General features: G+C 71.2%; 44 protein-coding genes, 1 pseudogene and 2 riboswitches (2 of these 47 running past the window's edge). Of the genes and pseudogenes, 22 read left to right on the forward strand and 23 right to left on the reverse strand.

The window, feature by feature from the left end; translation table 11 throughout:
* Positions 1–734, forward strand: the final stretch of a protein-coding gene (locus BDK92_RS15675; RefSeq protein ID WP_121157387.1) for a S8 family serine peptidase. 3,391 nt of this gene lie to the left of the window's left edge; 734 of the gene's 4,125 nt are visible here — the last part of the coding sequence; the start codon falls outside the window, past its left edge; it ends in the stop codon at positions 732–734.
* A 94-nt stretch (positions 735–828) separates the two neighbouring features.
* Here the strand turns inward: BDK92_RS15675 and BDK92_RS15680 are convergent, their stop codons facing one another.
* Entirely contained in the window at positions 829–1,263 is a 435-nt protein-coding gene (locus tag BDK92_RS15680) for a winged helix-turn-helix domain-containing protein (protein ID WP_211349618.1), read from the reverse strand.
* Positions 1,264–1,614: 351 nt separating this feature from the next.
* Here BDK92_RS15680 and BDK92_RS15685 point away from each other — a divergent pair, with 351 nt between their 5' ends.
* Positions 1,615–6,009 (forward strand): S8 family serine peptidase, encoded by a 4,395-nt coding sequence (locus BDK92_RS15685; RefSeq protein WP_121157389.1) that lies wholly within the window; start codon positions 1,615–1,617, stop codon positions 6,007–6,009.
* 156 nt (positions 6,010–6,165) lie between these two features.
* Here the strand turns inward: BDK92_RS15685 and BDK92_RS15690 are convergent, their stop codons facing one another.
* The 5 genes from BDK92_RS15690 to BDK92_RS15705 form a co-directional block, all read right to left on the reverse strand.
* Positions 6,166–6,486, reverse strand: coding sequence for a DUF1416 domain-containing protein (locus BDK92_RS15690; RefSeq protein WP_121157390.1), 321 nt, complete (start codon positions 6,484–6,486; stop codon positions 6,166–6,168).
* A gap of 3 nt (positions 6,487–6,489) precedes the next feature.
* Positions 6,490–7,338, reverse strand: a complete 849-nt coding sequence (locus BDK92_RS15695; RefSeq protein ID WP_121157391.1) for a sulfurtransferase — start codon at positions 7,336–7,338, stop codon at positions 6,490–6,492.
* Positions 7,339–7,505: 167 nt separating this feature from the next.
* Positions 7,506–7,583, reverse strand: coding sequence for an Ms5788A family Cys-rich leader peptide (locus tag BDK92_RS41005; protein ID WP_311202345.1), 78 nt, complete (start codon positions 7,581–7,583; stop codon positions 7,506–7,508).
* A gap of 82 nt (positions 7,584–7,665) precedes the next feature.
* The gene (locus tag BDK92_RS15700; RefSeq protein WP_246017053.1) at positions 7,666–8,442 is read right to left on the reverse strand and encodes an LmeA family phospholipid-binding protein; all 777 of its coding nucleotides are present in this window, start codon (positions 8,440–8,442) and stop codon (positions 7,666–7,668) included.
* A gap of 226 nt (positions 8,443–8,668) precedes the next feature.
* Positions 8,669–9,769 carry a hypothetical protein gene (locus BDK92_RS15705; protein ID WP_121157392.1) on the reverse strand — a complete coding sequence of 367 codons (1,101 nt, stop codon included), beginning with the start codon at positions 9,767–9,769 and terminating at the stop codon, positions 8,669–8,671.
* 260 nt (positions 9,770–10,029) lie between these two features.
* On the opposite strand from BDK92_RS15705, the gene BDK92_RS15710 reads away from it, so the two are divergent.
* From BDK92_RS15710 to pstB, 7 genes are all read left to right on the forward strand, one after another.
* Positions 10,030–10,752 (forward strand): winged helix-turn-helix transcriptional regulator, encoded by a 723-nt coding sequence (locus tag BDK92_RS15710; protein ID WP_121157393.1) that lies wholly within the window; start codon positions 10,030–10,032, stop codon positions 10,750–10,752.
* Between the two features lie 195 nt (positions 10,753–10,947).
* Complete coding sequence (locus BDK92_RS15715) at positions 10,948–12,015, forward strand: polysaccharide deacetylase family protein (RefSeq protein WP_246017054.1); 1,068 nt, start codon at positions 10,948–10,950, stop codon at positions 12,013–12,015.
* Positions 12,016–12,123: 108 nt separating this feature from the next.
* A complete protein-coding gene (mshD, locus tag BDK92_RS15720; RefSeq protein WP_121157394.1) occupies positions 12,124–13,098 on the forward strand; it encodes a mycothiol synthase in 975 nt (324 codons plus the stop codon).
* 212 nt (positions 13,099–13,310) lie between these two features.
* Positions 13,311–14,414 (forward strand): phosphate ABC transporter substrate-binding protein PstS, encoded by a 1,104-nt coding sequence (gene pstS, locus BDK92_RS15725; RefSeq protein WP_121157395.1) that lies wholly within the window; start codon positions 13,311–13,313, stop codon positions 14,412–14,414.
* Between the two features lie 44 nt (positions 14,415–14,458).
* Positions 14,459–15,559 carry a phosphate ABC transporter permease subunit PstC gene (gene pstC, locus BDK92_RS15730; RefSeq protein ID WP_121157396.1) on the forward strand — a complete coding sequence of 367 codons (1,101 nt, stop codon included), beginning with the start codon at positions 14,459–14,461 and terminating at the stop codon, positions 15,557–15,559.
* 41 nt (positions 15,560–15,600) lie between these two features.
* Positions 15,601–16,638, forward strand: coding sequence for a phosphate ABC transporter permease PstA (pstA, locus tag BDK92_RS15735; RefSeq protein ID WP_425462305.1), 1,038 nt, complete (start codon positions 15,601–15,603; stop codon positions 16,636–16,638).
* Positions 16,639–16,658: 20 nt separating this feature from the next.
* Positions 16,659–17,435, forward strand: a complete 777-nt coding sequence (gene pstB / locus BDK92_RS15740; RefSeq protein WP_121157398.1) for a phosphate ABC transporter ATP-binding protein PstB — start codon at positions 16,659–16,661, stop codon at positions 17,433–17,435.
* Positions 17,436–17,543: 108 nt separating this feature from the next.
* Here pstB and BDK92_RS15745 read toward each other — a convergent pair whose 3' ends face one another.
* Positions 17,544–18,497 (reverse strand): NUDIX hydrolase, encoded by a 954-nt coding sequence (locus BDK92_RS15745; RefSeq protein WP_121157399.1) that lies wholly within the window; start codon positions 18,495–18,497, stop codon positions 17,544–17,546.
* Between the two features lie 77 nt (positions 18,498–18,574).
* Here BDK92_RS15745 and BDK92_RS15750 point away from each other — a divergent pair, with 77 nt between their 5' ends.
* Complete coding sequence (locus BDK92_RS15750; protein WP_121157400.1) at positions 18,575–19,543, forward strand: Gfo/Idh/MocA family protein; 969 nt, start codon at positions 18,575–18,577, stop codon at positions 19,541–19,543.
* 78 nt (positions 19,544–19,621) lie between these two features.
* Here the strand turns inward: BDK92_RS15750 and BDK92_RS15755 are convergent, their stop codons facing one another.
* The 3 genes from BDK92_RS15755 to BDK92_RS15765 all read right to left on the reverse strand — a co-directional run bounded on the left by BDK92_RS15755 (position 19,622) and on the right by BDK92_RS15765 (position 22,428).
* Positions 19,622–20,635, reverse strand: coding sequence for an inorganic phosphate transporter (locus BDK92_RS15755; protein ID WP_121157401.1), 1,014 nt, complete (start codon positions 20,633–20,635; stop codon positions 19,622–19,624).
* A 76-nt stretch (positions 20,636–20,711) separates the two neighbouring features.
* Positions 20,712–21,338: a DUF47 domain-containing protein gene (locus BDK92_RS15760; protein ID WP_121157402.1), complete on the reverse strand. Its 627-nt coding sequence runs from the start codon at positions 21,336–21,338 to the stop codon at positions 20,712–20,714.
* A gap of 163 nt (positions 21,339–21,501) precedes the next feature.
* Positions 21,502–22,428, reverse strand: coding sequence for a PPK2 family polyphosphate kinase (locus BDK92_RS15765; RefSeq protein ID WP_121157403.1), 927 nt, complete (start codon positions 22,426–22,428; stop codon positions 21,502–21,504).
* A 169-nt stretch (positions 22,429–22,597) separates the two neighbouring features.
* Here BDK92_RS15765 and sigJ point away from each other — a divergent pair, with 169 nt between their 5' ends.
* Entirely contained in the window at positions 22,598–23,593 is a 996-nt protein-coding gene (sigJ, locus tag BDK92_RS15770; RefSeq protein WP_121162205.1) for an RNA polymerase sigma factor SigJ, read from the forward strand.
* Positions 23,594–23,604: 11 nt separating this feature from the next.
* On the opposite strand, the gene BDK92_RS15775 is transcribed toward sigJ, so the two are convergent.
* Positions 23,605–24,108, reverse strand: a complete 504-nt coding sequence (locus BDK92_RS15775; RefSeq protein WP_121157404.1) for a DUF402 domain-containing protein — start codon at positions 24,106–24,108, stop codon at positions 23,605–23,607.
* 266 nt (positions 24,109–24,374) lie between these two features.
* Between BDK92_RS15775 and BDK92_RS15780 the strand changes: the two are divergent.
* A pseudogene (locus tag BDK92_RS15780) lies at positions 24,375–26,456 on the forward strand (ATP-dependent DNA helicase); the annotation flags it as partial.
* 3 nt (positions 26,457–26,459) lie between these two features.
* On the opposite strand, the gene BDK92_RS15785 reads toward BDK92_RS15780, so the two are convergent.
* Positions 26,460–27,764 carry an AI-2E family transporter gene (locus BDK92_RS15785; RefSeq protein WP_342775820.1) on the reverse strand — a complete coding sequence of 435 codons (1,305 nt, stop codon included), beginning with the start codon at positions 27,762–27,764 and terminating at the stop codon, positions 26,460–26,462.
* A 195-nt stretch (positions 27,765–27,959) separates the two neighbouring features.
* Between BDK92_RS15785 and BDK92_RS15790 the strand changes: the two genes are divergently transcribed.
* The gene (locus BDK92_RS15790; protein WP_121157407.1) at positions 27,960–28,298 is read left to right on the forward strand and encodes a GroES family chaperonin; all 339 of its coding nucleotides are present in this window, start codon (positions 27,960–27,962) and stop codon (positions 28,296–28,298) included.
* Here the strand turns inward: BDK92_RS15790 and BDK92_RS15795 are convergent.
* Positions 28,289–29,836, reverse strand: coding sequence for a PrsW family intramembrane metalloprotease (locus BDK92_RS15795; RefSeq protein ID WP_121157408.1), 1,548 nt, complete (start codon positions 29,834–29,836; stop codon positions 28,289–28,291). The genes BDK92_RS15790 and BDK92_RS15795 overlap by 10 nt on opposite strands.
* A 111-nt stretch (positions 29,837–29,947) precedes the next feature.
* A riboswitch (SAM riboswitch) is annotated at positions 29,948–30,066 on the forward strand.
* Positions 30,067–30,112: 46 nt separating this feature from the next.
* Here BDK92_RS15795 and BDK92_RS15800 point away from each other — a divergent pair.
* On the forward strand, positions 30,113–31,402 hold the full coding sequence (locus BDK92_RS15800; protein ID WP_121157409.1) for an aminotransferase class V-fold PLP-dependent enzyme: 1,290 nt from the start codon (positions 30,113–30,115) through the stop codon (positions 31,400–31,402).
* Between the two features lie 14 nt (positions 31,403–31,416).
* Here the strand turns inward: BDK92_RS15800 and BDK92_RS15805 are convergent, their stop codons facing one another.
* A complete protein-coding gene (locus tag BDK92_RS15805) occupies positions 31,417–32,622 on the reverse strand; it encodes an FUSC family protein (protein ID WP_121157410.1) in 1,206 nt (401 codons plus the stop codon).
* Between the two features lie 75 nt (positions 32,623–32,697).
* On the opposite strand from BDK92_RS15805, the gene BDK92_RS15810 reads away from it, so the two are divergent.
* Positions 32,698–33,417 carry an HD domain-containing protein gene (locus tag BDK92_RS15810; protein ID WP_121157411.1) on the forward strand — a complete coding sequence of 240 codons (720 nt, stop codon included), beginning with the start codon at positions 32,698–32,700 and terminating at the stop codon, positions 33,415–33,417.
* Here BDK92_RS15810 and BDK92_RS15815 read toward each other — a convergent pair.
* Complete coding sequence (locus BDK92_RS15815) at positions 33,388–33,651, reverse strand: DUF4031 domain-containing protein (protein ID WP_121162207.1); 264 nt, start codon at positions 33,649–33,651, stop codon at positions 33,388–33,390. The genes BDK92_RS15810 and BDK92_RS15815 overlap by 30 nt on opposite strands.
* A gap of 36 nt (positions 33,652–33,687) precedes the next feature.
* Here BDK92_RS15815 and BDK92_RS15820 point away from each other — a divergent pair, with 36 nt between their 5' ends.
* Entirely contained in the window at positions 33,688–35,088 is a 1,401-nt protein-coding gene (locus tag BDK92_RS15820) for an FAD-binding oxidoreductase (RefSeq protein ID WP_121157412.1), read from the forward strand.
* A gap of 40 nt (positions 35,089–35,128) precedes the next feature.
* On the opposite strand, the gene BDK92_RS15825 is transcribed toward BDK92_RS15820, so the two are convergent.
* Complete coding sequence (locus BDK92_RS15825) at positions 35,129–36,943, reverse strand: glycerol-3-phosphate dehydrogenase/oxidase (protein ID WP_121162209.1); 1,815 nt, start codon at positions 36,941–36,943, stop codon at positions 35,129–35,131.
* Between the two features lie 78 nt (positions 36,944–37,021).
* On the opposite strand from BDK92_RS15825, the gene BDK92_RS15830 reads away from it, so the two are divergent.
* The 3 genes from BDK92_RS15830 to BDK92_RS15845 all read left to right on the forward strand — a co-directional run bounded on the left by BDK92_RS15830 (position 37,022) and on the right by BDK92_RS15845 (position 40,977).
* Positions 37,022–39,445, forward strand: a complete 2,424-nt coding sequence (locus BDK92_RS15830) for a S8 family serine peptidase (RefSeq protein ID WP_121157413.1) — start codon at positions 37,022–37,024, stop codon at positions 39,443–39,445.
* A 110-nt stretch (positions 39,446–39,555) separates the two neighbouring features.
* Positions 39,556–40,626 carry a GNAT family N-acetyltransferase gene (locus BDK92_RS40325; RefSeq protein WP_246017056.1) on the forward strand — a complete coding sequence of 357 codons (1,071 nt, stop codon included), beginning with the start codon at positions 39,556–39,558 and terminating at the stop codon, positions 40,624–40,626.
* A gap of 102 nt (positions 40,627–40,728) precedes the next feature.
* Positions 40,729–40,977, forward strand: a complete 249-nt coding sequence (locus BDK92_RS15845) for a hypothetical protein (RefSeq protein ID WP_425462236.1) — start codon at positions 40,729–40,731, stop codon at positions 40,975–40,977.
* 60 nt (positions 40,978–41,037) lie between these two features.
* On the opposite strand, the gene groL is transcribed toward BDK92_RS15845, so the two are convergent.
* A complete protein-coding gene (gene groL, locus BDK92_RS15850; RefSeq protein WP_121157414.1) occupies positions 41,038–42,660 on the reverse strand; it encodes a chaperonin GroEL in 1,623 nt (540 codons plus the stop codon).
* Between the two features lie 774 nt (positions 42,661–43,434).
* The gene (locus BDK92_RS15855; protein WP_121157415.1) at positions 43,435–43,638 is read right to left on the reverse strand and encodes a cold-shock protein; all 204 of its coding nucleotides are present in this window, start codon (positions 43,636–43,638) and stop codon (positions 43,435–43,437) included.
* Between the two features lie 496 nt (positions 43,639–44,134).
* On the opposite strand from BDK92_RS15855, the gene BDK92_RS15860 reads away from it, so the two are divergent.
* Positions 44,135–44,617 carry a GNAT family N-acetyltransferase gene (locus BDK92_RS15860; protein WP_246017532.1) on the forward strand — a complete coding sequence of 161 codons (483 nt, stop codon included), beginning with the start codon at positions 44,135–44,137 and terminating at the stop codon, positions 44,615–44,617.
* An 87-nt stretch (positions 44,618–44,704) separates the two neighbouring features.
* Here BDK92_RS15860 and paaN read toward each other — a convergent pair whose 3' ends face one another.
* The 5 genes from paaN to BDK92_RS15885 all read right to left on the reverse strand — a co-directional run bounded on the left by paaN (position 44,705) and on the right by BDK92_RS15885 (position 53,295).
* Entirely contained in the window at positions 44,705–46,378 is a 1,674-nt protein-coding gene (gene paaN / locus BDK92_RS15865) for a phenylacetic acid degradation protein PaaN (RefSeq protein ID WP_121157416.1), read from the reverse strand.
* Positions 46,379–46,536: 158 nt separating this feature from the next.
* Complete coding sequence (locus BDK92_RS15870; protein WP_121157417.1) at positions 46,537–47,577, reverse strand: GNAT family N-acetyltransferase; 1,041 nt, start codon at positions 47,575–47,577, stop codon at positions 46,537–46,539.
* Positions 47,578–47,957: 380 nt separating this feature from the next.
* On the reverse strand, positions 47,958–49,256 hold the full coding sequence (gene thrC, locus BDK92_RS15875; protein WP_121157418.1) for a threonine synthase: 1,299 nt from the start codon (positions 49,254–49,256) through the stop codon (positions 47,958–47,960).
* 11 nt (positions 49,257–49,267) lie between these two features.
* Positions 49,268–49,401: riboswitch (SAM riboswitch) on the reverse strand.
* 133 nt (positions 49,402–49,534) lie between these two features.
* Positions 49,535–50,452 (reverse strand): ABC transporter permease, encoded by a 918-nt coding sequence (locus BDK92_RS15880; RefSeq protein WP_121157419.1) that lies wholly within the window; start codon positions 50,450–50,452, stop codon positions 49,535–49,537.
* Positions 50,453–50,454: 2 nt separating this feature from the next.
* Positions 50,455–53,295 (reverse strand): alpha/beta fold hydrolase, encoded by a 2,841-nt coding sequence (locus BDK92_RS15885; RefSeq protein WP_121162215.1) that lies wholly within the window; start codon positions 53,293–53,295, stop codon positions 50,455–50,457.
* A gap of 436 nt (positions 53,296–53,731) precedes the next feature.
* Here BDK92_RS15885 and BDK92_RS15890 point away from each other — a divergent pair, with 436 nt between their 5' ends.
* Together BDK92_RS15890 and BDK92_RS15895 are read left to right on the forward strand one after the other, a co-directional pair.
* Positions 53,732–54,961 (forward strand): hypothetical protein, encoded by a 1,230-nt coding sequence (locus BDK92_RS15890; protein WP_147457017.1) that lies wholly within the window; start codon positions 53,732–53,734, stop codon positions 54,959–54,961.
* Positions 54,948–57,671, forward strand: the 5' portion of a protein-coding gene (locus BDK92_RS15895) for a sensor histidine kinase (RefSeq protein ID WP_121157421.1). It continues 126 nt past the right edge of the window; 2,724 of the gene's 2,850 nt are visible here — the first part of the coding sequence; its start codon is at positions 54,948–54,950; its stop codon lies off the right edge, out of view. The genes BDK92_RS15890 and BDK92_RS15895 overlap by 14 nt, the downstream gene beginning before the upstream one ends.

Genomic DNA, 57,671 nt, shown 5'->3' on the forward strand with positions numbered 1-57,671 from the left:
GGGTCTACCTGGTCGGCGGCTGCCTGGACTTCATCTGTAACGCCAGCGCCGACGTGGTCGCGTTCGACCCGGCGAGCAACACGTTCCGGGCGAAGGCCGCCTACCCGCACGAGATCGCCTGGCAGTCCTGCGGTGCGATCGGGGCCCGGATCTACTGCGCCGGTGGCTTCAACCACGACGCCACCTACACCGCGGGCTACGCGTACGAGCCGGACACCGACAAATGGAGCCCGATCGCCGACCTGCCGGTCGACCTCTGGGCCTCTCAGTACTCGGTGGCCGGCGGCCGGCTGGTGCTGGCCGGCGGTGTGATCGACGAGGGCCAGACGCTCACCAACCGGACCATCGGCTACGACCCGGCGTCGAACACCTGGCAGGACCTGCCGAACACGCTGCTCCCCCGGGCACGGGGCGCCGGCGCATGCGGTGGCTTCAAGATCGGCGGCGCGGAGTTCGCGCCGTTCGCTGGTGCGGAGTCGGAGCGGATGACCGGGCTCGGGCTCTGCGACGAGGGCGCCGAGGTGTCCTGGCTGACCGTCACGCCGAGCCGGTTCACGCTGGCCCCCGGCGCGTCGAAGGCGCTCACGCTACGGATCACCGCGACGGCCCCGAACGGTGTCCCCCAGCCGGGCACCTACCGGGCCCAACTGGCGGTGCGGGCGGACACCCCGTACGCCGTGCCGACGCTCGACGTCACGCTGGACGCGCAACCCAGGGGCAACCAGGGCCACTAGCCGGCCCGCGCCCGACGCCACAGGTGGCCGTCGCACTCCTCAACGGGTGCGGCGGCCACCGCCGTTGCACGGTGGCGCAACGGGCAGCCGCGGCTCAGCCGGTGCGGCCGAAGGCGAGGCGGTAGCCCACCCCGCGTACGGTCTGCACCTGCGGGCCGCCGTCGACCGCGCGCAGCTTTCGACGCAGTCGTTTGACCGCCGAGTGCAGGATCGCCGTGTCGCCGAGATACGCCCCGCCCCAGACCGAGCCGAACAGCCGCTCGTAGGTCCAGACCCCGACCGGCGGGGTGGCCAGCCGGGCCAGCAACTCCCGTTCCAGTCGGGTCAGCGCCAACGGCTCACCCCGCCAGGTGACCAGGTGACCGCCGGGGTCGACGCTGAGTTCTCCCAGGTTGACCGGCTGGAGCCCGGCGCCGGGCTCCGTGGTGGCGGTGGGAAAGAGCATCGCCCGCAGCTCCGACAGGTCCGCGCAGATCACCACGGTGCCGAAATCGTCGAGTCGACGGACGACCCGTTCCCGTACCGCCACATCAGACGAGACGCACACGACGAGCGGAACCTCGTTATTGGACACCCGCACCCTCCCCCGTCTGCCGTGGGCACAAGCCAAGCCCCTTTGATCGACCGAGTCAACAACGACACCCGCCGATGTCCTCAACTCGCGCCGCGCCGCCCGCATCCCGACCAGTTACTGCCTGAATACTGGCTGAGAACTTCCATTGATCACTACCGCTGTATCCCCAGAGCATGACTCCTAGCCGATGTGGGGGCTGCTCTGCGTATCCATCGATGCCCCCACGCGTGCTACGTGGCGCCGGACAACCCGACGCCACGGCAGGCGCCCCGAATCGATCGGGGCGCCGTCAGTGGGGAGGAAGAGATGTCACACCGACCAGGGAGCCGATCCAGACTTTGGCGATCATTCGCCATCGTCTCGGCTGTCGTCCTCGGGATCACCGCTCAGCCGGCGCTCGCCGTCGCGGCGCCCGCAGCCGGCGCGGCGGTCGACCCGCAGGTGCTCCGCGAGCTGAGCACCAACGGCAGCACCAACTTCACCGTGTACCTGCGGGAGAAGGCCAACCTCAGCACCGCAGCCTCGATCGGGGACGCGGACGCGCGGGCGGCCAAGGTGTACGAGCAGCTCACCGGCACCGCCACGCGTACCCAGCGCGACCTGCGGGCCGAACTGGACGACCGTAAGGCCAGCTACAAGGCGTTCTGGATCGCCAACGCGCTTCAGGTCACCTCCGGCAACCAGGCGCTGGTCAACGCCATCGCCGCCCGCCCCGAGGTCGAGCGGATCGCGCCGACGCGGACCTACGAGCTGGTCAAGCCGACCAAGGCCGAGCCGTCCGGACCGGGCACCAGCGCGGTCGAGTGGAGCGTCGAGAACATCCAGGCCCCCAGGGTCTGGAACGAACTGGGCGTACGCGGCGAGACCGTGGTGGTCGCCAACATCGACACCGGCGCCCAGTACGACCACCCGGCCCTGGTCGGCAAGTACCGGGGCAACCTCGGTGGTGGCAACTTCGACCACAACTACAACTTCTTCGACCCGGCGAACATCTGCGCCGGCGACACCCCCTGTGACAACAACGGCCACGGTACGCACACCATGGGCACCATGGTCGGCGACGACGGTGGCGACAACCAGATCGGCGTCGCACCCGGTGCGAAGTGGATCGCGGCCAAGGGCTGCGAGACCACCGGCTGCTCCGAGGCCTCGCTGCTCGCCTCCGGCCAGTGGGTCCTCGCGCCGACCGACTCCAACGGCCAGAACCCCCGGCCGGACCTCCGCCCCGACATCGTGAACAACTCCTGGGGCGGCGGCCGAGGCGACCCGTGGTACGAGGAGACCGTCGCCGCGTGGCGCGCGGCCGGCATCTTCCCGGCCTTCGCCTCCGGCAACACCCTCGGCGGGGCGCCCTGTGGCTCCGCCAGCTCGCCCGGTGACAACCTGCCGTCGTACGCGGTTGGCGCGTACGACATCAACAACGTCATCGGCGACTTCTCCAACCGTGGACCGACGGTCGACGGGCGTACCAAGCCGGACATCGCGGCGCCGGGCGTCAACGTCCGCTCCAGCATCCCGGGCGGCGGGTACGACAGCTGGGACGGCACCTCGATGGCCACCCCGCACCTCTCCGGCGCGGTCGCGCTGATCTGGTCGGCGGCACCCGCCATCCGTGGTGACGTCACCGCCACCGAGGCGCTGCTCGACGAGACCGCCACCGACACCGAGGCACTCGCCTGCGGTGGCACCGTCGACGACAACAACATTTTCGGTGAGGGTCGACTCAACGCGTACGAGGCCGTCTTCAACGCCCCGCGCGGCGGTGCGGGTGAGGTCACCGGCACCGTGGCCGAGGCCGACGGCGGCGAGCCGATCGCCGGCGCGACCGTCAGCGTCGGTTCGCGTACCGCCACCACCGGCACCGACGGCAAGTACACCCTGCGGCTGCCGGTCGGCGACGCCACGCTGACCATCGCCGCGTTCGGGTTCCACACCCAGACCGCGACCGTCACCGTGCCGGACGGCACCTCGGTGACGAAGGACTTCGCCCTCGTCGGGGCGCAGCTGGTCACGGTCTCCGGAAAGGTCAGCGACGGCTCCGGTCACGGCTGGCCGCTCTACGCCAAGATCGAGGTGGCCGGTCGGCCCGGCGGGCCGGTCTTCACCGACCCGTTCACCGGCCGCTACTCGTTCACCGTGCCGGGCAACGCCACCTACGCGGTCACCACGACCGCCAAGAGCGCCGGCTACGCCCCGGTGAGCAGCGAACTCGCCCTTGAGGGAGCGGCAAAGACGCTGGACGTCGCGGTACCGGTCGCGGCGGCCTGTCAGGCGCCCGGCTACTCGGCCAACCTCGGTGCCCCGCTGCTGTCGGAGAGCTTCGACACCGAGGAGACGCCGGAAGGCTGGACCCTGGTCAACCGCACCGACGACGGTGGCTGGGAGTTCGACGACCCGGGCAACCGGGGCAACCAGACCGGCGGTTCCGGCAACTTCGCCATCATCGACAGCGACATCCTGGGCGTGGGCAACACCCAGGACGCCGACCTGCGTACCCCGACCCTGAACCTGACCGGGGTCGCCGCACCGGTGTTGAAGTTCAACAGCGACTGGCGGTCGGTCGGCAGTGACAGCGCGGACATCGACGTCTCCACCGACGGCGGCACCACCTGGGCCAACGTCTGGCACCAGACCGCCAACCTGCGCGGCCCGCGGGTGGAAGAGGTCCCGCTGACCGGGCTCGCCGGGGCGGCCACCGCCCAGGTGCGGTTCCGGTTCAACGGCTCCTTCGCCTGGTGGTGGCAGGTCGACAACGTACAGGTGGTCAACCGGATCTGCACCCCGCTTCCGGGTGGCCTGGTCGCCGGCTTCACCACCGACTCCAACACCGGTGCCCCGCTCAACGGCGTCACCGTGACCAGCGGCGACGTCCCGGCGGACAAGGGTGTCTCGGCGGCGACGGCGGACGACCCGAACATCGGTGACGGCTTCTACTCGTTCTTCTCCAGCGTGACCGGGACCCACCCGTTCACCGCCACCAAGTCGCCGTACCGGGCGGTGACGAAGAACATCGCGGTAGCCGCCGACAACGTCAGGCGGGGCGACTTCGCCCTCAAGGCGGGCCGGCTCTCGGTCAGCCCGCCGCAGGTCGAGTCGCACCAGCCGTACGGCAGCACCCGCAGTGCCAAGGTCACCGTCACCAACACCGGTAACGCGCCGGCCGAGGTCGAGGTGCTGGAACGGGACGGGACGTTCGATCTCCTGTCCCAGCGGGGCGCGGCCCTGAACGAATACGAGGTCAAGGGGCTCAGCACGGCCCAGAACGGGGTCGCGTACGGTCTCGCCGGTAACTCGGCGGCGGCCGCTCCCGCGATCGACCCCGCCTGGACCCGGGTCGCCAACACCCCGGCCGCCGTCTTCGACAACGCCGCAGCCGTGATCGACGGAAAGGTCTACTCCGTCGGCGGCGGCACCTCCAGCGGTAACGAGAAGAAGACCTGGGTCCTGGACCCGGAGACCAACGCGTGGAGCACCCTCGCCGACATGCCGACCGCCCGCTCGAAGGCGTCCGCGGCGGCCGTCGGTGGCAAGCTCTACGTGATCGGTGGCTGGAGCGCCAGCGGTGCCCCGGTCGCCTCGGTTGACGTCTTCGACCCGGCGACCGGCGCCTGGAGCACCCTTGCCGGTGCCACCAACCCGGCGCCGCGTGCGGCCGCCGGTACGGCGATCGTCGACGGCAAGGTCTACCTGGTGGGTGGCTGCGCCGACGGTAGCTGCACCAGCACGAAGAACACGGTGATCTTCGACCCGGCCAGCGGCACCTTCAGCGCCGGCGCGGACTACCCGATCGCCGTCGGCTGGATGTCCTGTGGCGGCATCGGCGGCGCGGTCTACTGCGGCGGTGGTGCGGCGGGCACGACGACGTTCACCGACGCCTTCGCGTACGACCCGGCCGGCAACGCCTGGTCGGCGCTGCCGGACATGCCGATCGACCTGTGGGGCGCGCAGTACGCCGCCGCCGGTGGCCTGCTGGTCATCGCCGGTGGTGTGACCGCCAACTCCAGCACCGTCACCAACCGGTCGATCGCGTTCGACCCGGCCACGGGTGAATGGCAGAACCTGCCGAACGCGGCGTTCACCCGCTACCGGGGTGCCGGCGCGTGTGGTGCGTACAAGGTCGGTGGTTCGCCAAGTTCGTTCGTCGGCTCCGTGGAGACCGAGTACCTCGGTGGCCTCGAGCTCTGTGACGAATCCGGTGGCGACGTCTCCTGGCTCTCCACCGCTCCGGGGACCTTCACCCTCGCCCCGGGCGCCTCGAAGCAGGTGACGGTCACCCTGACCGCCACCGCGGAGGCCGGCGTCCTCCAGCCCGGCGCGTACACCGCCGAGCTGGGTCTCGGCTCGGACACCCCGTACCCGGTCGCGGCCGTACCGGTGGAGATGAACGTGTCTCCGCCGAGCGGTTGGGGCAAGGTCCAGGGCACGGTGCTCGGCGAGAGCTGCTCCGGCACGGACGTACCGGTCAAGGCGACGGTACGGGCGAACCTGAACGGCAACCCGGACACCGGCTACACCCTCTCCTCCGACTCGGCCGGCGTCTACGGGCTCTGGCTGCCGAAGGGGAAGTACGACCTGATCGTCGCCAAGGACGGCTGGATTCCCGAGGTGCAACGGATCACCGTCTCGGCCGGCTTCGTCTCGACAATCAACTTCAACCTGGATCCGGTGACGCCCTGCGACACCCGGGTCGGCGGGATCTGATCCCGCCGCGGATGTAAGGAAGGGCCCCTTGTTATCGCTTTCTGTATAGGAAGGAGCCCTTCCTAACCCCGCCGCCGGGTGCGGTGCGGTACGTACGGAAAAAGGATCGCCGCCCGGACCAGTGGTCCGGGCGGCGATCCGCTGCTTCGTCAGGTGTCAGGCGACGGTGACGCCGACCTCGTTGACGCCCCGGCCGGCGGTGACCAGGACGTCACCGTTGCCGTGCCGGGACAGTGCCCGCAGGGTCCAGGTGCCCGGCGCGGCGAAGAAACGGAACTGGCCCTCCGGCGAGGTCACCACCTCGGCGGTGAACTCGCCGGTGGAGTCGAGCAGCCGGACGTACGCGCCGGGAACGGCGTCGCCGGAGTCGGCCCGGACCACGCCGGTGATGACGGTTTCCCGGTTCAGGTCCAGGCCGGCCGGCAGCGGGGCCGACTGGTCGGGGGCCGCGCAACCGGCGGCGGTGGGAGCGGTCATGGCTCAGGCCCTCCCCGGTTCGTCGCCGAGCGCGATCGGCACACCGATCAGCGAGCCGTACTCGGTCCAGGAACCGTCGTAGTTCTTGACGTTCTGGTGTCCGAGCAGTTCCTTGAGGACGAACCAGGTGTGCGAGGAGCGCTCACCGATCCGGCAGTACGCGATGGTGTCCAGTCCGTCGTCCAGCCCGGCCTCGCCGTAGATCTTGCGGAGGTCGTCGTCGGACTTGAAGGTGCCGTCCTCGTTCGCCGCCTTGGACCACGGCACGTTCACCGCGGTCGGGATGTGGCCGGCCCGCTGGGACTGCTCCTGTGGCAGGTGCGCCGGAGCGAGCAGGCGTCCGGCGTACTCGTCGGGGGACCGGACGTCGACCAGGTTCTTGACCCCGATGGCGGCGACCGCCTCGTCGCGGAAGGCGCGGATGCTCAGGTCCGGCTCCTGCGCCACGTACTGGGTGGCCGGGCGGGTCACCGCGTCCTTGACCAGCGGCCGGGCGTCCAGCTCCCACTTCTTGCGACCGCCGTCGAGCAGCTTGACGTCGCGGTGGCCGTAGAGCTTGAAGTACCAGTACGCGTACGCGGCGAACCAGTTGTTGTTGCCGCCGTAGAGCACGACGATGTCGTCGTTGGCGACGCCCCGCTCGGAGAGGAGCGCCTCGAACTGGGACTTGTTCACCGCGTCGCGGCGTACCGGGTCCTGCAGGTCCTTGCGCCAGTCCAGCTTGATCGCGCCGGCGATGTGGCCGCCGTCGTAGGCGGTGGTGTCCTCGTCGACTTCGACGAAGACCACGCCCGGGGTGTCGAGGTTCTTCTCGGCCCAGTCGGCCGAGACGAGTGCGGTGTCGCGACTCATCAGATCACTCCAAGGTCTTGGATGATGGATTGGTGAGCCAGCGCGGGTATCGAAGGATTTCGTCGCACCACGCGCGGGACCCATAGCGAGAGGGATCACGGGTTTGTGCGACGGCGCCGCTGCCGGGCGTGAGGAAAATCAGAGGGTACGCGAGAGCAGCCCCGCCGTCAGATGACGGGGCGACACAGGCAGGTGGCCACGCGGCACAGGTCGACCGCGCGCCGTTTGGTGAGGAGCGTCCCCATGGGCTGGGAGCTTACCAGCCGGAAATAATCGCGTCACGAGCCGACCACGATCCGGGATCGCGCCGGAGCAGCCAACCAAAGGTCAGTTGATCGGTACGTTCTTCGCGGTGGCCCGGACGGACAGTCCCTGGGGCAGCGGCCGGACCTCCTGCACCTGGAGGTTGAACGGCAGCTCCGGCAGGGGCAGCCGGATCGCGATCCGGCGCACGTACTCCTGCACGGCCAGGCGGGCCACCGGGATGTCGGGCAGGCCCTGCACGTCCAGGTCACTGAAGCTGAGCGCCACCTCGGCGCCCTCGACCTTGAGGTTCGCGGCGCCGGTGACCGTGAACGCCTGACCCAGCACCTGGACCGGGGCGGTCACCATCAGCTTGCCGCCGTCCTCCTTGAGCTGGAGGCCGGGCTGGTCGACCAGCTTCAGCACGCTGTCGTACGCGATGGTCGCGGTCCCGTCGACGGTCCCGGCGGTGACCTGCCCCTGCCCGGTACGGAGTGTGTTGATCGACGCGCGGATGTCCTGCGCGTCGATGTGCAGCTCGGGCAGGTGTACGGCCTCGGCGTTGGCGACCGGCGCCTCCACGTCACGCACCACCACCACGATCGACTGGTAGTTGCCGGCGATCACCTGGCTGAGGAACGGGAACCCGTTGACGCTCACGTCCGGCGGACCGGACTTGATTCCCTCACGGGTGATCTCCTGGCTGATCCTGGTGCCGATCTCGCGCTCGGCGAAGCCGACCGCGTACCGGTCGGCCACGACCAGGCCGACGAGCAGCACCAACAGCAGAACCAGCAGGCCGATGAGCAGTTTGCGGCCGCGTCGGCGCGGCCGCTCGCCCGTCCGGTGCGATCGGGGCAACCGCCTGGGGTAACCCTCATCCTGTGCCGGATAACTGTCTGCCACGCCACCCGCCTTCGCCTACCGGACCGGCGGTGCCACCGATCGGGGAACCGCTACGTACCCGGCCCGCGCGAACCTCAACCCGGGCGAGAACATGATCCCCTACGCCCGATTTTCCCGCCCTCCTCCCTCCCCCGGCGGATCGCACCGGAGGGAGGAAGGAACCACCCGAAGGGGCGAAGAGCTAGAGGAAGAACACGCTCATCGCGTACGCGGCCGGCGCGGCCAGGGCGAACCCGCCGAGCGGACCCTGCATGTGCCGGGCCACCCACATGGTCGGCGGCTCACCCGCCATCAGTCGGCCGGCTTCCGAGTAACCGACACCGAGGTCCGCCAGGACCGCGGCGGTCGCCGCGACCAGCCCGACGACCGCACCGCTGGTCGGGGTGAAGCCGACGACGTATCCGCCGATGACGCCGCTGGCCAGGGTGCCGAGCATCGCTCCCAGGACCACGCCGGCCGCACCCCGGGGCACCTGTGGCGCCAGCCGGGGCCAGGGCAGTACCGCGTCGGTGAGCCGGGCGACCACGAGCGCCACGCCGCTGCCGCCGAGGCAGACGAAGATCGCCTGGGTGCCGATCGGCAGCCGGCTGAGCACGATCAGGCTCGCGAACGCGACCACGCCGATCACCACCAGGAGGGTGGCGCCGAGCGACTCGGTGACCTGGGCTCGGTCGGTTCGGCGGACCAGTTGGCCGAGCACGCCGACCACGAAACCGGCCACCGCCACGTAGCCGACCGGCCCGAGGGCCGCGACCTGCGGCAGGATCGCCGCCGCGTCGGCACCGGCGGCGACCGCCACGGCCACCCCGGCGACCAGCGGCAGGGCGGGCGGGCGCATCGCCATGGTCCAGGCCAGGATGTAGAGCAGTTGCACCCCGAACACCACGAGCGCGAACGGGATCCGCGCCCCTGGGCCGGAGGTCTGCGCACCGAAGACGAGCCCCAGGCCGAGCAGGCCGGCGAAGCCGGCGATCGCCAGCGCCAGCGGGCGGCGGATCGGGACGGGTTCGAACTCCTCCTCGTCCGACTCGTCGTCGATCTCCGGGTCCAGGCCGCTACCGGGGACCGGATCGTCCGCGCCACGCTTGCCGCGCAGGCGCCGACGACCGGTCTCGGGCTCCCGTTGTTCGTCCGCGGCGGGCGGTTCGTCAAAGGGCATGCCGGACGGGCCGGGCGCCGGCGGGTAGCCGCGGTGGGGGCCGGACGGTGGTCCGGCCGGTCCGCCACGGGGCCCGTCGGCCCAGGAATCGCGACCGGTCTCGGGTGACGTCGAGGGGAACACGCACTGATCGTGCCAGATCGGGCCGCTGACGCACGGATTCTGGTTTCGGTCGTGTAAAAACCTCCCCCATTGAGGTCGAGAACACAGCCGAAGGGGCAATCGTCCGGGATCACCTTGCGGCGGATCCGATAAGCTCGGGCCTTACCCCGCCCCGTCAGCGACGCCGGGACCGACACCATTAACCAGTGGCACGAGCCGGCCCTGATCCGGAGAGCCACTGGCCACCGCGCGGCGATGCGCCGCCGGGACGGAGGTGATGTGTGGAGATCCTGTTGCTGGTCACCGCGCGCGCAGGCGAGCCGTCGGCCGTGCTGCCCGCCCTCGACCTGCTCCCCCACTCGATTCGCACCGCACCACGGGACGTCCGCACGCTCGTAGCCGGGCCCAGCCCGGACGCCGTACTGGTGGACGCCCGCTCGGAACTGAGCGAGGCCCGTGCCACCTGCCGCATGCTGCACGCCACCGGTCTGGGCGTACCGCTGGTCGCGGTGGTCACCGAGGCTGGCCTGATCGCGCTCAACGCCGACTGGGGCGTGGACGACGTGATCCTCGCCAGCGCCGGCCCCGCCGAGGTCGAGGCGCGGTTGCGGCTCGCCGTGGGGCGGCTCACCAACGCGATCGCCGGTGCCGGCGGCCAGATCCGGGCCGGCGAGCTGTCGATCGACCCGGACACCTACGCCGCCAAGCTGAAGGGTCGGCCGCTCGACCTCACCTACAAGGAGTTCGAGCTGCTCAAGTTCCTCGCCCAGCACCCCGGCCGGGTCTTCACCCGGGACCAGCTGCTGCGCGAGGTCTGGGGCTACGACTACTTCGGCGGCACCCGCACGGTCGACGTGCACGTACGGCGGCTGCGGGCGAAGCTCGGCTCCGAGTACGAGTCGATGATCGGTACGGTCCGCCAGGTCGGTTACAAGTTCGTCGTACCGCCCTCGTCCCGCTCCCTGCCGGAGTCGGAGCCGGCGACGGCGCCCCTCCCGGTCTGACCGTTTCCGGGCTCCGTCCGGTTCTTCGGTGTTCCGAGCCGGTTCTGTCCTCGACCAACGAACGCCACCTGGTGACCACACCGGGTGGCGTTCGTTGTATCCAGGTCACCATTTCCGGCAACTGGCCGAATCAGATATTTAAGCGGCATTTGGTACGTACGCTGAGTTCCCAGGCACGGCACAAGGGGGACGGCAGTGGCATCGACGCGTGGCCAGGAAGGGTCGGTCGGCCGGGACGGACGACGGCAATCCTTCCTGGCCAACCCGGCCAACCTGTCCCTGATCGTGGTCCTCACCCTCGCCGCCGGCTCGATCCTCGGCGGGGTCTACGTCCTCGGCCGCGCGCTCAGTCCATCGGAGCAGGTGCAGGACCCACTCAGCGTCTCAGCCCCGCCCGACACCAGACCCACCCACGCAACCACACCGGGCAACCCACCGGCCCCGCCTTCCCGGTCGGCCACCTCCCCCTCGCCCACCCCGACGGAATCGGTCCGGGAGACGACCCCCGCCGACGACCGCCCCCGGCTCGCCCTCGAACGGGGCGGCCCGTACGGCGCGCGGCTCACCTCCGGCTCCGCCGACGTGGCGCTCACCTTCGACGACGGGCCGGACCCCAGCTACACCCCGCAGGTCCTCGACCTGCTGGCCGAGTACCAGGTCAAGGCGACCTTCTGCATGGTCGGCGAACAGGCCGCCGCCCACCCCGAGCTGGTACGGGCGATAGTGGCGGCCGGCCACACCCTGTGCAACCACTCCTGGTCACATGACCTGACCCTGGGCAGCCGGTCCCGTACGGCCATCCGGTCCGACCTGGCCCGCACCAACGCCGCCATCAGTGCCGCCGTACCCGGCACCCGGATCGTCTACTTCCGGCAGCCCGGCGGCGCCTGGACCTCGAACGTCGTCGGCGCCGCCTGGGAACTCGGCATGACCTCGCTGCACTGGGCGGTGGATCCACGGGACTGGACCCAGCCGGGTGCCGGCAGCATCGCGTCGACCGTCACGGCGGGCGTACGCGCCGGCTCGATCGTGCTCATGCACGACTCCGGCGGCGACCGGCAACAGACCGTGAACGCACTGCACACCATCCTGCCCAACCTGCTGCGCCGGTTCGAGCTGTCGTCCCTGCCGACCGGGCCGCCCTCGACCAGCACGGACAACACCGGTGCCACAGCGTCGGGCGCGCCCCGGCTCGACACCTCGGTCCGTACGCCCGATCCGTCGGCGGGGGCCACCGAACCGTCCGCCGCTGCCGTCCGGTAACCGGTCCCGTCGGCCGCGCCGGACCGGCTCCCGGACGCGGTGGTGATCTCGCCCTCGGAACACGATCGCGGTCCGGCCGAGTTGGTAGCGGCGGGATAACGTAACGGAGTGACCACGGCAGCCCCAGAGGTAACCCGGATCGATCGCCTCGAACCGGGGCAGATCAGCGACCTCCTGGCGCTTGCCCAGGCCGCCGACCGGGCCGATGGCGCACACCCCCTCTCCGAGCACGTGATGCTTCGGCTCCGCTCGGAGGACCCCGCCCCGGTCGACCACCTCGTCCTGCGCGACCGCACCGGCGTGCCGGTCGGCTACGCCCAGCTCGACCGGACCGGTGACCCGGCCGGCGCCGAAGCGGAACTGGCCGTACACCCGCAACACCGCCGGCAGGGGCTGGGCCGGGCCCTGGTCGACGCGGCAGTCGCCCGCAGCGGCGGCGCCGATCTGCGCATCTGGGCGCACGGTGATCACCCGTCGGCCGCCGCTCTCGCGCTCGACCTGGGCTTCACCCGCGAGCGGGTGCTGTGGCAGTTCCGCCGACCGCTCGGCGGGACCAGCACCGGGCCGGTTCTGCCTGCGGGTGTCGTACTGCGCGCGTTCCAGCCGGGTCAGGATGACGAGGCGTGGCTCGCGGTGAACCGGCGCGCCTTCGCCGAGCATCCCGAACAGGGCCGGTGGACCGCGGCCGACCTGACCGTACGGATGGCTGAGCCGTGGTTCGACCCGGCCGGCTTCCTGCTCGCGGTCGAGGAGTCGACCGGCCGCCTGCTCGGTTTCCACTGGACCAAGGTGCACGCCCAGCCGGGCCCGGCCGACGCGCACGGCCAGCGGGACGCGGCCGTTCCAGGCGAGATCCGGCACGAGCCGATGGGCGAGGTGTACGTGGTCGGGGTCGACCCGGAGGCACACGGCCTCGGCCTCGGCAAGGCGCTGACCTGGGCCGGCCTGCGCCATCTGGGTGACCGTGGGTTGACCAGGGTGATGCTCTACGTAGATGAATCCAACGTCGCGGCGGTGGCCCTCTACACGCGGCTCGGCTTTTCTCGGTGGACCACGCACGTCCAGTACCGACACACCGCATAACGGACGTAGCGAACTCCGGCCCCTCAGTTCACGGAACGGACAACTCGCCCTCAGCTCTGGTCCATCTGACCGGCCGCACCTGTTCACCCTTCGTTCACTCACGCCCGGCGAACCGGCTACCTGGCACTTCTAACTTGCCTAGTAGCCGGTGGATAGCCGGCTCCCGGGGCAGAGTTCCCGGCGCTCCGTCCATGTGAAGGGAAACCCCTCAGGTGAAGCTCCAGCGGCACGGCATTCTTGCCTGCCTCGCTCTGACTGCGGCACTTGCACTCAGTGCGTGCGGCTCGGACAACAACGAGCCCGCCGGGCCCTCGGCCTCCGGGTCTGCCGCCGCGGCCGACTGCGCCACCGGCACCATCAACGCGCAGGGTTCCTCCGCGCAGAAGAACGCCGTTGCCGAGTGGGTCAAGGCCTACCAGCAGCAGTGCACCGGCGTGACCATCAACTACGAGCCTTCCGGTTCCGGCGCGGGCATCCAGGCCTTCATCGCCGGCACCGCCGACTTTGCCGGCTCCGACTCGGCGCTCAAGGACGACGAGCAGCCGAAGGCTGACGCCAAGTGCCCGTCGGGCAAGGCCATCCACCTGCCGATGGTCATCGGCCCGGTGGCCATCGCCTACAACCTGCCCGGTGTGACCGGCCTGCAGCTCAAGCCGACCACCCTGGCGCAGATCTTCGCCGGCAAGGTCACCAAGTGGGACGACGCCGCGATCAAGGCCGACAACCCGAGCGCGACCCTTCCGTCGACCGCGATCCAGGCCGTGCACCGCTCTGACGAGTCGGGCACGACCGACAACTTCACCGCCTTCCTGAGCAAGACCGCCGAGGCCGACTGGACCTTCGGCAAGGCCAAGGCGTGGAAGGCCCCGGGCGGCACCGGCGCCAAGGGCTCGGACGGCGTGGCCGCCCTGGTCAAGCAGACCGCCGGCACCATCGGCTACGTCGAGCTCTCGTTCGCCGAGAACTCCGCGCTCAGCACCGCCAAGGTCGCCAACGGAGCCGGCGAGTTCGTCGCGCTGAACGCCGAGTCGGCCGGCAAGACCATCGCCAGCGCCGAGGTCACCGGCCAGGGCGACGACCTGAAGCTGTCGATCGACTACAACACCAAGGAGGCCGGGGCCTACCCGATCGTCCTGGTGACCTACGAGATCGTCTGCAACAAGGGCCTCGCGGCTGACAAGCTCGCGCTGGTCAAGGGCTTCCTCGGCCACGCGGCCAGCAGCACGGGACAGGCCGACCTGGCCGACCTGGGCTACGCCCCGCTGCCGGAGTCGGTCCGCACCAAGGTCGAGGCCGCCGTCAAGAGCATCGCCTGACCCGGTAACCCAGCCCCCGGACACCACACGGAGCGAGCGAGCAGATGGGTGAAACCCCTCCCCGCTCGGCCGACGCCGGCACCGGCGGATCGGGCGTGACGACGAGTCACGACCGACCCGCCGGTGCTTCGGCGCAATCGGCCGAGTATCCAGCGATACCGTCCCACCGGGCCCCCAACGACGGACCCGGACTGGGCGGCGGCGGCGCGCTTCCCCGGCGCCGGGCGTTCGGTGCCGAGCAGGCATTCCGCGTGCTGACCCTGGCCGCGGGCACGATGGTGCTGGTCATCATCGTGGCGATCGCCATCTTCCTGGTCAGCAAGGCGATCCCGGCGCTACAGGCCAACCACGAGAACTTCTTCACGTACAAGAACTGGGCACCCAACGAGGGCGAGCCACGCTTCGGCATCGCCGCGCTGGCCTTCGGCACCGTACTCAGCGCGGTGATCGCACTGCTGCTCTCGGTACCGGTGGCGCTCGGCATCGCGCTCTACCTCTCGCACTACGCCCACCGGCGGATCGCCACCACGCTGGGCTTCCTCATCGACCTGCTCGCCGCCGTACCCAGCGTGGTCTTCGGTCTCTGGGGACGCGACGTGTTCAGCGGGCCGGTCACCGACTTCTCCGTGTGGCTCAACAAATACTTCAGCTGGATCCCGCTCTTCGGCGGAGAGGGACCATTCGGCCGCGCCATCATCCTCGGCTCCCTGGTGCTGGCGATCATGGTGCTGCCGATCGTCACCTCGCTCTCCCGTGAGGTCTTCACCCAGACCCCCACCGCCAACGAGGAGGCCGCCCTCGCCCTGGGCGCCACCAAGTGGGAAATGATCCGCACCTCGGTCCTGCCGTACGGCCGGCCGGGTGTGGTCGCCGCGGTCATGCTCGGGCTGGGCCGCGCACTCGGCGAGACGATCGCCCTGGCGATGACCCTCGGCGCCGGCTTCCTCATCTCGTTCAACGTGATCCAGTCCGGCGGCAACTCGATCGCGGCCAACATCGCCAACGGATTCAGTGAGTCCAACGACATCGGCCGCGGCGCCCTGATCGCCTCCGGTCTGGTCCTGTTCGCGATCACCCTGGTGGTCAACATGACCGCCCGAGTGATCCTGAACCGCCGCCGCGAGTTCACCGAGGGGGCAGCGTGAGCACATCGACACTGGCCGGCCCCAGGAACACCGGGGTGGACCTGCGCGGCCAGCGGCTGCCGAAATGGGCGCCGATCGGCATCGCCGTACTCGCACTGGTCCTCGCGGGCGTCGTCGTCTTCGGCGCGGGCATCGGGAACTGGGTGCTGGTGGTCGCCCTCGGTGCCGTGTTCTACCTGTTCGGCCTCTACCTGGCGGCACGTAACGTCGAGGGGCGGCGGGCGGCCAACAACCGTACCTGGAGTGCCCTGATCCACTCCGCGTTCGTGCTCGCCGTACTCCCGCTCAGCTCGGTGGTCTGGACGCTGGTCTCCAAGGGAGTCGCGCGGCTGGACGGCAACTTCTTCGGCACCTCGATGAACAACATCGGCGCCCGGGACCCGGAGGGTGGCGCCTACCACGCCATCATCGGCACGCTGGAGCAGGTCGGCATCGCCACCCTGATCACCGTGCCGCTCGGCATCGCCGGCGCGATCTACATCGTCGAGTACGGCCGGGGCCGGTTCGCCAACATCATCCGGTTCTTCGTCGACGTGATGACCGGTATCCCGTCGATCGTCGCCGGTCTGTTCATCCTCGCGTTCTGGGTGCTGATCGTCTCCCCGCACTTCAGTGCCGACGGGCGGCCGGGCTACTCCGGCTTCGCCGCCGCACTGGCCCTGAGCGTGCTGATGCTGCCGACCATCGTCCGGTCGACCGAGGAGATGCTCCGGCTGGTGCCGGCGCCGCTGCGGGAGGGTTCGTACGCCCTCGGCATCCCGAAGTGGAAGACGATCCTCAAGATCGTTGTACCGACCGCCCTCCCCGGCATCGTCACGGGCGTGATGCTCGCCATCGCCCGTGCCGCCGGTGAGACCGCGCCGGTGCTACTGGTCGCGGGCGGCACCGCGGCGATCAACTTCAACCCGTTCGAGAACAACCAGTCGTCGCTCTCGCTCTTCGTCTACGGCCAGGCCACCGACGCCGGGCGCTACTCGCCGGACCGGGCCTGGACCGCCGCGCTGACCCTGGTGGCACTCGTGCTGGTCCTCACCATCGCGGCGAAGCTGCTCGCTCGCCGTAGCCAGATCTCCCGATGAACCCCGGAGGAGCAATCACCATGGCAAAGCGCGTCGAGGCGGAGGGCGTCACCGCGTACTACGGGTCGTTCAAGGCGATCGAGAACATCAACCTGACCGTCGAGCCGAAGACCGTCACCGCCCTGATCGGGCCGTCGGGCTGCGGCAAGTCGACCTTCCTGCGCTCGATCAACCGGATGCACGAGGTGCTGCCGGGCGCCCGGGTCGACGGCAAGCTGACCATCGACGGCCAGGACATCTACGACCGCGACGTCGACGTCACCGCGGTACGGCGGATGATCGGGATGGTCTTCCAGCGCCCGAACCCGTTCCCCACCATGTCGATCTTCGACAACGTGGTCGCCGGGCTGAAGCTCAACGGCGTACGGAAGAAGTCGGTGCTGGAGGACGCGGCCGAGAAGGCGCTCCGCTCGGCCAACCTCTGGGACGAGGTGAAGGACCGGCTGGGCAAGCCGGGTGCCGGCCTCTCCGGCGGTCAGCAGCAGCGGCTCTGCATCGCCCGGACGATCGCGGTCGAACCGCAGGTGGTGCTGATGGACGAGCCCTGCTCGGCGCTCGACCCGATCTCCACGCTGGCGATCGAGGATCTGATGTTCAAGCTGAAGGACCAGTACACGATCATCATCGTGACGCACAACATGCAGCAGGCGGCCCGGGTCTCGGACCGTACCGCCTTCTTCTCGATCGAGCGCACCGGTGACCCGGGCCGCCTGATCGAGTACGACTACACCCAGAAGATCTTCAGCAACCCGAGCGTCAAGAAGACCGAGGACTACATCACCGGTCGCTTCGGCTGATCGGCAGCGCCCTCAGCGGTCTTCCGGCGACCCGACCTGGTTGCCGGAAGACCGCTTTTTTCGTTTAAGACCGGTTCGGCGCCCAGGAGCGGGAGCCGCGCGGCGCGGTCAGCGGAGCAGGAACCGCGCGGTGCCGTCCGGGGCCAGTTCCAGTCGGGGCAGCACCGGGGTCGCGACGTCCCGGGTCGACGCGGCCGCCGGCACCCCGGCCAGCGCCCCGCACGCGGCCACCTCGGCGAGCGTGACCCGGGTCGGCGGCAGCATCGCGATCTCGCCGGCGTCGGCGCGGGTCGTCGCGTCGGTCGGCCGGATCCACATGGTGTGGTCCGCCTCCCCGCTGACGTCGCGGGTCCGCTGCCCCTGCGGCAGCAGGGCGACGAAGAAGTACGTGTCGAAGCGGCGCGGTTCGAACTCCGGGGTGATCCACCGCGCCCAGGGCAGCAGCAGGTCCGCCCGGAGGGTGAGCCTGCGCTCGCGCAGCAGGTCGGCGAAGCTGATCCGCCGCTCGACCAACGCCTGCCGCGCGGCCTCCCAGTCGTCGCCGCTGACGTCGCCCACGATGGTCCCGGGGCCCGGCCCGGCGAGCAGCACCCCCGCCTCCTCGAAAACCTCCCGAGCGGCCGCACAGAGCACCGCCTGGGCGGCCTGCGGCGCCAGCCCCAGCCGGTCACCCCAACTGTCGGCGGACGGGCCGGACCAGTCGAGTGCCGCCCGCGAGTCGGACGGGTCGACGCCACCGCCGGGGAAGGCGTACATCCCGCCGAAGGTCATCGCGGCGAGCCGGCGGATCACGTACACCTCGAAGTCGGCACCGGCGACGGCCGGACGGCCGGCCACGGTCGCCGCACCCGACGGCGAACGCGGCCCGGGGTCCGCCCCGGTCGCGACCGGCTCCCCTCCGGTCGTGGTCGGCCCCGGGTCGGTCGTGGTCGGCTCCGGACGGAGCAGCAGTACCGTCGCGGCCACCCGGGGCGTCGCCGCAGGCGCACCCGTGGCGTAGAACCGGCGGGCATGCTCGACCAGCGACTCCGGTGCGGCGAACCCACCGCTGTCGATCGTCATGCCGCCGAGCCTAGTAGGGGATCTTGACTGGTGGACGTGCTGGCCGGGACCGATCCGGGCTCGGCTAGCGTGCTGCCATGACACGTTGGGGCATCCTGGCCACCGGCCACATCGCCGCCCGGTTCGTCGAGGACCTGCGGCTGCTACCGGACGCCGAGGTCGTCGCGGTCGGCTCCCGATCCGAAGACGCGGCCCGGCTCTTCGCCGACCACCACGGCATCCCCCGAGCTTATGGATCATGGGCGGAACTCGCCGCCGACGACGAGGTGGACGTGGTGTACGTCGCCACCCCGCACGCCGCCCACTTCGACGCCACCATGACCTGCCTCGAAGCCGGGCGGGCGGTGCTCTGCGAGAAGCCGTTCACCCTGGACCTGGCGACCAGCACCACCCTGATCGAGACCGCCCGGAAACGGGATGTCTTCCTGATGGAAGCCATGTGGATGCGCTGCAACCCCACCGTGCTGCGGGTGCTGGACCTGATCGCCGAGGGCGCGATCGGCTCGGTGACCGCCATACAGGCCGCGTTCGGGGTCGGCGGGCCGTTCCCGCCCGAGCACCGGATGCGGGCCAAGTCGCTGGGCGGAGGCGCTCTGCTCGACCTCGGGGTCTACCCGATCAGCCTGGCCCACGTGGTGCTCGGCCGACCCGACCACGTCCGCTCCTGGGCGAAGATCAGCCCGGAGGGCGTGGACGAGAACACCGGCATCATCTTCGGGTACGACTCCGGCGCGGTCGCGTCGCTCAGCTGCGGCATGGTCGGCGAGACGCCGCTGACCGGGACGATCACCGGCACCACCGGCCGGATCGAACTCTCCGAGCCGTTCTTCCGCCCGACCGGGGCCACCGTGTACCGGGCCGGAGCCGAGCCGGAGGTCCTGCCGGCCGAGTTGGTCGGCAACGGCTACCAGTACGAGGCGGCCGAGGTGCAGCGCTGCCTGGCCGCCGGGCTCAAGGAGAGCCCACTCGTGCCGCACGCGGTCACTCTCGACGTGATGGACCTGCTGGACGGCATCCGCACCCAGATCGGCGTCACCTACCCCTGACGCCGGCTGCCCGCCGCGACGGTTAGGAAGGGCCCCTTCTTATCGGAAAACGATAAGAAGGGGCCCTTCCTTTAACGGTCAGAAGAGGGGGCGGACGACGAAGTAGCAGATCGCGGCGATCGCGGCGGCGGCCGGGAAGGTCAGGATCCACGCGGTGACGATGTTGCCGGCGACTCCCCACCGGACCGCGGAGAGCTTCTTGGTCGCCCCGACACCCATGATCGCCGAAGTGATGGTGTGGGTGGTGGAGATCGGCAGCCCGAGCCGGGAGGTGGTGAAGAGCACGATGCTCGCCACCGTCTCGGCCGCGAAGCCCTCCGGCGGGCCGAGGTCGATGATCTTCCGACCGAGGGTACGGATGATCCGCCAGCCGCCCGCGTACGTGCCGAGCGCCAGCACCGTCGCCGAGGTCCAGAAGACCCACTCCGGAATGTGCGTCTTGCTGTCCTGGTAGCCCCCGGCGAAGAGGGCCAGCACCACGATGCCCATGGTCTTGGCTGCATCCTGCATGCCGTGGCCGATGGACATCGCCATCGCCGAGACGGTCTGCGCCCAGCGGAAGCCCCGGTTCAGCTTCGCCGGATTGCCCCGCCGGAAGATCCACATCACCGCCAGCATCATCAACGCGCCGAGGCTGAACCCGACCAGCGGCGAGGCGATCATCGGGAGGACCACCTTGAGCAGGATGCCGTCCCAGAGGACGGTGCCGCCGACCCCGAAGGGGATGGCACAGAGGGTCGCCCCGACCAACCCGCCGAACAGCGCGTGCGAGGAGGACGAGGGGATGCCGAAGTACCAGGTCAGCAGGTTCCAGCAGATGGCGCCGAGCACCCCGGCGAAGACCACACCGAGGCTGGCCAGCCCGGCGGGCAACTCGACCAGGCCGTCGCCGACCGTCTTGGCCACGTTGCCGCCGAGGTGGGCGCCGATGAAGTTGCCGACGGCCGCCATGGCCAGCGCCACCCGGGGGGTGAGCGCGCGGGTGGAGATGCTGGTCGCGATCGCGTTCGCGGCGTCGTGGAAGCCGTTGGTGTAGTCGAAGAACATGGCCACGGCGATCACCGCGAGTACGGCGATGAGCTCCGGGGTCACGCGTCGACCCCAACCCACGTACGGACCATCGGAGGGGGCGCCTGCGGCGGCGCGATGGTTCGCTCGGTCACCGGGATCAGGACTCCTTGACCGCGATGGTCTCGACGGTGTTGGCGACGTGCTCGAAGGCGTCGCAGGCCGCCTCCAGTTCGTCGGCGACCTCCTTCATCTTCAGCACGGTCAGCGCGTCGTACTCGCCGGAGAAGAGCCGGACCAGCAGCATCCGGTACGCCTGGTCGCCGTCGTTCTCGAGCCGGTTGCACTCGATCCAGTAGTCCTCGAGGTCCCGCATCGACCGCAGTCGGGGCATCGCCTCGGCGGTCAGCCGGGCCTGCTGGTCCAGGACGTTGACCAGCTCGTGCATCTCCCGGGGCAGGGAGGGGAGCTTGGTCAGGCCGTAGAGGTAGAGCAGGTTGCCGACCGCCTCCAGGTGGTCCATCACGTCGTCCAGCAGCGAACCGAGCCGGTAGATGTCCTCCCGGTCGAAGGGCGTGATGAAGGTGGAGTTGATCTTCTTGTACAGCTCGTGGGTGATCTGGTCGCTGTCGTGTTCGACCTCGGTGAGCCGCTCGCTCACCGACTGCACGTCGACACCGGGCAGGGCCAGCTCGTTCAGCAGCTCGGTACCCCGCACCAGGTTCTGCGCGGCTCTGGTGAAGAGCTCGTAAAAGGCACCCTCGGTAGGGCGGAAGGAAAACTTCACGGCACGGACCTCGTCGCGTCGTCGGTGGGGGTGGCGGGCGTCAACGGACCTGGAAGCTGGACGTCAGCGGTACCTGCCTTGGGGAATGCTAGGAAACGACAAAATCCCGCAACCGGCGGCCCACCCCTGGCCAGGTCCGATTCACTCCTCGTTTACCTGCTGTTCACTTTGACTCGACGGAATCGACACCGGGACGTACCGATCCGGGATGTAGATCGAGCAGCCGGCGCCGCTCCCGCTCCGGATCGAAGGTCGGCTCCGGGTAGGTCAACCCCAGCCCCTCGAAGGTCTCCCGCAACAGGTTCGCCACCGCCCAGTCGCGGTACCACTTCCGGTTCGCCGGCACCACGAACCAGGGCGCCCGCGCGGTGTCACAGCGGCTCAGCGCCTCCGCGTACGCCGCCTGGTAGTCGACCCAACGGGACCGGGTGTCCACGTCCCCTGGCTCGTACTTCCAGTGCTTGTGCGGATCGTCGAGCCGCCGCAGCAGCCGGTCGAGCTGCTCCTCGTACGAGATGTGCAGGAACACCTTGAGCAGGGTCACCCCACCCTCGGCCAACTCCTCCTCGAACTCGTTGATCTCGCCGTACCGGGCCCGCCAGATCTGCTCCGGCACCAGCGACTCAACCCTCGGCACCAGGACGTCCTCGTAATGTGATCGATTGAACACACCGACGTACCCCGGCGGCGGCAGCGCGCGCCGGATCCGCCAGAGGAAATGGTGGGCCCGCTCCTCCTCGGTCGGCCGCACGAACGACCTGATCTGCAACCCCAGCGGGTTCATCGTGCCGGCCACCCGCCGGATGGTGCCGTCCTTGCCGCCCGCGTCCATCGCCTGGAGCACCAGCAGCACCCGGCGCCCGGCCGCCGGCTCGACCTTGGCCGAGGCGAAGAGCATTTCCTGCTGCCGCCCCAGCTCCGTCCCGATCGCCGCCACCTGAGACCTGGCCCAGGTCTTCGGCGCGGCGCCGACCACCCCGGCCGAGGGCAACCCCGGTGTCGTACCGGGGTCGATCGCGGCCAGATCCACCCCCGCCCCGCCGCTCGACACCCGCAGCAGCTCGCGGAGGGAGCGCTTCAACCCACTCATTCCGGCACCTTGTCGCGTCCACTCATCCCCCGATCATCGCCGAACATCCCGTCCACTGCCCGGCGCGTCACACTTCGTTGGCCCAGCGGCCCCGATGGGCGGAGAATTCGACCGGAACCGATCCGGTCCGCGGCCAGCGGCCGAAGACGATCAGGGGGCGGGCAACGGCGTGCGTGACCTGGCGACCGAGTTCGAGGCCGAACGCGATCATCTGATGGCGGTGGCGTACCGGATGCTCGGCAGCCGGGCCGACGCCGAGGACGCGGTGCAGGAGACCTGGCTGCGCTACGCCCGTACGCTCGCCGACCCGGCCGCCCGCGCCGAGATCCGCGAACTCCGCGCCTGGCTCACCACCACCACCGGTCGGATCTGCCTCGACCTGCTCCGCTCGGCACGGGTACGCCGCGAGGCGTACCCCGGTCAGTGGTTGCCCGAGCCCGTGGTGAGCCGGCTACCCGACCTGCCCGGCCTGGCCCGCCCCGCCGCCGCGACGCCGGCCGAGGCGAACGGCTTCGCCCCCGACCCGGCGGAACGGGCCGCACTGCACGACGAGGTCGGCATCGCACTGCTGGTGGTGCTGGAACGCCTCACCCCCGAGCAGCGGGTCGCGTTCGTGCTGCACGACGTCTTCGCCGTGCCGTTCGGCGAGATCGCCGCCGTGCTGCACAGCACGCCCATCGCCGCCCGACAGCTCGCCTCCCGGGCCCGCCGTGCGGTCGCCGAGGGCGGCCCCCGCCACACCGCCGACCTGGCCGAGCAGCAGCGGGTGCTCGCTGCCTTCATCGCCGCCACCGAATCGGGTGACCTGGAGCGGCTGGTGACGGTACTCGCGCCGGACGTGGTCTTCGTCGGCGACAGCGGTGGGCACCTGCCCGCCGCACGCAACCCGGTCGTTGGCGTACTCAAGGTGGCCCGGCTCACCCTCGGCCTGCTCGACCGGACCGTCCGAGCCGTCGACGCCCGGACCCGACCGGTGCTGGTCAACGGCAGCCTCGGGCTCCAGGTCGAAGGGGACTACCGGGGGCGGGGGCGGTTGCGGATGGTGACCTGGTACACGATCGCCGACGGTCGGATCACCGGCATCTTCCACCAGCTCAACCCGGAGAAGTTGAGCCGGGTGACGGAGCTGGGGCCGGACGCGCCGAGCTGGCCACCCCGCCCCTGAACCCGGAGGGCTCAGACCACCAGGGCCAGCCACTTCCGGTACGCGGACGCGAACGGTTCCGTCCCGTCGCCGAGCGCGTCGTAGAGCCACTCCGCCGCCGCCTCGGCCTGCACGACGACGTCCTCCGGGTAACCGAACCGGATCCGATGCTCGGCGAACTCGTCCTCGTCGCGCAGCTCCACCACGCCGGTGGTCCGCCGCCTGACCACGTCCAGGTCGAGATCGATCAAGTGGACCGTGTCGCCCTCCCAGCGCGCCGGGCTGGCGATGTCGCAGTAGACCTCACTGGTCCTCGGCGGCGGGTTGAACATGCCGGTCCACCAGCCGGAATGTGGCACCAGCAGGACGAAGGGAATCTGCTCCACCGAGGGGCGGCCGTGGTAGACCGACTCGGTGCCGGCGGTGACCCCGAGCCAGATGCCCAGGTCGTCCTCGGCGAGCCGGCGGGCGGGGTAGTCCCGGTGCGCGGTGCCGTCGTACTTGCGGTAGACGACCCGGACCACATCGCTCGACATTCCCGCACCCTAGCCGATCCCGACCCCCCAGCGCCCCCACCAGGTACGTCGAAAGGAAGGGCCCCTTCTTATCGGATTCGGTAGTACAAGGGGCCCTTCCTAACCGAGTACCAACCGAGGTACGTGGTCCTGTCGGGACGGCCAGGTACGGTCCTACGGTGACCGCGCCGACCACCGCCAACGACACCGACGACTCTGGGAGCGCCGGAGCCCCCGGCCCGGCACCGGCGCCGAAGCGTCGACGACGCGCCGGGCGGCCGAGCACCGACGATCTGCTCGCCGCCGCGGTCGGGGCGGTGCCCGGCGGCTCGGCCCGACCGGGGCAGCAGCTGATGGCCTCGGCGATCGAACGGAGCATCGAGACCGGAGAGCACCTGCTGGTCCAGGCGGGGACCGGCACCGGCAAGTCGCTCGCCTACCTCGCCCCGGCACTCACCGTCGACGGGCCGGTGGTGGTCTCCACCGCCACCCTCGCCCTCCAGTCCCAGCTGGTCGAGCACGACCTGCCCCGACTGGCCGACGCGGTCGAGCCGGTGCTCGGCCGGCGGCCCACCTTCGCCGTACTCAAGGGTCGGCACCACTACCTCTGCCTGGCCCGCCTGGAGAACTCCACTGAGGACGAGCCGGAGGACACCCTCTTCGACACCCCCGGCCGAGGCGGCGGCGGGGGAGGGATGAAGTGGCTCGGCGAGGCCGGCCGGCTCGGCAAGCAGGTCGAACGGCTGCGCGACTGGGCGGAGCGGACCGAGACCGGTGACCGGGACGAACTGGACCCCGGCGTCGACGACCAGGCATGGCGGTTGGTCTCCATGCCCTCGCGCGAGTGCGTCGGGGCCGGGCGGTGCCCGTACGGGCCGGAGTGCTTCGCCGAGGCGTCCCGGGTGCGGGCCCGGGAGGCAGACATCGTGGTCACCAACCACAGTCTGCTCGCCGTCGACCTCCTCAACGACCGGCACATCGTGCCGCCGCACAAGCTGCTCGTGGTCGACGAGGCGCACGAACTCGCCGACCGGGTCTCCTCGGCCTCCCAGGCCGAACTCGTACCCGAGCTGATCGACCGGGCCGCCCGGCGGGCCCGGCCGCTGCTGACCCCGGAGATCGCCGAGACGCTCATCGCGGCCGGCGACGCGCTCGCGGTCGGGTTGGCCGAGGTCCCGGCCGGACGGATCACCGCCGGGCTGCCCAACCCGCTGCGGGAGGCGTGCACGCTGCTCGACTCGGCCACCCGTCAGGCCCTGGAGCGGATCGGCGAGATCAAGGCCGACGACCCCGATCCGGTACGCAAGCAGCAGGCGAAGGCCGTCCTGGACGACCTTTCGCGTACCTCGCAGCGGCTGTTGGAGGAGGACGACTACGACGTCGCCTGGGTGGAGAAGTCGGACGGTCCCGGTGCCGGGCGCCGGGCCCTGGTCGTCGCCCCACTCTCGGTGGCCGGAATGCTCGCCAACGAGCTGTACGACGAACGTACCGTCGTGGTGACCTCGGCCACCCTGACCCTCGGCGGCCGGTTCGACACCGTCGCCAAGGCCCTCGGGCTCGGTCCGGTGGTCACCGAGCCACCGTCGCCGGCAGCCGCCGCCCTGGCCGCCTCGACGGCTCGCGGCGCCTCGGCGGGGAAGACCAGCCCGCCCCCGAAGGTCGCCCCTGCCGGCGGCGCGGGTGAGGGTGAGTCCGGCTCGGGTTGGCGTTCGCTCGACGTCGGATCGCCGTTCGACTACACCCGCCAGGGCATTCTGTACGTCGCCGCACACCTGCCCCGGCCGGCCGCCTCCGGGCTGCCCGACGCGGCCGGTGCCGAACTGCTCGACCTGGTCGGTGCACTCGGTGGACGTACTCTCGGTCTCTTCTCCTCACGGCGGGCCGCCCAGCAGGCCGCGGAGCTGCTCCGGGCGAAGACCGACCTGCCGGTGCTGCTCCAGGGTGAGGAGTCGCTCCCGCTGCTGGTCCGCCGGTTCCGGGAGGACCGGGCGAGTTGCCTGTTCGGAGTGATGTCGCTCTGGCAGGGCGTCGACGTGCCGGGGGACGCGTGCCAACTGGTGGTGATCGACCGGTTGCCGTTCCCCCGCCCGGACGAGCCCCTCGCGGCGGCCCGGGCGGCGGCGGTGGACGCCTCGGGCGGCTCCGGGTTCGCGGCGGTCAGCGTGCCGATCGCGGCGGTACGGCTGGCCCAGGGCGTCGGTCGGCTGATCCGCTCGACCGGCGACAAGGGTGTGGTCGCGGTCCTCGACTCGCGGCTGGAGACCGCCCGGGGCTACGGCGCGTTCCTGCGCCGGTCGCTGCCGCCGTTCTGGTACACCACCCGCCCCGAGGTGGCCCGGGGCGCGTTGCAACGCCTCGGCAAGGAGTAGTGCTCAGGGGGCGGTCGAGGCGACCACTACCGCGTCCGGTGGCACCTCGGGCGGGCGGCGGTGGGCCAGCCGGCGTACGGCGGTGTTGAGCACCGCGATCAGTGGTACGGCGACCAGTGCGCCGACGATTCCGGCGAGCACCACCCCGGCGGCGATGCCGACGATCACCGCGAGCGGGTGGATCGCCACCGCCCGTCCCATGATCAACGGTTGCAGGATGTGTCCCTCGATCTGCTGCACGCCGATCACCACACCGAGGATGATCGCCGCGGTGACCGGTCCACTGTCCACGAGCGCGACCAGCACCGCGACCGCACCGGAAAGGGCCGCCCCGACGATCGGGATGAACGCGCCGAGGAAGACCAGGGCGGCGAGCGGAAACGCGAACGGCACGTCGAAGATGACCAGGAAGATGCCGATGCCGACCGCGTCGATGAAGGCGACCAGCACGGTGGCCCGTACGTAGGAGACCAGGGTGGTCCACGAGGCCCGTCCGGCGTCGTCGATCCGCCAACGTGCGTTGACCGGGAGCAACCTGACCAGGAACCGCCAGATCTTGCCCCCGTCGCGGAGGAAGAAGAACGTGGCGAAGAGCACCAGCAGGGCGCCGGTGAGCAGCTCGAAGAGGGTGGTCGCGGTGGAGAGGGCGCCACTGGTGAGCGCCTGGGTGTTCTCGTCAATCCACTTCTGCGCCTCGTCGATGTACGAGTTGAGCTGGGTGTCCGACAGGTGCAGCGGCCCGGTACGGAGCCAGTCCTGGATCTGCCGGATGCCCTCGGAGGCGTTCTTGCTCAGCTCCGGCACCCCGCCGATGAACTCGGTCACCACCCGGGTGAGCGTGCCGACCACGGCCGCGATGCCGCCGACCAGCACCAGTGCGGTCGCCAGCGAACGGGGGAACCGGGCCCGGAGCAACCAGCCCACGGCCGGGGCGAGCAGGGCGGAGAGCAGCAACGCGATGGCCAACGGGATGATGACGATCCGGATCGTACCGATCACCTTGAGTAGCGCATAGGTGACCAGACCGATCGCCAGGAGTCGCCACGACCACGCCCCGGCGATCCGCAGCGCCCTCGGCACCTCCGCGTCGTCCCGGCTGCTGGTGGAGGAATGCACCGAGGCGGCCTCCTCCTCGACGACCGGAGACCAGGGCGGCGACACCTCTTCCCGGGACGGCTCGGGCACCGACCGCTCCTGCCCGGCAGCTAGGTGCTGACCGGCCGCCCGCCTCGCCCGGACCGAAGCCCGGCCGGACTCGTACGCGCGGCGGGCACTCGCCCGCAGCTGCTCGAAGCGGCTCAAGCACACCTCCTAGCCGTCAGACCAGCTCCCAGCTGGAAACCGGCCTCGTCTACGGTAACCGCAGTGACGAGACCGGAACGTTCCGTTCCAGCCCTGATTTATCCCCCAGTATTGCCCCGACCGGCAGCCCGGTACGCCTGCGCGCGGCCGTGACCTCGGCCTCCGCCGCCGCCGGTTCGACCGCACGGTAGCGTTCCGTTCGTGACCGCCGATCCAGACCTCGACAACGGACTACCGATCCGCCTGCTGCACGACCGCGTCCTGGTGCGCCTGGAGGGGAGCGAGGGCGAGCGGCGATCGAGCGCCGGCATCGTCATCCCGGCGACCGCGTCGATGGGCCGCCGACTCGCCTGGGCGACCGCGGTGGGCGTCGGTCCCAACGTACGGGCGATCGTCTCCGGCGACCGGGTCCTCTACGACCCGGACGACCGCTCCGAGGTGGAGCTACACGGTCGGGAGTACGTCCTGTTGCGCGAACGCGACGTGCACGCGGTCGCCGCCCAGCGGGTCGACACCGACTCCACCGGCCTCTACCTGTAACCGCCCGGTGGCGGACCGTACGGTCCGTGACCGGCCGACGGCGGCTGCCCGTACCCGGGAGGGCCCGGCGGGCCCGCCGGGCCGTAACCGGGCGGCGGACCGTAACCGGACGGTGGGGGCGGCGCGTAACCCGGCGGCGTCGGGGCGACCAGGACCACCGGGATCGGCACCACCGGCTCGTCCGACGCGGCCACCATGCGCGGCAACCCGTCCGGGAAGGTCAGCTGATAGTTCGCCCCGTCCCAGCGGGCCACCGGCGCCTGCGGATCCCGGCCCACGAAGACCTGCCGGTAGGCGGTCATCTGGTGGAGCAACGCCCACTCCTCCTGGGCGGTACGCGCCAGGTCGGCCGGCTTGGTGTCCAGGCCCCGCAGCATCCCGTCGCGGAGCAGGGCGAGCCGGGTGGCGGAGAACTGGAAACCACGCATCGCCTTCAACCCCGGCTCACCGGCCACCCGCCGAGCCCACCGCCGGGCCGAGTGGCGCCGGCCGAGGGACCCCAACGCGGCCACCTCCGGCGGGCTGATCCAGCCGGCCCGTACGTAGTCGGGCAACCGCCGCTCGGTGAGCCGCCCCTCCCAGCCCCGCAGCCAGACCGCCAGACCGACCATGCCGAGGAAAATCGGCACCATCACGCCGACGTAGCCGTAGAGCACGATCAGGTTCTGCCCGAGCGCCGCCGCCAGCGACGGCATCAGGTTCCAGGTGCCGTGCAGCATCATCGCCGCCAGGAGTCCCGCCAGCGGGGCGAAGACCCGGATCCGCTTGTCCGCGCTACGGGCCGCGATACCCAGACCGATCCCGGTCATCGAGGTGAAGAGCGGGTGGGCGAAGCCGGTGAGCAGGATACGCACGATGAAGATCGCGAAGACGTTCTGCACCCCGGTCGCCGGACCGTACTGGTCGGCGCCGGCGGCGTAGCCGTACCCGCCGAGGTAGAGGATGTTCTCCACCATGGCGAAGCCGACCGCCGAGAGTCCGCAGTAGACGATTCCGTCGGTGATGCCGGACCACTCGCGGCGGAACAGCAGCAGCAGCAGGAGCGGACCCAGCGCCTTCGTCAGTTCCTCGATGAAGGGTGCGCCGAGCACCGCCACCAGCGAGTCGGGCAACCCCCAACGGGCGAACTGCTCCGCGGTGAGCTCGTTGACCTGCAACGAGGCGGCGGTGGCGACAAAGGCACCCCAGGCGAAACTGAGGCCGAGGAAGAGCATCGGCTCGGGCTCGTACCGGTCGAGCCAGAGGAAGCAGGCGATCAGCACCGGCACTGGCAGGATCGCCGCGGCCAGGCCGATGAGAAATGCCTGGAGGCCGAGACTGTCACCGAGCCTGATCGCCATGAAGACCGCGCAGCCGGCGATCAGCAGGATCACCACGGCCCACACCAGCACCCGCCGCCAGGTCGACCCCCGGCTGGTGATCTTCGCCACCGGTGGCGACACGGTGCCGGCCGCCCCGTTCGGCGCGGGAGGCGGAATCAGCGGCGGCTGGGGAGTGCCACCGGGCGGGGTGTCGGCCATGCCGCCCAGCGTAGCCATCCGCGACCCACTACCCGGACCGCATCCGGGGCGGATATGCTGCCGATCAGGTCACGAGTGCCAGCGACCAACGCCCACCGCCACGACCAACGGCCGGCAACCGCCGGACCAGGTCGAAGCGGTGAACGAAGCCCCAGCTTGCTGGCCGGCAACCCTCGTCGAGTTCGCGGTGGGGTGCCCTGGGTGATGACCGGGCCCAGCCCGATCCGTGTGCTGGGCAAGCGCGGGCCCCAACCCTCAGCAACCGGGGTCCCCGGACTGCCGGAGGTCGTACCCATGCGTTCCGCTCTCGTAGCCGTCTCCTCGCCCGCCGAGTCGCCGGCACCGCCCCGGCCGACCACGCCGGCCGACCACGCCGCCGGACCGCTCGACGTGCTCGGCGTCCCCGACCTGGTCAACCTCGACTACGCGGCCACCGCGCCGTGCGCCCGCGTCGCGGCCGACGCGGTGGCCGAACTGCTGCCCTGGTACGGCAGCGTGCACCGGGGCGCCGGGAGCCTGTCGCAGCGGAGCACCCTCGCCTACGAGCGGGCCCGGCAGACGATCGGCGACTTCCTCGGCACCCGGGCCGAGGACGAGGTGATCTTCACCCGCAACACCACCGACGCCCTCAACCTGCTGGCCCGCGCCGTACCGGCCGGGACCACGGTGGTCACCTTCGGCGGCGAACACCACGCCAACCTGCTGCCCTGGCCGAACACGGTACGACTGCCGGTCCCCGACTCACCCGACGCGGCGATCCGGGGACTCGCCGAGGCGCTGCGGGAACTGCGCCGCGACAGCGACCGGGCCGCCCCGATCCTGGTCGCGGTCACCGGTGCCAGCAACGTCACCGGGGAACGCTGGCCGGTGGAGGAACTCGCCGCGATGGCCCACCGCCACGGCGCCCGGATCGCCGTCGACGCCGCCCAGCTCGCTCCGCACGCACCGGTGGACATCGCCGCCTCGGGCATCGACTACGTGGCGGTCTCCGGGCACAAGCTCTACGCCCCGTTCGGCGCCGGGGTGCTCGCCGGGCGGGCCGACTGGCTCGACGCGGCGGCGCCGTACCTGCTCGGCGGTGGCGCCACCGTCGGCGTCGGCAGCGCCACCCACGACGTGCGCTGGGCGACCGGACCCGCACGACACGAGGCCGGCACGCCGAACCTCTTCGGCGCGGTCGCCCTGGCCGCCGTCTGTACCGCCCTCGACGAGGCGGACCGGGCCGAACTGCACACCCGCGAGCAGGAGCTGCTGGCCCGGTTGCGGACCGGGCTCGACGCCCTGCCGGACGTCGTCGAGCTGCGTACCTTCGGGGCCGACGCGCCCCGGGTCGGCATCGTCTCGTTCGTGGTCGGCGGCCGGGACTCCGCCGACGTCGCCACCGAGCTCGCCCGGCGGCACGGCATCGGGCTCCGCGACGGCCTGTTCTGCGCCCACCCCCTCGCCCGGCGACTGCTCACCGAGGCGGCTGGCCGCAGCGGTCGCACCGACCTGCCACCGACCGCGTTGCGCGCGAGCATCGGCCTGGGCAGCACCACCGACCACGTCGACCGCCTGCTCGACGCCCTGGCCGACCTGGGCTGACCGAAGCCGGATGGTCAGTGCGCCGCCGGGCGGGCGGTACGGGTCGGTGCGGCCTGCGGGCTCACCGCCCGGCGGACCAGCCGGTTCGCCTCGGTCCGCTCCAACCCGGTGGCCCGGAGCACGTCACTGGCGGTGGTACGGACCTGGGCGACCACCACGCTGCCGGAGAACCCGACCCCCTCGCTGTACGCCCGCCCGGCGGCGCTGACCGCACGGAGCACCCGCTCCCTGGCCGCCTCCGGCTCCAACCCGGCACCGAGTTCCTGGTGCAGCAGCCGGACCGCGTCGGCGAGCTGACGTACCGCGGAGGCCATCGCGGCCGGGATCGGCTCGTCGTCCTCCAGCGTGGTCACCGCCCGCCGTACCAGCACCCCGCTGTTGTGTACGGCGTGGTTGATGTACTCGGCGCTCTCCGCGTACCGGGTCAGCGCCCGACGCCGGTTCCACCGGGCAGGGGCGAGAGTGGCCGTCTCCCGGCCACCCTCCAGCGCGTCCTGGAGGCCGTCCATGTACTCCTCCACCCGGCGCAGCCGCTCCAGGGCGGTCTGCGCCCGGCCGGGATCGCGCTCGGCCAGCGCGTCCGCGGTCACGGTCAGCTGTTCGGCCAGGGTCTCCAGCGCCGGTCTGGCCGCCCGGTCCACGATCCGCAGCGGGTTGAGCGGCAGCAGCAACGCCACCACGGCCAGCCCCACGCCGCCGCCGATGAGCGCGTCCACGACCCGGGGAAACTCGGGGTCCATCATCGGCTTCGGCGGCAGCGCGACCAGCAGTACCGCGGTGGCCGCCGCCTGGGTCACCACGGCGACACTGCCGCCGAGGAAGATGGTGACGATGATGGAGAGGGTGACGATCGCGCCGAGCTGCCACGCGCCGTGGCCGACCAGGATGACCAGCAGGTCGCCGATCCCGATCCCGACGGCGACTCCGAGGATCAGCTCGATGGTCCGGCGCAGTCGCTGGCCGAGTGAGGAGGCCAGGGTGCCGACCGCCGAGATCGGCGCGAAGACCGGGTCGGGGTTGCCGAGGATGTCGTGCGAGACGAACCAGGCCAGCAACGCCGCCACACCGGCCTGGAGAGCGAGGACGAAGTTGGCCCGGACGGCCTGGACCCGGTCCTGCACCGTGGTCTTCGAACGCTCGCTCAGTTCGCTCACCACATGGTTGACCCGCTCACTGTCAAGGTCGGCCGCTGAGCGGACCTTGTTCCGGGCGGACTCCATGGCCGGGACTACCCGGGAGACTCGGGCGCAATCCTGCCCAGGGGCGCGGATTCCGGCCGATTCGGAGCCGAGTCGGTGACCGGCCTGGTCAGGCGCTGGTGCGGGGCGGCCCGGGGTGCGGGCGCCACCGGACCCGAGGCGGCACTCGCCGCCGTCGGCGAGGAACTGCTGCGCCGCTGGCGGGAGCCGCACCGGCACTACCACACCGTCAACCACCTGGGCGCCGTACTCGACGTGATCGACGCCGAGACGGAACGACCGACCGGGACGGATCTGTTGGCGTACGCCGGCCGGTCGGGCGCCGACCTGGTCCGGCTCGCCGCCTGGTGCCACGACGCGATCTACGACCCCCGGTCACCCGGCGACGCGAACGAACGGGCCAGCGCCGCCCTCGCCGCCGAACTGCTGACCGGGCTCGGCCTGCCGGCCGACGCGGTGGCCGAGGTCGTACGCCTGGTGCTGCTCACCGCCGGGCACCGGGTCGAGGCAACCGACCGGAACGGCGCACTGCTCTGCGACGCCGACCTCGCCATCCTCGCCGCCCCCGCCGCCCGCTACGACGCGTACGCCGCCGCGATCCGCCGGGAGTACGCGCACGTGCCCGACGAACTGTTCCGCGCCGGCCGGGCGGCCGTACTACGGAACCTCCTCGACCTGCCGACCCGCTACCGGCTGCCCGACCTGGCCGCCCGGTGGGAAGGCCCGGCCCGCGCCAACCTCACCCGCGAACTGGCCCGGCTCGACCCGGGCACCGCCCCCGGCCGGTCAGGCGGCGAGGTGCTTCGGGAGACGTAGGTTCGCCGCGCGGAGCAGTCGGGCGATCTCCCGGCTGGGGACCACCCGGGCGCCGAGCCAGACCGCCATCGCGAACCGCTCCTCCGGCAGGTCGTAGTGGTCCCGGTCGAACGCCCGGCGGGGCGAACCGAGCATCTCCGCGAAGGCGTGCAGCTCGGCGTACGAGACGTCGCTGACCAGGTGGGACCAGAGCCGGTCGCGGGCGGGCCAGGCGGGCGGGTCGACGTACACCATGGCCGTCACGGTAGTCCGGCGGTTAGCCTGCCACCCATGGCCGGCTCCCCCCTGATCGACGAACTTCGCGCCACCCTCGGTACGGCCGCGGTGCTGACCGACCCCGACCTGCTCCGTGGCTACCAGCGCGACGAGGCGGACCTCTGCGAGTCGGCGCCCCCCTCGGTGGTGGTACGCCCACGGACCACCGCCGAAGTGGTCGAGGTGGTACGACTCGCGGCGGCGTACGGCGTACCGGTGATCCCGCAGGGGGCCCGGACCGGGCTGGCCGGTGGGGCCAACTCGATCGAGGGAGCGCTGGTGCTCGCCACCACCGCCATGGACCGGATCCTGGAGATCGACCGGGTGAACCGGATCGCGGTGTTGCAGCCGGGCGTGGTCAACGCCACCCTCGCCGCCGAGGTCGCCCGGCACGGGCTGCGTTACCCACCCGACCCGGGCTCCTGGGAGTCCTCCACCATCGGCGGCAACGTCTCCACCAACGCCGGTGGCATGTGCTGCGTGAAATACGGCGTGACCACCGAGTACGTCCTCGGCCTGGAGGTGGTGCTCGCCTCGGGTGAGGTGCTGCGCACCGGTCGGCGTACCGCCAAGGGGGTGGCCGGCTACGACCTCACCCGGCTCTTCGTCGGTTCGGAGGGAACCCTCGGGGTGATCACCGAGATCACCGTCTCGCTCCGCCCCGCGCCCGAGGAGTCGCTGACCATGGTCGCGGTCTTCCCGTCGATCGCCACGGCCGGTGCGGCGGTGGCCGAGATCTCGGCCCAGGGGCTCTCGCCGAGCCTGCTGGAACTGCTGGACCAGACCCACCTGCGGGCGATCGAGGCGTACCGGCCGATGGGACTTCGTACGGACGCGCGGGCGCTGCTGCTCGCGGCGGTCGACACCGGTTCGCGGGCCCCGGCGGACCTGGCCCGGCTCGCCGCCGCCTGCACCGCGACCGGCGCCGACGAGGTCTTCACCGCCACCGACCCGGTCGAGGCGGCGGCGCTGCTCCAGGCGCGGCGGTTGGCTCACCCGGCGATGGAACGATTCGCCGCCGAGGCGTTCCCGGCCGGCAACGGTGGGCTCTTCCTCGACGACGTGGCGGTGCCGCGCAGCCGGCTGGCCGCCCTGCTGGACGGCATCGAGCGGATCGCCGCCGAGGAGGAGGTGCTGATCGGGGTGGTCGGGCACGCCGGGGACGGCAACATGCACCCGCTGATCGTGGTCGACCGGGCGGACCCGGTCAGCATGGCGCGCGGCCAGCGGGCCTTCGACGCGATCATGGAGCTCGCCCTGGCCCTCGGCGGGACCTGCACCGGCGAGCACGGGGTGGGGCTGCTCAAGCGCGACTGGCTGGCCCGCGAGATCGGCCCGGTCGGCGTACGGGTCCATCACGCGATCAAGGCAGCCCTCGACCCCACCGGCCTCTTCAACCCCGGCAAGGTCATCTGACCCGGTGGCGGGACCCGCCGCCCGGGCGGGACACCCTCGGTCAGCTCGGCAGTTCCGCCCCGGCGGCCTCGGCGCCCACGCCCCGGTCGGCGGCGAAGCCCCGCACGTCCGACACCCCGAGCCGGGCCGCGTCAGCGGTGGCGTCGTCGGGCATCCGCTGCGACTGCCGTTCCGCCTCGACCCGGGCCAGGTAGTGCTCCACCTCACGGGCCCGGACCTGGGCGTCCCAGCCGAGCACCCGGCCCATGATCTCGGCGGCGTGTTCGGCCGACTCGGTGCCCCGATGGGCGGTTTCGAACGAGATCCGGGTCCGTCGGGTCAGCACGTCGTCCAGGTGCAGTGCCCCCTCGGCGCTGGCCGCGTACGCGACCTCGGCCGCCAGGTACTCCGGCGCACCGGTGAGCGGCGCGGCGAGCAGTGGATCGGCCGCGATCAGGGCCAGCAGGTCGACGGTGAGGCTGCCGTACCGCTCCAGGAGGTGCTCCACCACCCCGACCTGGACCCCGTGCCGGCGGGCCAGGTCGGCCCGGTCCCGCCACATCGCCGGGAATCCGTCCGCGCCGAGCAGCGGCAGGTCGGCGGTACGCGACGGGCGGGCGTTGCCGAGCCGGCGGGCCGCCCGGTCGACCACGTCACTGGCCATCACCCGGTACGTCGTGTACTTGCCACCGGCCACCAACAGCAGCCCGAGCATCGGCTCGACCACCGCGTGCTCCCGGGAGAGTTTCGAGGTGGAGTCCGCCTCACCGGAGAGCAGCGGACGCAGCCCGGCGTACACGCCCTCGATGTCCGAGGTGGTCAACGGCCGGTCGAGCACGGTGTTGACCTGATCCAACAGGTAGTCGATGTCGCGGGCGGAGGCCGCCGGGTGGGCCCGGTCGAGGGTCCAGTCGGTGTCCGTGGTGCCGATGATCCAGTGGCCGCCCCAGGGCAGCACAAAAAGCACCGAGGTGGCGGTCCGCAGGATCAGCCCGGCCTCACCGGTGATCGCCGAACGCGGCACCACCAGGTGCACCCCCTTGGAGGAACGCACCCGCAGCCCCGGGCGGGCGCCGATGTCGCCCAGCATCCGCGACATGTCGTCGCTCCACACCCCGGTCGCGGCGATGACCGTACGGGCGTTCACCTCGAACTCGGCGTCCGGCGAACCGGGCCGCGCCTCCATGTCGCGTACCCGTACCCCGGTCACCTCGCGTGCCTGCCGGATCAGGCCGACGGCGCGGGTGCTGGTCACCACGGCCGCGCCGAGGCTCGCCGCGGTCCGGGCCAGGGTGACCACCAGGCGGGCGTCGTCGACCTGGCCGTCGTAGTAGCGGATCGCACCGGCGACCGCGTCGGCGCGCAGGCTCGGGAAGAGCCGGCGGGCCCCCTCACGACTCAGGTGGCGGTGCAGCGGCATGCCCCGGCCACCGCCGAAGACACCGGCGAACGCGTCGTACGCGGCCACCCCGGCCCCGTAGTACGAGCGCCGCCAGGCCCGTGCGGGCAGCGCCGCCGGGCCCGCTCCGGGCGGGAGCGGCACCAGGATCGGCACCGGTCGGACCAGGTGCGGTGCGAGCCGGGTGGCGAGCAGGCCACGTTCGGTCAGCGCCTCGTGCACCAGCCCGAATTCGAGCTGTTCGAGGTAGCGCAGGCCGCCGTGGATGAGCTTGCTGGAGCGGCTGGAGGTGCCGGCGGCGTAGTCGCGCGCCTCGACCAGAGCCACCCGAAGTCCGCGCGAAGCGGCGTCGAGGGCGGCGCCCGCGCCGGTCACCCCACCACCGATCACGAGTACGTCGAACCGCTCGCCCCGCAGGCGGCGCAGATCCGCCGCGCGGCGGGCCGGTGAGAGTTGGCCGGCTTCGTACCGGGAGATGTTCGGATCGCGCACCTGTCCACGTTAACCGCATCCGGTGAACAGTTCGCGCCCTCGGTGGGTCGTACTGTTTCCGGCATGCAGGTCGGACCCGCGCAGCCCGCCGACGAACCGGCTCCCCCACCGTTCCACGCCGTACCGGTCCACGCCGGTGGCGGGCCATGGCCGGTCGTCGCGGCCGTGCTGATCGGCTGCTGGGCGGTCGCGGTCACCGTCGGCGCCCAGCTCACCGGCTGGTCCATCGAACAGTTGCTGCTGGTCGGCGGGGTCTCGCTGCCGGCGTGGGTGTGGCCGGTCACCGGGCTGGCGAACGCCGTGCTGGTCGGCGTACCGGCCGGGCTGCTCGCCCTCCTCCCCCGTTCGGCGACCGTTCGGGCGACCGGGCGGGTCTGGCTGGTCGGCGCGCTCGCGCTCGGCGTGTTCGGCCTGCTCCGGGCGATCCCCCTGGTCCACCAGGAGGGCTACCTGGCCGCCCTCACCGTGGTCGCCACGCTGGCGGCGACACTCGTACGTCGACGCGCCCACCGCCCCGACCGGCCGGAACGGGAACCCGCCCTGATCGGCACCGGACTGGCGATCGCCGCCGGGCTGGCCCTGCTCCTGCCCTGGCTCTGGCTCGGCGCCCTCGGCGGCCGGCTGGAGAGCGCACTGGCACTCACCTCCGCCGCCGCCCTCGGCTGGTTCGCCACCACACTGCTCGACCAGGACTTCTGGGCCGGGTACGAACGCCACGCCGATGGCCGACCCGCTGGTGCGGCCCGGCTCGTGCTGCTCGGCGGTCTGGTCGCGGGTGTCGCGCTGCTCCTGGTCGCGGGCGGGACCGGCCCCGGCGGCAGCCAGCTCGCCGCGCTGCTCGTCCTCCCCCCGGCCGGTTTCACCGTCGCCGCGCTCCGCCGACTCGGCCACCTGGCCGGATCGGCGCCGACCGGCTGGCTGGTCGGGCTCGCTGCGGTCGGCCCCCTGGCCCTGGTCGACCCGGAGGAGATCTCGATCCTGCTCGCCACCACCCGGGACGTGCCGTACTGGACAGCGCTCGCCGCCGGTGCCTCGCTCGCCATCGCCCTCCTCGCCGGCCTCGGCTACGGCCTGGCGTTCGGCCGGGTACGGGCCGGCGTCCCGCGCCGTGCGGTGGCGGCGACCGTCACCGTGGTGCTGGTGCTCGCCGCCGGGGGCATCTACCTGGGCCTCGGCCAACCGGGCTGGTACGGGGAACGACTCTTCGTGGTGTTGAAGGAGCAGGCGCCCCTGGACGACCTGATGGCCGGACCCACCGGAGCGACCGGCCAGCCCGAACGGGTACGCGAGGTCCACCGCCGGCTCGTCGGCACGGCGCTTCGTGCCCAGGCGGACCTGCGCCACGAACTCGACCGCTGGGGGTTGGCGTACCGGCCCTACTACCTGGTCAACGCGATCGAGGTGACCGGCGGACCGGTCGTACGCGGCTGGCTCTCCCGCCGCGACGACGTCGACCGGGTGCTGATCAGCCAGGACCTGCGGCCACTGCCGGCGCCCGCGTCGACCCACCACAGTGGCGGTACGGCGCCGACCGTACCGTCCTGGAACCTCACCCAGATCGGCGCGGACCAGGTCTGGGCACAGCTACGGGTGGACGGGTCCGGAATCGTGGTCGGCAGCTCGGACTCCGGAGTGGACGGTCACCACCCGGCTCTCGTCGACGGTTTCCGGGGCGGCGACGACTCCTGGTACGACCCGTGGAACGGCACCCGTTTCCCCAGTGACAGCGGCGGCCACGGTACGCACACGCTCGCCTCGGCCGTCGGCGACGAGAACGTGGGCGTCGCCCCCGGGGCCAGTTGGATCGGCTGCGTCAATCTCGACCGCAACCTCGGCAACCCCGCCCACTACCTGGACTGCCTCCAGTTCATGCTGGCCCCCTTCCCCACCGGCGGCGACCCGTTCACCGACGGCCGGCCGGACCGGGCCCCGCAGGTGCTGACCAACTCGTGGGGCTGTCCCCCGGTCGAGGGCTGTGACGCCGGCGCGCTCCGCCCGGCCACCGCCGCCTTCGCCGCCGCCGGGATCTTCTTCACCGCCGCCGCCGGCAACACCGGTCCCCGCTGCGCCTCCATCGACGACCCGCCCGCGCCGTACGCCGATGTGTTCACGGTTGGCGCGGTGGACCGGGACCGGCGGGTCGCCCCCTTCTCCAGCCGTGGTCCGGCGATTGGCGGCGCCCCGAAACCCGACCTGGTCGCGCCGGGCGCCGACGTTCTCTCGGCGATGCCGGGCGGCGGGTACGAGGCCCTCAGCGGCACCTCGATGGCGACCCCGCACGTGGCCGGCGTGGTGGCGTTGATGTGGTCGGCCAACCCGGCGCTCATCGGCGACCTGGACCGCACCAGGCAGATCCTGCGTGACACCGCCACCCCGGTCTCACTCCCCGGCGCGAATGCCACCGCCGCCGCCTGCGGCCCCGACAGCAACTCCGCTGGCGCTGGCCTCCTCAACGCCCCAGCCGCCGTCCACGCCGCCCTGGGGTAAGGAAGGGCCCCTTGTTATCGCTTTTTGTATAGGAAGGGGCCCTTCCTAACCGGTCGGCGGGAACGGTCCGGGCACCGGGTCAGGGCCGTGATGTCTTAGGGTCGGCAGTCGTGGATCACGATTTTTCGATCATCGAGCTGACCGAGGACGACGTACCCGCGGTGGTGACCCTCTGCGGTGAGGCGCTGGACCTGCCGGACGACGCGGCGGAGGCCCCGGTGATCGTCGCCCGGCTACGCGACACCACCACTCTGCCGGGTGCGACGATCCGGCGCCGTACGGTCGGTTTTGTGGCCGTCGTGGGCTCCGCCACCGTCGGTGTTGTGCTCGGCTCGATCGCCCACCGTGACCCGTCGCTCGGCCACGTAGACCTGATCGCGGTGCATCCGACCCACCGCCGTCAGGGGATCGGGCGGGCGCTGCTGGCCCGGATCGAGGGTGCGCTCTCCGGGCTCGGCGCCGGTGAGGTGCTGCTCGCGGGCAACCCGCCGCACTACGCCTGGCCCGGCATCGACGTGCGCTACACCCCGGCGGTCTGCGCCGCGATGGCGCTCGGCTACGAGCAGGAGAACATCGCCTGGAACATGACGGCGGACCTGTCGTACGACGCGTCGCCGGCGTTGCGCAGCACGTCGACGGCCGAGCAGCGCCTGGCCGACCAGGGCATCACGGTACGTCGGGCGGAGCCGGACGATGCCGCCATGCTGGTCGAGTTCGCCCGGGAGACGTTCGGCGTGGGCTGGGGCGGCGAGGTGGCCGACTCGATCGGCAGGACCGGCGCCGGCTGCCACATCGCCGTACGGGACCGCGTTCCGGCCACTGTGGAGAGTCGTTCTGACGCGTCGGGTGACGGTGACCCGGCCGTCGACGGTAACGGGGACGGGGCGGTTCCCGGCAGCGACGAGTCCACTTCCCCGCAGGTCGGGGCGGCGGCGGTGGAGGTGCTCGGGTTCGCCGCGTACGGCTCGTCCCGGCCGAGTTGGTTCGGTCCGATGGGTACGGCGCCGGCCGCGCAGGGCCTGGGTATCGGTGGGGTGCTGTTGCGCCGTTGTCTGGCCGATCAGCGGGCGGCTGGGCACGAGCGTGCCGAGATCGGTTGGGTCGGTCCGGTGCCGTTCTATGCCAGCAACTCGGGCGCCCGGATCGAGCGGGTCTTCTTCCTGTACCGCAAGCAGCTCTAACGGAATAGCCCGAAAGGGGCGAATAGGAGATATCCGTTTATAGTGCCGTTTCTCAGCACTGTCCCTCGCCTGCCTCCTACCGTTTGAGCAAAGGAGGAAATCATGGCGAAGGACGACGAACCGACTGACGATCTCCCTGCGGCCGCCTGGGCTCGGATGGCCGCGGAGGTCCCCGCCGAAACGCCGGTACATCGCCTGGACTACGGCGACGCGGACCAGCGGGCTGAAATGGATGGACCGGACGAACTGCCGTCCGACGAACCACTGGAAATGGTCGACGCCCCGATCCAGATCAGGAAGCCGTTCTCCCGCGCGGACAAGCAACGCAATCAGCGACGTCTGCCGACCTGACGCGGACGACGAAGGGGGCGGACCGCTCGCGCGGCCCGCCCCCTTCGGGAGTGTCTGGACTCAGAAGTCCATGTCCCCGCCGCCCGGCGCAGCCGCCGGGGCCGGGTTCTTCTCCGGCTTGTCCGCCACCACTGCCTCGGTGGTCAGGAACAGGGCCGCGATCGAGGCCGCGTTCTGCAGCGCTGACCGGGTCACCTTGGCCGGGTCGATGATGCCGGCCTTGAGCAGGTCGACGTACTCACCGTTCGCGGCGTTCAGGCCGTGGCCGGCCTCCAGGTTGCGCACCTTCTCCACCACGACGCCACCCTCAAGGCCGGCGTTGACGGCGATCTGGCGCAGCGGGGCGTCCAGCGCGATCTTGACGATCGTCGCACCGGTCGCCTCGTCACCCGCGAGGTCCAGCTTGTCGAAGGCGGTCTTGCCGGCCTGCACCAGCGCGACGCCACCACCGGGGACGATGCCCTCCTCGACGGCCGCCTTCGCGTTGCGAACGGCGTCCTCGATGCGGTGCTTGCGCTCCTTGAGCTCGACCTCGGTGGCCGCGCCAACCTTGATCACCGCAACACCGCCGGCCAGCTTGGCCAGGCGCTCCTGCAGCTTCTCGCGGTCGTAGTCGGAGTCGCTCTTCTCGATCTCGGCACGGATCTGGTTGACCCGACCCTGGATCTGGTCGGCGTCACCGGCACCGTCGACGATCGTGGTCTCGTCCTTGGTCACCACGACCTTGCGGGCGCGGCCCAGCATGTCGAGGCCGATGCCGTCGAGCTTGAGGCCCAGCTCCTCGCTGATGACCGCGCCACCGGCGAGGATCGCGATGTCGGTCAGCATGGCCTTGCGACGGTCACCGAAGCCCGGAGCCTTGACGGCGACGGACTTGAAGGTGCCCCGAACCTTGTTGACGATGAGGGTGGCGAGCGCCTCGCCCTCGACGTCCTCGGAGATGATCAGCAGCGGCTTGCCCGACTGCATGACCTTCTCCAGGATCGGCAGCAGGTCCTTCACCGAAGCGATCTTGCTGTTGACGATCAGGATGTAGGGGTCGTCGAGGACGGCCTCCATCCGCTCCGGGTCGGTCCAGAAGTAGGGCGAGATGTAGCCCTTGTCGAAGCGCATACCCTCGGTGAGCTCAAGCTCGAGCCCGAAGGTGTTGCTCTCCTCGACGGTGATGACGCCTTCCTTGCCGACCTTGTCCATCGCCTCGGCGATGATCTCGCCGACGGTGGTGTCACCGGCGGAGATCGACGCGGTCGAGGCGATCTGCTCCTTGGTCTCGACGTCCTTGGCGAGCTTGGCCAGCTCCTCCGCCACGGCGGCGACAGCGGCCTCGATGCCCCGCTTCAGGGCCATCGGGTTCGCGCCGGCCGCGACGTTACGCAGGCCCTCGCGGACCAGCGCCTGGGCCAGGACGGTCGCCGTCGTCGTGCCGTCACCGGCAACGTCGTCGGTCTTCTTGGCGACCTCCTTGACCAGCTCAGCGCCGATCTTCTCGTAGGGGTCCTCGAGCTCGATCTCCTTGGCGATGCTCACACCATCGTTGGTGATGGTGGGGGCACCCCACTTCTTCTCGAGCACGACGTTGCGGCCCTTGGGGCCGAGCGTCACCTTGACGGCGTCGGCGAGCTGGTTCATGCCCCGCTCGAGGCCACGGCGGGCCTCTTCGTCGAACGCGATGATCTTGGCCATACGGCGTTGTCCTCCTGGACACTCACGGCCGCCCGAGCCGGTTGTCCCGGATCGGCCGCCTGACTACGCACCTTCGGACGTCACCACTGCGCTGGCGCGCGGCATGATCCGACAACGATCACACCGGACCGACTCCCGCGCGCTAGGCGGCAGTGACGTCCGTCGGTCGGGCCGGACAGCCCGCGACGACCGGCCATCCGCCCCGCCCCCGCTTCCGGTTGCGCGACCGTGGCCCTAACCGCCCCGACCTTCTGGCACTCACACCGCGCGAGTGCCAATCACTTGTTTAGCACTCTCCCATGGCGAGTGCAAGCGAGTGGGCCAGAGCGAGCGTGGTCGAAAACGCGCGGGCGGCGCACCGAGCACGGCATCGACCAGGGAGATCTCCACGGAGGGCCGGCTCACACGCACTCTCGCCGGGCGGGTCGCAGGGCACGCCACCGCGAACGCTGGCGGGTGAGCGACGCGAGGGTGAACATCGGGGAGACCTGGGCGGAAGAACTCACGCAAAGAGTTCACAAAGGCACAACAGAGGCAGACCCGGACACTACACAGGCCCAACGTACGAGGATCGGGTGTCGCCCGCGAGCCCGGCAGACAGGGCTCGGCGCCTGTCGGCACCGGGGCGCGCACAACCACGGAACGTCCCGTTCGAACGGGCGATGACAGGGACGCCGCACTCCCGGGAAGCCGACGCCCCGTCGAATCGAAATCCGGCTGTCGCTACCGGTCGTATTCGATCAGCCAGACGACTGGTCGGTCGGAGACCGACACTCAGGCGAGCAGGCGCACCTTCTCGGCCTGCGGGCCCTTCTGGCCTTGCGCGATTTCGAACTCCACCCGCTGCCCGTCGTCGAGCGCCTTGTAGCCGTCCATCTCGATCGCGGAGAAATGGACGAATACGTCCTGCCCGCCATCGACCGCAATGAAGCCGTAGCCCTTTTCGCTGTTGAACCACTTGACGGTGCCCTGTGCCACGGTGCACTTCCTCACTTCGATCGTGCTGGGTCGCAACCCCCGTGCCGACGTACGCCGGCCGGGGCCGCCAACTCGCCGAACCCATATCGGTCCACCAAATCAGCAACCGAAATCGCACGCTACACGAGGTCCGACGCTGGTGCACTACCCCAAAAGGGACAGCAGGGACGGCTCCACAACCGCCCCCGGCGATTAACTCTGCATCGTCGACCGTCTTTACGTCGTACAATTGATCATGTATCCCCGGACGGGTGCGCCACGGTTGATCGCCAAACCGGTTGCCGGTGGTGGCCCGGCGGGGTAGGCATGCCTGATGACCAGCCTGCCGGCATTCGCCGCTAGTGCACCGCCCGACGCGCCCACCACCATGGCAAGCCCCACTCCGACAGCTCCCGGTCCCGCCAGCGGCGGCCCCGGCGCGGGCAGCCACGGCTCCGACGCCGGCCCGGCCGATCGACCGCGGGTCCGGCGGATCAAATCGGCTGATGCCGCACGGATGCGGGCGCTACGGCTGGAGATGCTCGCCGACGCGCCACTGGCCTTCCTGGAAACGGTCGCCGAAGCGGCGGCCCGCCCACACGCCGAGTACGCCAACCGGGTCCGACAGAACGCTTCGGGCAGCGACATAGCCGCCTTCGTCGCCGAACTGCCGCCCGCCCGGGAACTCTCGCCCGCCGCCGGACCATTCGTCGGGCACGCCGGCGGGCATGCGGTCCCCACCGAGCCGGGGCTCACCGTCATCTTCGCCGTCTACGTCACCCCGACTCGACGGGGCACCGGTCTGCTCGCGGACCTGATCGAGCAGGTGGCGGTCTGGTCCCGGGCCGCCGGACGGCCGGAGCTGATGCTGGAGGTGGTGGTCGGCAACGATCGCGCGCTCCGGGCCTACCAGCGGCTCGGCTTTGTCGACACCGGCGTACGGGTTCCGCATCCCCGCGTACCCGCCCTGACCGAACTCCAGATGCGCCGCCGCGCCTGAACGTCACCGCCGGTTCCCCGCACCAGCGGTGTTAGGAAGGGCCCCTTCCTATACAGAATGCGATAACAAGGGGCCCTTCCTTACACCTCAGATGTGGCGGCGGGACTGGACTACGCGGAACCGGTTGGCGACATACGCGCCGTCGGTCAGGGCGGCGTTCGCCGCCGCGTTGGCGCCGCTGGCGTGGAAGTCGGAGAAGGCCGCCGACTGGTTGACGAAGACGCCACCGGTGAGGTTGCAGGAGAGGTGGACCCCGGCGTCAAGCGCCGCCGCCTCGGCCGCGTCGAGCACCTTCTCGTCGGTGGCGTAGACCGCCGCGGTCAGGGCGCCCTGCGCTCCCACGGTCTTCCGCAGGATCTCCAGGCTGTGCGCGGTGGAGTCGGTGGAGATCGTGAACGAGATCGGCCCGAACCACTCCCGGCCGTACGTCTGCGCGTCGTCCGCGCCGAGCCGGACGATGGCCGGCGTACGGACCACCGCGTCCGCATAGGTGGGGTGCGCGACCGTACGCGAGGCGAGCACCACTTCGCCGACCCCGGCCACCTCGTCCAACCGGCCGAGTACGCCGTCGTTGACGATCGCACCGGTCAGCTCGACGGCCCGTGCCGGGTCACCGGTGAGCTTGCCGACGACACCGGCGATTCCGGCGGTGACCTCGTCGAAGGTCTTGTGCCCCTGGTCGGTGTCGATGCCGGCGGCCGGGATCAGAATGTTCTGCGGCGTGGTGCACATCTGTCCGCTGTAGAGGGTCAGCGAGAAACCGATGTTGCGGCACATGCCGGCGAAGTCGTCGGTCGAGTCGATCACGATGGTGTTGACGCCGGCCTTCTCGGTGTAGACCGAGGCCTGTCGGGCGTTGTTCTCCAGCCAGTCGCCGTACTCGGTGGAGCCGGTGAAGTCGATGATCCGGACCTCGGGGCGGAGCGCCAGCGTGGTGGCGAGCTTCTCGCCCGGTTCCTCGGCGGCGAGCAGCACCAGGTTGGGGTCGAACCCGGCCTCGGCGAGCACCTCGCGGGCGTACCGGACGGTGATCGCCAGCGGCAGCACGGCGCCGGGGTGCGGCTTGACCACCACCGGGTTGCCGGTGACCAGGGAGGCGAACAGACCGGGGTACGAGTTCCAGGTCGGGAAGGTGTTGCAGCCGATCACCAGCGCCACACCCCGGGGCACCACGTGGAACGTCTTGACCATCCGCAGCGGGTCGCCCTTGCCGGCCGGCTTCTCCCATTCGGCGCTGCCCGGGTGCCGGGTCATCTCGGCGTACGCGTACGCGATCGCCTCCAGGGCCCGGTCGAGGGCGTGCGCCCCGCCGGCCTGGAACGCCATCACGAAGGCCTGCCCGCTGGTCGCGTGTACGGCGTTGGCCAGCTCGAAGATGTGCCGGTGCAGCCGGGCCAGGATTTCCAGGCAGACGCCGGCCCGGGCCTGCGGTCCGGCGTCACGCCAGCTCGGCAGCGCGGCGGTGGCGGCGGCGATCATCGCGTCGAGGTCGCCGTGCGGGTAGCGCACGCCGAGGTCGAAGCCGAACGGACTGGCCTCGGTCGCCACCCGTCCCTGGGTGCCGGGCTGGTCGAGCGGGAAGTCGGCGTCCAGGTAGGAGCGGTAGGCCGCCTCCCCCTCGGCGGCGGCGGTCTCGCCGTACACCCGGGGGCTGGGCGATTCGGGGAAGGCCGACCAGTAGGCACGCTCCGTGATCGCGGTCAGCGCCCGGGCGAGGGTGTCGGCGTGCGTGGCGTAGAGGGGATGCGGGGTCTCCGTCATCCCGCCATCATGCCCCAGCTCATCCCCGCCCCCTACCCTCCCGCCCCCTCCCCGCACCCCCGCGCGTCGATCTAGGGCAAATCAGCGCTAGTTGATCCCTAGCGGCAGCGATCTCTCCTAGATCGGCGAGGGGGTGGGGGTGGGGGGAGGGGTGGGGGTTAGAGGGTTAGTTGCCAGTTGTTCCAGGAGTCGGCGGGGCGGAAGCCGATCGCCTCGTTGATGGAGATCATGTGGTCGTTGACTCCCGCGTTCCAGGTGTCGATGACCCGGAGTTCGGGTTCGTGGGAAAGGGTCCACCGCAGGTTTTCAATCTTGGCGATGGTGCCGAGCCGGTGCCCGCGGTGGTTCGGGTCGACGATGGTGATCTGCTGGAAGGCGTGCCAGGACGGGGTCGCACCAACGTCGATCATGGTCCAGGCGACGAGCCGACCGGTCCCGTCGTGGCGCAACCCGCTGCTGTAGAGACGGCGCCCGCGTACGGCCAGCGCCGCGTCGACCGCCAGAATCCGTTCCCCGTCCGGTTTCGCCGCCTCCCACTCCAGGTCACCGAGGGGGGCGTCCTGGACCAACCGACCGTCGAGGTACGCGATGTCGTCGAGGTACTCGGCGGGCGCGCTGCCGATCCAGCGGACCAGCGAGTAGCCGTCGGCCCGTCCCCAGGCGTCGGCGAGCAGTTCGTCGAGGTGCGACTGGTCCAGGGCGGTGAGGTCGAGCCGCCGCCGGACGTCGACCAGCGCGTTCTTCGCGCCGACCGAGGCGGCGAACGCGGCGGCGGGGTCCTCCCGGGGCGGCTGGCCGGGCAGTACGTCGACCGAGACGGTGTTGAGCCGCTTACGCCCCAGCTCACGGAGGGTACGCAGGCTGTACTCGAAGAGTGCCCGCCCGACGCCGCGACGCCGGTACTCGGGCAGCACCTCGATGTCGATCGAGGCGTTCTCGGTGTTCTCCAGCTGCGGGAGTTCGATGGCGAGGTAGCCGACCGGGCGACCGTCGAGGTGGGCCAGGACGAACCGGTCCTCTTCGCCGGGCATGGGATGGCGTAGCTGGCCGAGGAACCGTTGGCGACAGAGCGGGGGGAAGTCGGGCAGGTCGGCCGCGATGACTGCGGACCGAATCGCGTACGCCTGCTCGACCGCAAGGTCGTCGGCGACGTCGAGTGGGGTGACGGCGATGCCTACGGGGGTGGCGGCGGTGTCCATGTTCCCGAGGGTGCCCGGCCCGTACGAGGAACGCGAGCGAATTAGTTCCGCTCAGCTCCGCCGACGTTGGTCGGGAGGACGCTCGCACAACGCCTCCGGCGTCGGGTCGTAAGAGCTTGAAAAGTCTACGGCGATGCGTCCTCCCGCACGGAGCATTTTGCGTCGCCCGATTCGCGACGTCAAGCCCTTGCCGGGGTCTTTTGCTAACGGGTGGCAAATCGGCAACTACCCAGCGCATCGGACACATCCACCGGTCAGCGGACTTGCCCCGTCCGAACGGCTGACGGCACGCTCCCGGCAAGCGGGCGGCCGTCAGCCGTCGTTGCCGACATGGCCGGACGGGCAGACCGGCGGAGGGGCAGACCGGCGGACAGGCCGGCTCAGCCCAGCAGGCCCGCCTCACGGGCGGCCTTCAGCGAGGGCTTCACCCGGTACGTCGGACCGACCAGCGACGCCACCGCGTCGATGGTCTTCAGCCCTTCGCCGGTGTTGTAGACAACCGTCTCGGCGGTCGGGTCGAGCCGCCCGCTCGCCACCAGCTTGCGCAGGCAGGCAACGGTCACCCCGCCCGCCGTTTCGGCGAACACACCGGTCGTACGCGCGAGCAGCCGGATCGCGTCGCGGATCTCGTCGTCGTCGGCGTACTCCATCCAGCCGCCGGTACGCCGCACCGCCTCCAGTGCGTACAGGCCGGCGGCCGGGTCGCCGATGTTGAGCGACTTGGCGATCCCGGTCGGCTTCACCGGAACGATGGTGTCGGTGTCGTTGTGCAGGGCGGTCGCGATCGGGTTGCAACCGGCCGACTGGGCGCCGAAGACTTTCCAGCCGTTGGCCGGCGCCTCGACCAGGCCGATCTCGACCAGCTCACTGAACGCCTTGTCGACCTTGGTGAGCAGCTCACCGCTGGCCATCGGGATGACCACCTGCTCGGGGATGCGCCAGCCGAGCTGTTCGGCGACCTCGTACCCCAGGGTCTTGGACCCTTCGGCGTAGTACGGCCGGACGTTCACGTTGACGAACGCGGTGTCCTCGAACTCGTCGGTCTCGACCAGTTCGCCGCAGAGCCGGTTCACGTCGTCGTACGAGCCGTCGATCGCGACCAGGTCGCCGCCGTACACCGCGGTCGTGATGACCTTGCCCTGTTCCAGGTCGGCGGGGATGAAGACGATCGACGGGACGCCGGCGCGGGCCGCGTGCGCGGCGACCGAGTTGGCCAGGTTGCCGGTGGAGGCGCAGGCGAACCGGCTGAAGCCGAGGCCCCGGGCGGCGGTGAGCGCGACCGACACCACCCGGTCCTTGAACGAGTGGGTGGGGTTGGCGCTGTCGTCCTTGACCCAGAGCGGCGCGGTGATGCCCAGTTCGGCGGCGAGGTGCGGGGCGGCTACCAGCGGGGTCAGGCCGGGGTCGAGGGTGACCCGGGTGGCCGGGTCCTGGCCGGCGGGGAGCAGGGCTGCGTACCGCCAGATGTTCTGCGGGCCCGCCTCGATGTCGGCCCGGGTGACCTTGGACAGGGCGTCCTGGTCGTAGGCGACCTCAAGCGGGCCGAAACACTCGTAACAGGCATGCTGGGCGATCAGCGGGTACTGCGCGCCGCAGCCCCGGCAGACCAGCGCACGCGCCGGGTTGGCCGAGGTTTCACCGCTGGTGGGAGTCTGGGTTTCGCCGAGGGTCGCAGTCATGCGATGCCGTCCTCTCATCTTTCCCCTGGACCGCACGGTGCGGCGGGGACGGACTTGGCACCTGCCTCGCCCGGCTCGTCATCGAGCCGGCGGGTGGTTGCCGGGGCTTCATCGGGCCGTATCCCTCTGCCCCTCTGGATGAGGTATTCAGTTGTGTGCCCGATCCTACGGGTGAACCCGCCTCCGGCCCAGCACCCGCCGCCCCTTGTGACCCACACCCCACGCTCCGTGCCGCGCGGAGCACGGCCCGGAACATCCATCGGGTACGTGGGCAGCGGCTAGCTGACCACGTCCTTGCGGGTGAAGCGCCAGAACGCGAGGCTCCAGAAGATGGTGGCGTAGCTGATCGCCGAGATGCAGCCGCGTACCACGTCGTCGGTCTGCACCGGCGTGGAGAGCAGCCCCAGCCAGGCGGTGCTGTAGTGGGTCGGCAGGAAGTCGCGCACCACGCCGAGCGCCTCGATCTGGTCCAGGATGCTGGAGAGGATCCAGAGCAGTACGGCGCCGCCGACCGCGCCCAGGGCCGCGTCGGTGGAGACCGAGAGCAGGAACGCCAGTCCCGCCACCACCAGCAGCGCCACCGCCAGGTAACCGACGATGCCGAGCAGCCGCAGCAGCCCCTCGGCGGCCGGGATCTGGGCCGCGACGGTGCTGCTCAACGGCTCCCAGCCGTAACGCAGGGTGCCGAGCAGCAGCGCGGTCCCGACCAGCAGCAACAGTGCCAACCCGGAGTACGCCAGCGCTACCACCAGCTTCACCGCCAACAGCCGGGCCCGGGGCACCGGCACCGCCAGCAGGTACCGCAGGCTCCCCCAGCTCGCCTCGCTGGCCACGGTGTCGCCGCAGAACAGCGCGACGACCACGACCAGCAGGAACGACGCCGACACAAAGAGGCAGAACAGGGCGAAGTTCAGTCCACCGCTGGTGGCGAGGTCGATCAGGCTGGCGAACTCGCCGTTGCCGTTGTCGTCGTCGCCACCCGCGTTGAACTGGAACGCGATCAGGACGATCAGCGGCAGCAGCACCATCGCGGCCAGGGTCAACTGGGTACGTCGACGCGCGAACTGCCGGCGCCACTCGGTCACCACCGACAGTGTCGCCCCCGGCCGGTAACCCGGCGCGGCGCCCGCACCGGCAACGGTCATCTGGTCCGTACCGGCCATGTCGGCGGCCCCGCTTCCCGGAGAGTCGGCCATCGTCATCGGTCCCCGCTCCCCCGCGAGTTCTCGCCGACCAGGGCGAGGAACGCGTCCTCCAGGCGCCGTCGCGGCATCACCCGGTCCACCCCGACCCCGGCCCGGACCAGCTCGGCGACCACCTCACTGCGGGCGGTCCCGTCGACGTCCACCACCAGCGTCCCGTCACCGTTCGACAGCACCCGCACCCCGTCGAGGCGGTTGAACACGGCCCGCGCCGCCACCGGGTCGCTGACGTCGAACTGCACGCTCGGCGACTCGCCGACGATCTCCTCGACCGGTCCGGCGGCGACGATGACGCCCTTGTTGACCACCACCGCGTGGGTGCACGACTGCTCCACTTCGGCCAGCAGGTGACTGGAGACCAGCACCGCCCGGCCACCGGTGGCGTACCGGCGCAGCACCCGGCGCATCTCGGCGATCTGCGGCGGGTCGAGCCCGTCCGTCGGTTCGTCCAGCACCAGCAGTTCGGGCAGGCCGAGCATGGCCTGGGCGATGGCGAGCCGCTGCCGCATCCCATGGCTGTACGTCTTGATCCGGCGGTGGATCGAGTCACCGAGCCCGGCGATCTCGATCGCCTCGTCGAAGTGGGCGTCGGCGAGCGGTCGCCCGGTCGCCCGCCAGTACGAGCGCAGGTTCGCGATCCCGGTCAGGTGCGGTAGGAAGCCGGGCCCCTCGACCAGTGCGCCGATCCGGGAGAGTACCGGCGAACCGGGAACGAGCCGGTGCCCGAAGACGTGGATCTCACCCGCGGTCGGCTGGGTCAGCCCCATCAGCACCCGCAGGGTGGTGGTCTTGCCGGCACCGTTCGGGCCGAGCAGGCCCACCACCTGCCCCCGGTGCACCTCGAAGTCGACCCGGGAGACGGCGACGAAACCGTCCGCGTACTCCTTGCGCAGTCCCCTGATCACCAGCGGGATGTCCGCGTACTCGGCGGTGACCGAGGTGTCGTGGCGACGGTGCCGACGGCGGACCACCAGCAGGACCACGACGAGCCCGACCACGATCGCGGCGAGCAGCGCGGCCAGCGCCCAGCGCCACAGCACACCGGTGGTGGCGATCGGCTCCCCGGCCACCGTGGGCAGGGTGATCTGGTCACCGCCGAGACCGACCGAGTAGACCGCCGGTGCGACCGGGGTGGCGTAACCCTGGTCGGAGGTGGCGACCACCAGCGCGAGCCGGTGCCCGGCCTCGACCCGGTGCACGATCCCCGGCAGGGTCACCCGGACCGGCGCCGCACCGGCCAGGTCGGCCGGGAGGCCGCTCAGCCGGACCGGTGCGATCAGCCCGCTGGGCAGTTCGGCGGTACCGTCCGGGCCGAGGTCGTAGAGCTTGACGAAGAGCACCGCCTCCCCGGTCGGCGAGGCGGCCCGGACCGAGACGGTCGGCGACCCGACCACGTCCACCGGCTCGGCGAGCGGCTCGGTGACGAACCGGGCGTGCTGTCCAGGCAGGTCGCCGGCGACCCCGCCGACCACACTGGAGAGCACCCCGGCGAAGGGCACGGTCGAGATCGCTGCCGGGTTGCCGTTCGGCGGGTTGGCGATCTGCTGCGGCGGTCCGGCGACGGTGACCGTACGGATGCCGCCCCCGGCCGCGGTGTCGGTGCCGGTCAGCCCCGGGTAGTCGGCGGTCCGGAACCCGGTGGCGACCAGGCCCCGGTCCAGCGCGTCGAAGCCGGCCAGCCGGGACCAGGTGAAGCTGGTGCCGGGATCGGCCCCGTCGCCGCGTACGTAGTGGTCGAGCCACTGCACGGTGAGGAACTTGGTCCGGTCCTGGTCGGTCTGGGGCCCGGCCCCGCCGTCGTGGCCACCGGTGAACCAGGCGACCCGGACCGGGGTGCCGGCGGCGGCGATGCCCCGCGCGTTCGCGTCCGCCTCGGAGAGCGGGAAGAGCGTGTCGGCCTCGCCCTGGATCAGCAACGTCGGCGCTTTGATCCGGTCGAGTACGCCGGCTGGGCTGGAGCGGCGCAGCAGTGCGACCGCCTGCTCGGTGGCGCGCCCGGTGGTGGCGATTTCCAGGTAGGCGGCGCAGACGTCGGCGGCGAACCGCCCGCAGGCGGGGTTCGGCGCGCCGGCACCGGGACCGGTGCCCGGCCCGATACCCGGGGCGGGTTCGGTACCCGTGACGGCGCCGGGGACGGTGCCGGCGGCGGGGCCGCCGAGCCCACCCGGGCCGCTGCCGCCGCTGCCGAAGAAGATGCCGGCCCAGCCCTTCTTGAACACCCCGTCCAGGGTGGGTCGGCCGCTCGACTCGGGCAGGAACGAGGCGGCCAGGTCGTGCCAGGTGATCATCGGAACGATCGCGTCGACCCGGGGGTCCGCCGCGGCGAGCAGCAGGGCGAGGCCGCCGCCGTACGAGCCGCCGACGACGCCGACGCGGGGGTCACCCGCCGCGTCGGTGCGGATCTCCGCCCGGGCGGCGAGCCAGTCGAGCAGCCGGGCGGCGTCACGTACCTCGAAGTCGGGGCTGTCGAGGTGGATCTCGCCGCCGCTGCGTCCGAAGCCCCGCGCGGTGTACGCCAGCACGGCGTACCCCTGCCCGGCCAGGTCCTCGGCGTCGGTGCGGACCGAATCCTTTGTCCCGCCGAAGCCGTGCGCGAGCAGCACCGCCGGTACGGGCCGGTCCGCGCTGGCCCCCTCCGGCAGGTAGAAGGTCGTGTCGATGTCGACGGCCTGGTTGCCGTCCGGGCCGGACTTGAGGCTCAGCAACCGGTTCTCGGTCCGGAAGGAGTCCTGCTCGGGCCAGACCGCCCAGCCGACGACGGCGGCGAGTAACGCCACGACCAGGGCTGACGCGCCGAGCCGACGCCGGCCGAATCGGCCCTTCACGGCGTCCCGGATCGGGTCGCTCCGGACAGGACACGGTGGCGGGCACGGCGGAGCCGGGACGGCAGCGCGGAAGGCATGGGCACACCGTACGGGCCAAAACCTGTGCTGTGGCTGAGATCCGCCGTACGTCCGTCCGGTCAACCCGAACGTCGGCCAAATCGGGTCGTATGAACATCCCAGGCCCAAAGCGAGGGGGACAAATTCGGACTATGTGAATTCCGATTTACTGGACATAAAACTCAATCGATACATGTCGCTTGACAATAGGCACACAGAGTCACGATTTTGAGTACCCGTGACCACGGGAGCGCTACTGACGTGAAACCGACTGTTCGTCATGGATGGACGGAGTCGGGCGTTCAGTTAGTTTTCCGCTCCGGTGGGCGGGACCCCGGCGGCCTCCCGGCGCCCACCACCGGATCCTGGCCGTCGCCGGAGGAGATGCACGATGACAGTTCCCGCGCAGCGGCCCCGACGATGGCCGAACGCGCCCGGAAAGGCACTCCGCCTTTCCCTAGCGGTGATCTTGATAGCGCCGATCGCCGCGCTCTTCGTGCAGCTACAGGGATCGGTTGACGACGATCAGGAGTTGGCCGTCCGGGAACAGCACGGAATCGAGTACCTCCGCTCCCTCGCCGACGTCACCGTGGCCCTGACCGAGGCGCAGTCAGCGGCCGTGGCGGGCCGCCCGGTGCTCCGCGAGGCACTCGCCACCGCGGTGGAACGGACCACCGTGATCGACACCCGGCTCGGTGCCGAGCTGCGCACCCGCGAACGCTGGGCCGGCGTACGCGCCAAGATCGAGGCGCTTCCGGATCGCGGCGCCACCGCACCGGACGCCGTCTTCACCGTCTACCGCGAAGCGGCCGACCTGCTGCTCGCCCTCTACGACAAGGTCCGGGAGAGCTCCGGACTGATGCGTGACCCGGAGGCCGACTCGTACTACCTCCAGGACGCGGTCGGCGAAGAACTGCCGTTCGCCCTGATCGCGGCCGGTCGCCTCGCCGACCTCGCGGTCCTCGGCGCGGCCCGGCGACCCGCCGAACGGCTCCGTACGGTGGTCGAGCTCACCGCCGCCCGCACCTCCCTGCTCGACCCGGCCGGCGACCTGATCGAGTCCCTCCAAGCGGCGGTCGACAGCACCGAGAGCCCCAACCTCGGCGGCAACCTGCTCAACCAGCTCGACAGCTACCAGCGGGCCATCGAGGCTCTCGCCGCCGCCTCCGCCCTGACCGACGGCACCTCCGCCGCGGACCTGACCCAGATCGCGGCCGCCCGGGTCACCGCCCACGCCGCCGCCGAACAGCTCTCCACGATCATCCTCACCGAACTCGCCGCCCTGATCGACGCCCGCGTCGACCGGCTCGCCCGGGACCAGCAGATCACCATCGGCGCCGGTGTCCTGGCCCTGCTGCTGCTACTCGCCCTGATCGCGGCGATCCTGCTCGGCGGCCGGCGGCACCCGGCGGCCCCGACCGCACCGAACATCCCCGACACCCCGTCGGCCGAGGTCACCGGAACCGAACCCGGACGCTGGGACGCGCTGGTCGAATGGTCGGCCGCCGGACCGTCGGGGGCTCCCGCCGGAACGCCCGCAGCCCGGCCGGTCGCCGCCGCCGGCGCCGGTACGGGCGGCGACAGCCCCGGGACCTGGGGGCGCACCGATGCTGCTCGGTAGGCTCCGGATCCGGGCGAAGCTCGCGCTGCTCGTCATCACCCCGCTGCTCAGCATGGTCGGTCTCGCCGTACCGGTGGTGGTCGAACGGGTCAACCAGGCCAGCCGCGCGGCCGAGACGGCCGAGACCGTACGCGTCGCCGGCCGGGTCGGCTCGCTGGTGCAGGAGCTGCAACAGGAACGGCTCCTCTCCATCGGCTACCTGATGAACCTCACCGACCGCTCCACGCTGATCCAGCAGTCGGCCACGGTCAGCGACAAGATCGCCGACCTGCGGGCGGACCTCGGCGACAAGCTCACCGCGCGGGTGTCGGGCGCGGTCGCCGGGGTGCAGCAGCTCGCCGAACTACGCACCGCCGTACTCAACCGTCGGGCCACCCCGGAACAGGTGCTGGGCAAGTTCGGCCCGGTACACGTGGCGCTCATCGACGCACTCCAGCTCTCCTACGAGGTGGACACCGCCACCCCGCAGGGACGGCAGGTCGTCGCACTCGACGCGGTGCTCCGTACCGACGAGGGAATCAGCGCCGGGGCATCGATCATCGTCCTCGTGGTCGCGACCAGGAACCAGGGCGCGATCACCGCGTACATCAGCAACATGGCCGCGCTCCAGGTCAGCACCAGCCAGTTCAGCGCCTTCGCCACCCCGGAACAGAACGCGCTCTACCGGCTCGTCGAGGACGCGGTGGCGAACCGCACCAGCCCCGAGTTCCTCACCACGTTCGCCCAGGACCCCGAGGGCACCATCGCCGGCTTCTCCATGGCCCGGCTCTTCCCCGCCGTGTCGTCCCTGATCACCCTGGGACAGTTCGTGGAGAAGCGGATCGTCACCGACGTCATCGCCCAGGTCACCGCCGAGCAGCGCGCCGCGCTGACCACCGCGTACTGGGTCGGCGGGCTGGTGCTGTTCATCCTCCTGGTGGTCGTCCTGCTGAGCCTGGCGGTGGCCCGTACGGTCGCCCGCCCGCTGATCCGGCTCACCCAGTCGGCCGACCGGGTGGCCCGGGTCGCCGAGGGCGAACTGGTCCGGATCGCCGACGACGAATCCGAGTCGGTCACCCCGATCCGGCTCGACCCGGTCGACATCCGGGCCAAGGACGAGGTCGGTGACCTCGCCCGCGCCTTCGACCGGGTGCAGGGAACAGCGGCCCGGCTGGTGGAACGGCAGGCGGCGAGCCGGCGCAACGTGGCACAGATGTTCGGCCACGTCGGCCGGCGTACGCAGAACCTGGTCGGCCGGCAGATCGCGTTGATCGACCGGCTGGAGCACCAGGAGACCGACCCGACCCGGCTGCAACACCTCTACCGGCTCGACCACGTCTCCAGCCGGCTCCGGCGCAGCGCCAGCAGCCTGGTCGTACTCTCCGGTTCTGCCGGCGCCGACGGACACGTGGCACCGATGCCGCTCGGCGACGTCGTCCGGCTCGCCCTCGGTGAGATCGAGGACTACACCCGGGTCGACGTCGGCGTACGGATCGACGTGGGGGTCGCGCCCGCGGTCATCGGCGATCTCGTACTGACCCTGGCCGAGCTGATGGAGAACGCCACCGCCTTCTCACCGCCGCACACCCGGGTGACGGTCTCGGGCGAGACCGTCGAGGGCGGTGTCCGCCTCACCCTTGTCGACCACGGGATCGGGATGAACGCGGAGCGGTTGGCCGAGGAGAACGCCCGGCTGACCCGACGGGAGCGGCTCGACCTGGCCCCGACCGAGGTGCTCGGACTCTTCGTGGTCGGCCGGCTGGCCCGCCGGCACGGCTGGCGGGTGACGCTCTCGGCGACCTCCGGCGGCGGCGTCACCGTCAAGCTGGACATCGCGGAACGGCTGCTGGTGGCGCGGCGTACCGAGCCGTCGCCGGTCGCGATCGCGCGGGTCAGTGTCCCGCCCGCGTCGCTCAGTTGGCCGGCCGGACCGCCGGCCGCCGAGCCTCCGTCCGCCCCCGCCGCGCCACTGCCGTCCCGGCTGCCGTCAACGCCGGTCCCGGCCGACCTGGTCGGCGTCACCGAACTCAACGCCACCCCGGTCGCGGCGCCACTGCCACCGCTCGCCCCCACCGCCCTGGCCGGGCCCGGTACGGGGACCGAGGACCCGGGCGTCGCCGGCACCGGCCCCCGGCCGGAGCCGGTCGAGCCGGCCGGCGCCACCATCGCGTTCGCCCCAGCCGCGCCGACCGTTGCCGGCATGGCTACCGAACCGGTCTTCGACGCCGCGCTGCTGCACCGGGCGAGCCAGTCGCTCGCCGCCGGGGAGCCGTGGAACGCGTTCGCCGAAGCGCCCGGTGACGGACCCGACGGACCGACCAGCGCGGTCGAGGACCCGGGCGGCACGGCCGGGCCGGCACCGACCACCGGGGCACCCGGGTCCGACGACGCGAGCGCGGCGAGGGCGATGGGACTGCGCCAGCGGGTGCCCGGCGCGCAACTGCCGGTCAAGCCCGGTGCGGCCGCGAACGGCCGGGGCCCGGGCCGCAACAGCGGCCCGCAGCCGGCCGATCCGTCCGTCGTGCGTGCGTTGATCGAGGAATTCGAAGCCGGCGTACGCCGCGCACATCGCCAGCAACCAGCGACGGCAGCCACGACCGGGGCGACCCCCCGGGGTACGGCGCCGGAGGTCGCGCCGATCGGCGCGGGGCCGGTGCAGCTCACCCGGCGGGTCCCCGGCTCCAACCTGGACGTGTCGGGACCGACCCCCCGCTGGGACCGGCCACGGTCC

Source organism: Micromonospora pisi, assembly GCF_003633685.1.
GTDB classification, from domain to species: domain Bacteria; phylum Actinomycetota; class Actinomycetes; order Mycobacteriales; family Micromonosporaceae; genus Micromonospora_G; species Micromonospora_G pisi.

Excerpts from the sequence above, each read along its gene's own strand:
- BDK92_RS15685 (WP_121157389.1), top strand. The coding sequence starts at position 1,615 with ATGTCACACCGACCAGGGAGCCGATCCAGACTTTGGCGATCATTCGCC.
- BDK92_RS15690 (WP_121157390.1), bottom strand. The coding sequence starts at position 6,486 with ATGACCGCTCCCACCGCCGCCGGTTGCGCGGCCCCCGACCAGTCGGCC.
- BDK92_RS15695 (WP_121157391.1), bottom strand. The coding sequence starts at position 7,338 with ATGAGTCGCGACACCGCACTCGTCTCGGCCGACTGGGCCGAGAAGAAC.
- BDK92_RS41005 (WP_311202345.1), bottom strand. The coding sequence starts at position 7,583 with ATGGGGACGCTCCTCACCAAACGGCGCGCGGTCGACCTGTGCCGCGTG.
- pstC (WP_121157396.1), top strand. The coding sequence starts at position 14,459 with ATGGGTGAAACCCCTCCCCGCTCGGCCGACGCCGGCACCGGCGGATCG.
- pstB (WP_121157398.1), top strand. The coding sequence starts at position 16,659 with ATGGCAAAGCGCGTCGAGGCGGAGGGCGTCACCGCGTACTACGGGTCG.
- BDK92_RS15745 (WP_121157399.1), bottom strand. The coding sequence starts at position 18,497 with ATGACGATCGACAGCGGTGGGTTCGCCGCACCGGAGTCGCTGGTCGAG.
- BDK92_RS15750 (WP_121157400.1), top strand. The coding sequence starts at position 18,575 with ATGACACGTTGGGGCATCCTGGCCACCGGCCACATCGCCGCCCGGTTC.
- BDK92_RS15765 (WP_121157403.1), bottom strand. The coding sequence starts at position 22,428 with ATGAGTGGGTTGAAGCGCTCCCTCCGCGAGCTGCTGCGGGTGTCGAGC.
- BDK92_RS15775 (WP_121157404.1), bottom strand. The coding sequence starts at position 24,108 with ATGTCGAGCGATGTGGTCCGGGTCGTCTACCGCAAGTACGACGGCACC.
- BDK92_RS15795 (WP_121157408.1), bottom strand. The coding sequence starts at position 29,836 with ATGGCTACGCTGGGCGGCATGGCCGACACCCCGCCCGGTGGCACTCCC.
- BDK92_RS15800 (WP_121157409.1), top strand. The coding sequence starts at position 30,113 with ATGCGTTCCGCTCTCGTAGCCGTCTCCTCGCCCGCCGAGTCGCCGGCA.
- BDK92_RS15805 (WP_121157410.1), bottom strand. The coding sequence starts at position 32,622 with ATGGAGTCCGCCCGGAACAAGGTCCGCTCAGCGGCCGACCTTGACAGT.
- BDK92_RS15815 (WP_121162207.1), bottom strand. The coding sequence starts at position 33,651 with ATGGTGTACGTCGACCCGCCCGCCTGGCCCGCCCGCGACCGGCTCTGG.
- BDK92_RS15820 (WP_121157412.1), top strand. The coding sequence starts at position 33,688 with ATGGCCGGCTCCCCCCTGATCGACGAACTTCGCGCCACCCTCGGTACG.
- BDK92_RS15830 (WP_121157413.1), top strand. The coding sequence starts at position 37,022 with ATGCAGGTCGGACCCGCGCAGCCCGCCGACGAACCGGCTCCCCCACCG.
- BDK92_RS15845 (WP_425462236.1), top strand. The coding sequence starts at position 40,729 with ATGGCGAAGGACGACGAACCGACTGACGATCTCCCTGCGGCCGCCTGG.
- groL (WP_121157414.1), bottom strand. The coding sequence starts at position 42,660 with ATGGCCAAGATCATCGCGTTCGACGAAGAGGCCCGCCGTGGCCTCGAG.
- BDK92_RS15860 (WP_246017532.1), top strand. The coding sequence starts at position 44,135 with ATGCGGGCGCTACGGCTGGAGATGCTCGCCGACGCGCCACTGGCCTTC.
- paaN (WP_121157416.1), bottom strand. The coding sequence starts at position 46,378 with ATGACGGAGACCCCGCATCCCCTCTACGCCACGCACGCCGACACCCTC.
- BDK92_RS15870 (WP_121157417.1), bottom strand. The coding sequence starts at position 47,577 with ATGGACACCGCCGCCACCCCCGTAGGCATCGCCGTCACCCCACTCGAC.
- thrC (WP_121157418.1), bottom strand. The coding sequence starts at position 49,256 with ATGACTGCGACCCTCGGCGAAACCCAGACTCCCACCAGCGGTGAAACC.
- BDK92_RS15880 (WP_121157419.1), bottom strand. The coding sequence starts at position 50,452 with ATGGCCGACTCTCCGGGAAGCGGGGCCGCCGACATGGCCGGTACGGAC.
- BDK92_RS15890 (WP_147457017.1), top strand. The coding sequence starts at position 53,732 with ATGACAGTTCCCGCGCAGCGGCCCCGACGATGGCCGAACGCGCCCGGA.